Below are 55,705 nucleotides of genomic sequence, written 5' to 3' on the forward strand. Positions count from 1 at the left end.
GCCGACGCAGGTGTCCGGGTACGCCACGCCGTCGCGGACTATGACCGTGCGGGCCAGGTGCTCGACGTTGACCTGGTGCACGATGCCGGTGCCCGGGGGGACGACCTTGAACTCGTTGAACGCGGTCTGGCCCCAGCGCAGGAACTGGTAGCGCTCGCGGTTGCGCTCGTACTCCAGCTCGACGTTGCGGGCGAAGGAGTCCGGCGCGCCGAACAGGTCGGCGATGACCGAGTGGTCGATGACCAGCTCGGCGGGGGCCAGGGGGTTGACCTTGGTCGGGTCGCCGCCCAGGTCCACCACGGCCTCGCGCATGGTGGCCAGGTCGACCACGCACGGCACGCCGGTGAAGTCCTGCATCAGCACCCGGCCCGGCGTGAACTGGATCTCCACGCTCGGCTCGGCGCTGGGGTCCCACTCGCCGAGGGCCCGGATGTGGTCGGCGGTGATGTTCGCGCCGTCCTCCGTGCGGAGGAGGTTCTCCAGCAGGATCTTCAGGCTGTAGGGCAGCCGCTCGTGACCGGCGACAGCGTCCAGCCGGTAGATGTCGTAGGCCGCGTCACCGACCTCAAGTCGGCTCTTCGCACCGAAGGTGTCGAGGCTCGCCACGTCGTACTCCTCAGTCATGGGATCTTCGTGCAGTCTCCCGCACCGACTGCTCCGTGCGGGTCTTAGGGTCCTCTTCGCTGCTGCAAACCGTACGTCCGTCTTGCTATTTTGGCAACTCCGCTCCAGACTGTGGGACATGACGCTGCATCACGTACAGCTTGCCTGCCCGCCCGGCAGCGAGGACACGCTTCGGGGGTACTACGTCGGGGTCCTCGGCTGCACCGAACTCCCCAAACCGCCCGTGCTGGCCGCCCGCGGCGGGGCGTGGTTCCGCTCGCCCGGCGGCGCTGACCTGCACCTCGGCGTCGAGGAGGACTTCCGCCCGGCCCGCAAGGCGCACCCGGCCCTGAACTGGGCGGACCTCGACGGCCTGGCCGAGACGATCACCGCGGCCGGCTACGAGGTCACGTGGGGTGACGACGAGGTGCCGGGGATGCGCCGGTTCCACACGTTCGACGTCCTCGGCAACCGCCTGGAGTTCGTCGCCACCTGAACGCCGCCGGCAGACCGCGCCGCCCGATCCGCGCCGCCCGAGCCCGATCCGGGCCGCCCGATCCGCGCCGCCGGTGCTGCGAAGCCTCGGCCGCGCCGCGCGCTTCCGGCGGCTCAGGCGACGATGTCCAGCGCCGACTGGGTCCGGGCCGGCCCCCCGGCGTCCACGTCCTCCCGCGCCTGCCGGAGCCGCCGCACCACGTCCGTCAACTGCGACTCCGTCAGCGTGTACGGCAGCCGGACGAACCGCTCCATCAGCCCGTCCACCCCGAACCGCGGCCCGGCGGCCACCCGCACCCCGCGCTGCTCGGCCGCCGCGGCCAGGGCGGTACTCACCGGCGCGTCGAGTTCCACCCACATCGACATCCCGCCTGTGGGCACCGTGAACCTCCACTCCGGACACTCGGCCCGCAGCGCCGCGACCAGCGCGTCGCGCCGGGACAGCAGGGTGGCCCGCTGGGCCGGGATGATCTCGGCGGCCCGGGCGATCAGCCGGCCGGCGACGAGCTGTTCGAGCACGGGGGAGCCCATGTCCGCGCCGACCCGCAGCGCCGCGAGCCGCTGGATCACCGGGCCGGCCGCCCGGATCCAGCCGATCCGCAGCCCGCCCCAGTAGGCCTTGCTCATGCCGCCGATCGTGACCACCCGCGCGTGCCGGTCGAACGCGGCCACCGGCGGCGGCATCGGATCCCCGGTCAGGGACAGTTCGGCGAACGTCTCGTCCACGACCAGGTCCGTGCCGGCCGGGTGGGTCGCGGCGACCAGGCGTTCCCGGGTGGTCGCGGGCATCAGGTGGCCGGTCGGGTTGTGGAAGTCCGGCAGCAGGTAGGCCACCCGGGGCCGGATCTGCCGGAGCGTCGCGATCAGCTCGTCGGCGTCCCAGCCGGTGCCGGGCAGGCCGTAGCCGGCGACCCGGGCCCGGTGCGCGGCGAGCGCGACGAGCGCGTTGGCGTACGTCGGCACCTCGACCAGTGCCGTCTCGCCCGGAGAGAGGAGCAGGCGCAGGGCCAGGTCGAACGCCTGCTGCGCCCCCGTCGTGATCATGACCTGCTCGGGGGTGGTCGGCAGGCCCCGCTCCGTGTACCGCTCCGCGACCGCCGCGCGCAGCGGGGCAAGTCCGGTCGGGGTGTATCCGGAGCCGGCCGAGTATCCCGGCAGCTCGTCGGCCGCCTCGCGCACCGCGTCGGCGAGCTGGGGCGGGGCCGGCAGCGCGGCGCAGCCCAGGTCCAGGACGTCGTCCTCGCCGGCCGGGGACCACAGGCCGCTGGTGGCGACCCGGTGGCCGTCGGGGACGCTCGTCCAGCTGCCGGCCCCCTGCCGGCTGGTGAGGAAGCCGGACTCGCGCAGCCTGCGGTACGCCGCCGTGACCGTGGTGCGGCTCGCGCCCAGCACCAGGGCCGCCTCGCGCTCGGCGGGCAGCCGCACGCCGGGCGGCACCCGGCCGTCGAGGACCAGGCGGTGCACCGCCCCGGCGAGGGCCAGGTAGTCGGCCTCGCGGCTGCGCCAGTCGCCGAGGAGGCGGGCGAACTGGGTGGCGCTGAGCATGCGTTTCAAGGCCAGTACCCCTAAATTGGCTCTTTAATTGCCTGGAAGTGGCCTTAACAATGGCATGCATGAAGGACCTCGGCAAGCGCTTCGCCCAACTGCAACTCGGCCTGATCGTGTACGGCGTCAGCATGGCCCTGATGATCCGGGCCCACCTCGGCACGATGCCGTGGGACGTGTTCCACCAGGGCGTGGCGAAGCAGACCGGACTGCCGTTCGGCCTGATCGTCGCCGGGACCGGCGCGCTCGTCCTGCTGCTGTGGATCCCGCTGCGGCAGCGCCCCGGGGTCGGCACGATCAGCAACGTGCTGGTGATCGGTTTCGTCGCCCAGCTCACCCTGAACGTGCTGCCCGAGTCGGTGCCGCTGGCGGCCAGGATCGGCATGCTGCTCGCCGGGGTGGTGCTCAACGGCCTGGCCGGTGGCCTGTACATCGGCGCCCGGCTCGGCCCCGGCCCCCGCGACGGCCTGATGACCGGGCTGGCGGCGAAGACCGGGCGGTCGATCCGGCTGATCAGGACCCTGATCGAGATCGCCGTGGTGACCAGCGGCTGGCTGCTCGGCGGCACGCTCGGCATCGGCACCCTGTTGTACGCGGTCGCGATCGGGCCGCTCGTGCAGTTCTTCCTGGCCCGGCTGACCGCACCGGTGGCCCGCGAGGTTCGTTAGCCACCGGCAGGGAGTCAAGCCACCGGTCCGGGTGGGGCGTGCCCACTCACGCCCCGCCCGGGCCGGTTCCCCGGATGGCGAGACGCGATGAGACTCCACTATGGAGGCCATGTGCCATCATGCTTGTCGATGGCCGCATCCGCGCCCGTACCGGAGGAGACGCACATGATCCGACTGACCAGAACCCTGGGCTCCCTCGCCCTCGCCGCTGGCGTCGCCGGCGCCGTGCTCGTGGGCGCCTCGCCGGCCCAGGCCACCACGCTGACGGCCTCGCAGACGTGCGAGCCGATCCGCTACAGCATGTTCTGCGAGGCGAGCGTGTCGGGCGGCACCGCGCCGTACACGATCAAGTGGTACTTCAACAACTACTACTTCCCGCAGTACGACAACCGGACCTACGTGTCCTGGGGCTGCTCCGGCAGCAACACGTCGAAGATCGTCGTGACCGACGCGGCCGGCGGGACCGTGACGAAGTCGAGCACGCGCACCTGCACGGGCGGCGCGCCCTGATCTGACATCGGGCGTCCCCGACCGGGGACGCCCGACAGATCACAAACCTCTCAGACGCTGACGGCGGACACCTGGACCGGCGCGCGCCGGTCGGGTCAGCCGAGCAGCTTGGCCAGCGTCGACTGCAACGCCGCCGGGTCGAGCTGCCCATTCGGGCTGGCCTCGTCGACGAGGGCCGGAATCGCCTGTTGGAGGGTGTCGGTCACCTGTTCCGGGGTCGCGCCGGTCTGGGCGGCGATGTCGTTGACCGTGTCCGGGCCCAGCGCCTCGGTCAGCTTCGCCGCGTCGACCGGCTGGTTCGGGCCGGTGCCGATCCAGGACTGCAGCTGGTCGCCGAGCCCGGCCGCGCCGAGCTGGCCGAGCAGGCCGGAGTTGCCGCCGGAGCCGCCGCCCAGTACCCCGCCGAGGATCTTGCCCAGGTCGACGCCGCCCCCGGAGCCGCCGCCACCCAGCATCCCGCCGAGGATGCTCCCGATGTCGATCCCGCCCGGCGCGGCCCCGGCGGGCGCCGCCCCGTTCGTCGCCGCCGCGCCGCCGAGCTTGCCGCCGATCAGCTTCGTGACCAGCGCGAGAATGATCTGCTGGGTCATCGGGTTCTTCAGGAGTTGCTGCAGGTCCATGGAATGCTCCCGGTTCGTGTGATTTACCGCCTACCGACCCTAAGGCGTGCGGCGGAGCCGGGGACGCGAAACGCCCCGGGAGCACGCTCCCGGGGCGTCGTGTCGCTGGTGCCTAGCCCGGCAGCCGGGGGCCGGCCTCGCGCTGGGCGGCCATCCACGTCTCCACCTCGGTGGCGGTCCGGGGCAGGCCGGCCGACAGGTTCACCGAGCCGTTCTCGGTGACCTGGATGTCGTCCTCGATCCGGATGCCGATCCCGCGCAGCTCGGCGGGGACCAGCTCGTCCTCCGCCTGGAAGTACAAGCCCGGCTCGACCGTGAGCACGTAGCCCGTGTCGAGCTTGCCGTCGGTGTACATCTCCTTGCTGGCGTGCGCGCAGTCGTGCACGTCGAGGCCCAGCATGTGGCCGAAGCCGTGCAGGGTCCAGCGCCGGAAGAACTGGCCGTCCTTGTCCAGGGCCTCCTCGACGGAGCCCGGCAGCACCCCGAGGTCACCGAGACCCTCGGCGAGCACCCGGTTGCAGACGTCCCGGATCTCCTTGTACTCCACGCCCGGCTTGATCGCCTCGATGCCGGCCTGCTGCGACGCGTACACGATGTCGTACACGCTGCGCTGCAGGTCCGTGAAGCGGCCGGTCACCGGCAGGGTCCGGGTGACGTCGGCGGTGTAGAGGTTGTTGTTCTCCACGCCCATGTCCATCAGCAGCAGATCGCCGGGCCGCGTCTGGCCGTTGTTGCGGGTCCAGTGCAGGATCGTGGCGTGCGCGCCGTTGCCGACGATCGAGCCGTAGCCGACGTCGTTGCCGTCGTGCCGGGCCCGGGTCGCGAACACGCCGTCGAGGAGCCGCTCCGAGACCGGCCGGTCGGCCGGCAGGATCCGGGCGACGTCCTCGAAGCCGCGCACCGTGGCGTCGATCGCGTCCTGGAGCTGGGCGATCTCCCACGCGTCCTTGACCAGACGCAGCTCGGAGAGCACCTTGGCCAGCTCGGTGTCGCGGGCGGCGTCTGTCACCAGGACCGCGCCGTCGACCAGGGCGTCGTAGCCGCGCAGCACCCGGGACTTCCCCGGGGCCAGGTCGGCCAGCGCCTTGGGCAGGTCCGCCAGGTCGGCGGTCGCCAGGCCCAGCTCGGTGGTCTTCTCCGCCAGGGTGTGCCGGCGGCCGACCCACAGCTCGCCGTGCTCGGCGTTGCGGAAGAAGGCGTCGGTGTCCTTGGGCGAGCGGGGCCGCACGTACAGCACCGCGTCGTGGCCGGTCGCCGTCGGGTGCAGGATCAGCACCGACTCGGGGTCGTGCTCGCCCGTGAGCCACATGAAGTCGCTGCCCGGGCGGAACGGGTAGGAGGTGTCGTTGGCCCGGACCTGCTCGCGGCCGGACGGGACGACCAGGTTCTCGCCGGGGAAGGCGGCGGACAGCTGGTCACGCCGGCGCGCGTGGTGCGCCGACTGGGGGAGGGCGAGCACGTTCAGGGGCGATTCCGCCCAGCCGGTCCGCATGAACTCCAGGAACTTCTCCGGGAACATCGGGTCGTGGCTGCGCTCACCCTCGGGGCGCTCTTCGGTCATCTCTTGGGCTCCTCGCGGTAGTACGGCTAGAGCCAACTTACTCCTTACGGCCCGGTAATGTTCCACCGCTTCATAACAGTTGTTCGGTAACTTTCGCCACCGTCAGCGGAGCCGGGCGTCGACGATCATCAGCAGGTCCTCGCGGACGTCCTCCAGGGACCGGTCCGGTGAGTAGACGAGCCAGTCGAGGGCCACGGCCAGCACCACCCCGAACAGGGCGGACGCCCCGAACCGGACGTCGACCCGCTTGTCGAACTCGCCGGCGTCCACCCCGCGCTGGATCACCTCGGCGATCGCGGTCACGGCCTCGTCGCGCAGGGCGTGCAGGGTGGGCTGCCACTCGCGGTTGGTGCGCCACATCTCGGCCATCAGGAGCTGCGCGAAGGGTTGGTACCGCTGGATGTAGCGCAGCTGGGCCGTCGCGACCGCGTGCACCCCGTCCGGCCCGGACAGCCCCTCGGCCGCCGCGCGCAGCTCCGTGGTCAGCGCGCCGATCCCGTGCCGGAGCAGCTCGGTGAACAGCTCCGGCTTGGAGGTGAAGTTGTAGTACACGGTGCCCTTGGCCACCCCGGCTGCCGCCGCGATCTCGTCCACGGTCGTCGAGGAGTAGCCCCGCTCGGCGATCAGCGTGATCGCCGCGTCGAACAGGCGTTGCCGGGTGTCCTCGCGTCGGCCCATGGTCGCTCTCACATCTGCAGGTCGGGGTGCAGTTTGCTCGGGGTGAGCCGCCGGGAGCGCCGCAGCACGAGGGTGGTCAGCCCCAGCGCCCCGGCCGTGAAGGCGATCAGCACAGCCACAGCCTGCCACACCGGGCCGGCCGCCCCGCCGTTGATCAGGTGCCGCAGGCCACGGACGACATAGGTCATCGGCAGGTACGGGTGCAGCGCGCGGAGGAACCCGGGCGACGTCTCGATCGGGTACGTGCCCCCCGACGACGTCAGCTGCAGCATCAGCAGCATCAGGGCCAGCACCCGGCCGGCCGCGCCCAGCTTCGCCCCGATCAGCTGGAGGATCGCGGTGAACGCGCCCACGGTCAGCACCAGCAGCCCGCCGGCAGCCCAGGGCCGTTCCAGGTTCAGCCCGAGCGCGAAGTGCAGCACGGCGAGCAGCACCGCCGCCTGCACCATCCCGACCGCGAACCCGGGCAGCCAGCCGGCCAGGGCCACCCGCCAGGCGGGCGCGCCGGAGGCCAGGTGCCGGGAGTTCACCGGCCGCAGCAGCATGTACGCGAGCATCGCGCCCACCCACAGCGCCAGCGCGATGAAGTAGGGCGAGAAGCCGACGCCGTACGTCGAGGCGGCGTTCTTCGCGCTCCGCTGCAGGGCCACCGGGTCGCCCATGATGTCGGAGCGCTGGGCGCGCGCGTCGGCGTCGTACCCGGGAATGCGCCCCTCGGCGTCGGTGAGCCCTGTGGCGAGTTTGCCGGCCCCGTCGTGCAGGGTGACCAGGCCGCCTGCCAGCTCGCCGGCCCCGCCGGACAGCGCGCCGACGCCGGAGTCGAGCTGCCGGGCGCCGGTGGACAGCCGGTACAGCCCGCCGGACAGCTCCTTCATCGCACCCGTCGCGCTGGTCACGCCGGTGTGGATCCGGTTGGCTCCGGTGGCGATCTGCTCGGACGCGGCGGCCAGGGCGTTGACCGAGGTCCGGGCGCCGGCCACGTCGTCGGCCAGGTGCGGGGCGGCCTGCTGCAACGCGCGGGCCTTCGTGGCGACGTCGCGCAGCTTCGTCTTCAGGGCCGTGAACGCCCCGGGATCGTTGTTCAGGGCCGCCTGCACGGCCTTCGCCGCGTCCACGGTCCTGTTCGCGGCGTCGAGCGCGGCCTTGTAGGTCGCGTCGGTCTTCAGCTCCGGCCGCTCCTCGCCGAGCTGGACGACGGAGCGCTGGACCTGCTGGGCCTGGGTGGTCGCGTCCGTGACCAGGTTCGGCAGCGAGTCCAGCTTGTTCGCGATCAGCTCGGCCCCGTCGGCGACGATCCCGGCCGCCGTGCCGATGTCCCCGCCGTGTTCGCGGAGGAACGGCTCGATCTGGTCGGCCGTGCCGGACAGCTTCGTGGCCAGGGCCCGGTTGCCGGCGGCGAGCTTCGTGGTGCCGTCGGCCAGCTGGCCGGTACCGGCGTTCAGCGTCACCAGCCCGGCCGTGATCTTCTGCGCACCGGAGTTCGCGCTGGCCAGGCCGTCGGCGAGCTGGGTGGAGCCGGTGTGCGCGGTGCCGAGGCCGTTGTCGAGCCTGTTCGCACCGTCGCTGAGCTTCCCGGAGCCGTCATTCAGCTGCCCGGCCCCGTTCGCCGCGTCGCCGATGCCCTTCTTCAGCTCGGTGAAACTCAACAACATCTTGTCCAGGTACTTCTTCGTCGTCTTCCCGCTCGCGCCGGCCCGGATCTCCGTGAACGCCGACCGGGCGAGCATCCCCGACAGGTAGTTCGTCGCGTCGTTCGTCACGACCCGCAGCTCACCCCGGTGCGGGGCGTTGACGGTGTCGGCCGGCGAGTTCAGCGCGGCGGAGAAGTCCTTCGGGATCGTGAACACCAGGTGGTACGTGCCGTCGTCGAGCCCCCTGGCCGCGTCGCGCGCGTCGGTGACCTTCCAACCGAACACCTGCCGGTCGATCAGCGTCTCCTGGAGGTCCGCGCCGGCGTGCACGTCCCCGGCCCGCTGGTCCTCGTTGACGATGGCCACCGGGATCCGCTTCAGCTGGCCGTACGGGTCCCAGAACGCCCACAGGTACAGCGCCCCGTACAGCAGCGGCACCAGCATCAGCACGACCATGGCCGCCCGGGTGAGCCGGGCTCGCATGAACCGGCGCAGCTCGAACCTCGCCAGCGTGAACATCACTTCTCCTTGGTGAGCGTGAGAACGGTGTCCGCCACGGGCGAGGGCTCCCGGCTGGCGGCGACGACGGCGATCCCCGAGTCGGCGACCTCGCGGAGCATCGCCCAGAACGAGGCCTGCTCGTCGGCGGTCAGCGCGGCGTCGACGTCGTCCACGACGATCAGCCGGGGCCGGCCGAGGAGCGCGAGTTCGAGGCACAGCACATGCCGCTGGAACGGTGACAGGTCCCGGGCCAGGGTCCGGTCGGTGTTGCGCTCGCCCTTGCGGCCCAGGAGCACCCGGCGCTCGCGGAAGTGCTCGCCGACGGTCAGCGCGGGCTCGGGCTCGTGCACGCCGGGGACATAGCCGAGGGCCAGGTGCTTCCAGTGCTGCTTCGGCAGGGTGAGCGTGCCGTGGTTCGTGGTGAACCGGCCGGCCAACGCCAGCAGCAGCGAACTGCGCCCGCTGGCGGCGGGCCCGGCCAGGCAGATCATCTCGCCCGGGTGCACGGCCAGCGTCACGTCCCGGAACACCCAGCCCCGCCCGGTGCGCAGGCCGAGGTTGTGCGCGGCGACGACGGGCAGCGGGGCCCGCTCGATGATCGCCTCGGCCTCCTCGACGACGTCGGCCTCCGTCGCTACCACGGGCTCGTCGGTCACGACACCACTCCTTGAACTGACCGGTCAGTACAAAAATAAAGGTAGTGAAAGGCCGCTGTTTCTGTCCAGTCGAGTGACCAGGGTCATGCGCTACCGTCGAATCACCTACGTCCCCGGGAGGGCCGAATGGGCTGGGTCGCACTGTTCTGCGGAATCGGTCTGGCGTGTCTGATCTGCGCGACCCTGAACAAGGAGATCCAGATCTGGGAGATCGTGCTGCCGTCCCCGGCGAGCATTCCCCGAGCCAGGGTGCTGCTCGCGATCCTGGGCGTATTGTCCCTGGCCATCGCCGGCGTCTTCTTCGTGTACCGCGAGGGCGGCCCCGCCTCGACCGCGGCGGCCGTGCCGACGCCGACCGGGGCCCAGCCCACGGCGAAAGCCGGGCCTGGGGCGCCGCCCACGGGGCCGTCCTCGCCGGGAACGGCGGCCGGGTACACGCAGACCTTCAGCCGGACCCGGGTCACCGTCCCGGCCGTGAACTGCTACGCCGAGATCGACCTGGACACCCCGGCCGTCGCCGAGGGGCTCAACAGTCTGCCGGGCGCCGATCTGCGGTTCGGCGCGGGCTCGATCTGCGGCCCGGACCAGCTCCAGGGCCAGGAGGCGAAGTTCTTCGGCCACGGTCCGGCCGCCGAGCCGACTGGGGAACAGTGTGCCGGCGCGGCGAAGGCCCAGGCGTCGGGGCCGGTGCTGAACCGGGCGATGACGGCCGGGGAGACGGCGTTCTGCGTGATCACCGATCAGGAGAACGTGGCGTGGGTGCAGGTGACGGAGGTCAGCAGGGAAACGGGCCACGGCCTGGCCCTGGCCGTCACCCTGTGGACCCCGAACCCCTGAGAACGGCCGCGGCCCCGGACCGCGTGGTGCGGACCGGGGCCGGGAAACGCTCGACTACAGCTCGAAGCCCGTGGGGAACGGGTCGCGCGGGTCCAGGAGGTACTGGGCCATCCCCGTGATCCACGCCCGCCCCGTCACGGTCGGCACCACCGCCGGATACTCCCCGACCGTGGTCTCCTCCACCAGCCGCCCGATGAACCGGGTCCCGATGAACGACTCGTTGACGAAGTCGTCCCCGAGCGCCAGCTCCCCGCGCGCCCACAGCGACGCCATCCGCGCCGACGTGCCCGTGCCGCACGGCGACCGGTCGAACCACCCCGGGTGGATGGCCATCGCGTGCCGGGAGTGCTTCGCGTCGGAGCCGGGCGCCGCCAGGTACACGTGGTGCACGCCCTGCATCGTCGGCAGCAGCGGGTGGGTCGGGTTGGGGATCGCGTCCATGATGGCCAGGCCGGCTTTCAGGAGCGACTCCTTGGCGGACCGGTCGAACGGCAGGCCCAGCTCGTCGAGCTGGACGATGGCGTAGAAGTTGCCGCCGTAGGCCAGGTCGTAGCGGACCGTGCCGTAGCCGGGAACGTCGACCGTGGCGTCCAGGGCCACCGAGAAGGCGGGCACGTTGGTGAACGTGACCGACTCGGCCCGGCCGTCGCGGACCGCCACCGAGGCGACCACGAGGCCGGCCGGGGTGTCCAGCCGGACCGTGGTCACCGGCTCGGTGACCGGCACCATGCCGGTCTCCACCAGGACCGTCGCCACGCCGATCGTGCCGTGCCCGCACATCGGCAGGCAGCCGGACACCTCGATGAACAGCACGCCGAAGTCGGCGTCCGGCCGGGTCGGGGGCTGCAGGATCGCGCCCGACATGGCGGCGTGGCCGCGCGGCTCGTTCATCAGGAACTGCCGGATGTGGTCCATGTTGGCGATGAAGTGTTCGCGGCGCTCGGCCATCGTCGCGCCCGGGATCACGCCCATGCCGCCCGTGATGACCCGGGTGGGCATGCCCTCGGTGTGCGAGTCGACGGCGGTCAGGTAGCGGGAGAAGTTCATCGCCCGGCCAGGTACGAGATCGCCTTGTCCATGTCCGCCTTCACCTGTGCCGTCTGGGTCTCGCTCAGCGGCCCGCGCGGCGGCCGGCACGCGCCGCCGACCCGGCCGACGAGCTCCTGACCGAGCTTGATGGCCTGCACGAACTCGGTGCGCGAGTCCCAGCGGAACGCGGCGACGAGCGGCTCGTAGATCGCCCGGGCCCCGGCGACGTCGCCAGCGGTGGCGAGCGTGTACAGCTCCACCGACTCCTTCGGGAACACGTTCGGGAAGCCGGCCAGCCAGCCGACGGCGCCCATCAGCAGACTCTCCAGGACCACGTCGTCGGCGCCGGACACGACGTCGAGGTCGGGGGCCGCCTCGCGGATCTCCAGCACGCGGCGGACGTCGCCGGAGAACTCCTTGACCGCGACGATGTTGTCCAGGGTCGCGATCTCGGCGAGCACGTCCGGGGTCAGGTCGACCTTGGTGTCGATCGGGTTGTTGTAGACCATCACCGGCAGGCCGACCTCGGCGATCTCGGCGAAATGCGCGACGACCTCGGAGCGGTTCGCCCGGTACATGGTCGGCGGCAGAGCCAGCACGCCGTGCGCGCCGGCCTCGGCGGCCTGCTCGGCCCACAGCCGGGCCTGGTGCGAGCCCGGCGCGGACACCCCGGCCACGACGACGCCGTCGGAGCCGACCGCCGCGACGGCGGTGCGCACGACCCGGGCGCGCTCCTCGTCGGTCAGCGACGAGTACTCACCGAGCGAGCCGTTCGGCGTCACACCCCGGCAGCCGTTGGCGACGAGCCACGCGCAGTGCTCGGCGTACGCGTCGTAGTCGACCCGCAGGCCGGCCGGGGCGGCGGCGTCGGTGGCGTAGGGCAGGGTGGTGGCGACGATGACGCCGCGCAGATCCGTACTCATTGGGGGTCCTTTGCTGAGGCGAGATCGCCGAGGGTGATGGGTGTTGCGATCGGACGGTGGTCGGCGGCCGGCAGGCCCGCGAGGTCGGCGACGTTGCGGCCGCAGACCCGGCCCTGGCACCAGCCGAGGCCGGCCCGGGTGCACAGTTTGAGGGTGCGCAATCCGGTGACCTGGTCGTCGAGGGCGTCGCGCAGCGTGCCGCACGTGACCTCCTCGCACCGGCAGACCAGGGTGTCGTCGGCGAGCCAGCTCCGCCAACCGGGCTTCACCGGATACACGGCGTCGAGCGCGGCGGCGAACCTGGTGTAGGTGGCCCGGGTCCTCGCGGTCCCCGGGTCGGGGGCGGCCCCGGCGGCGGCCAGGCCTGCGAGCCGGCCCTCGGCGGCGGACAGCACCGCGCCGCCGATGCCGGTGAGCTCGCCGGCGGCGTACACGCCGGGCACGGTGGTGCGCTGCTCGGCGTTCACCTGGACGAAGGTGTCCACGGCGCAGCCCAGGGCCGTGGCCAGCTCCAGTTGGGGGGTGAAGCCGTAGCCGACCGCGACGGCGTCGACCTCGACCGTGCGGGTCGACGCGATGGTCCAGTCGGGGCGCAGCTTCGCGATCGTGGCCGCCTCGACCCGGTCGGTGCCGTGCACGGCGACGACGGCCTGCCCGTAGCGGACGACCGTGCCGCGCCGGGCGAGCAGGGCGTTGTAGCGGACCGCCTCGGCGAGCTTGACCGGGACCCGCAGGAGATCGGCCGGCCGCCGCAGCCACGCGCCGGCGATCCGGTTGGCCTCCAACACCCCTTCGACGTGTACGCCGGCGGCCAGCAGCCCGGCCGCCACCGGCAACAGGAACGGCCCGGTACCGCCGACCAGCATCCGCGCGCCCGGCCGGACCCGCTGCCCCTTGACCAGCGCCTGGGCGGCCCCGGCGGTGTAGACGCCCGGGAGGTCCCAGCCGGGGAACGGCACGGCCCGGTCGTACGCCCCGGTGGCCAGCACGACGGCGGCGGCCGTGACGGCTCCCGCCGAGCGCCCGTCGGTGAGCAGGTGCAGCACGTGACCCGGATGGCCGTCGGAGCCGGCCGACCCCGGTTCCGCCGCCCAGACCGTGGTGTTCGTCCGGTGCTCGATCCGGCTGTGCGCGACCACCCGGGCGATCAGGTCGGCGGCGGCCGGCTGGTCGGAGTGGGCCCGTTCGGGGCGCGCGGCCCGGAAGCTCCTCGGCAACTGCCGGTGGTACTGCCCACCGGCCTGCGGGTTGGCGTCCAGCAGCAGCACCCGGGCCCCGGCGTCGGCGGCGGCGAGCGCGGCGTGCATCCCGGCCGGCCCGGCCCCGACGACGACCACGGCCCAGCCCCTGGCCGTCGACGGCCTCGGGCCCCGGACCCCCGAGCACGGGGACGGGAGGTCGGGCTCCGGGGCCGGCACGCCGGGCCGGGTGCTGACCGCGTCGCCGTCGGCCACCGGGCGCAGGCACGCCCGGACGTCCGGCTCGTCGTTGACCGTGACCAGGCAGTCGAAGCACGCGCCGATCCCGCAGAACACCCCGCGCGGCTTTCCGCCGAAGCGGGTGGTCCGCCACGCCGCGCGCCCGTCGGCGATCAGCGCCGCGGCGACCGACTCGCCCTCCCGAGCGGCCAGCGGCACGCCGTCGACGGTGACGGTCACGGGTACGGCGTCGACGCCGACCGGATCGTCGTGAATCCGGCCCGCCCCGTGGCCGGCGGTGGGCGCGGTCACGCGAACCTCCCGGGGGAGAAGGGGATGGGGTCGACGGTCGGGGTGCCGCCGGTGAGCAGGGCCGCGAGCAGCGCGCCCGTGGCGGGGGCCAGGCCGATGCCGGCGCCCTCGTGCCCCGTCGCGTACCACAGCCCGGGGTGGTGCGGGTCCTCGCCGATCACGGGCAGGTGGTCGGGGGCGTACGGGCGGAAGCCGCCGTAGGCGCGCATCACGCGTACCCCCGAAAGGGCGGGGAAGAGGGAGACCGCGCCCTGGGCGAGGATCCGCAGGGCCGCCACCCGGATCGTGGCGTCGAAGCCGATCCGTTCGCGGGTGGAGCCGATCAGGATCGGGCCGGCGGGGGTGCCCTCGACGACGGCCGAGGCCTGCAGGCCGGCGTCGTCACTGGCGACGGCGGCGAGGTAGCTCGCGTCGTACACCTTGTGGTGGACCATGGTGGGCACCGGGGACGTCACGAGGACCACGCCGCGCCGGGGCTGGATCGGCAGGTCGGCCCCCGCCAACGCGGCGACGGAGCCCGACCAGGGGCCGGCGGCCACGACCACCTGGGCGGTGGAGACCGTGCCGCGGGAGGTGTGCACCGCACGCCCCGGTTCGATCCCGGTGACCGCGGCCCCGGTCATCAGGACCGCGCCGAGGCGGCGGGCGGCGGTGAGCAGGGCAGCCGTGGCGAGCACGGGCTGGACCTGGCAGTCCTCCGGGTAGTGCGCGGCGGCGGCCACGTCCCGGGTGAGGTGCGGCTCGCGTTCGGCCAACTCCTCGGGGGTGATGTCGCGGGCGTCGACGCCGACCTCGCGGTGGGTCTTGGTCAGGTGCGCGAGCGCGGTGGCGGCCTCGGGGGTCCGGGCGACCAGGATGCCGCCCTTGTCCTCCAGTTCGACCTCGGGGCCGAAGCCGAGGGTGTGCCACCGGGTGAGGGAGTCGCGGGCCAGGTCGAGCTCCGGACCGGGCGGCTTGTCCGAGACGAGCAGGTTGCCCTCGCCGCCGGAGGTGGTGCCCCCGGCGAGCGCGCCCCGGTCGACGACCGTGACGGACACTCCGAGGCGGGCCAGCTCATACGCCGTCGCGGCGCCGATGATGCCGGCCCCGATGATGACGACGTCGCTGTTCACCGCTCTCCTGTTCGCTATACCGAACGCTCTGTTCGACACAGTAGGCCTGTCACATGTGCTACGTCAAATATTACCGGCTGGCGGAACCCTGCCATCATCCTCGCGGTCCGAGCGGGGTCCCGCTCTTGAACTGAGGCTCTTGATCTAACGTCTTGGCCCTCAGCGGGCCCCACCCACTACGCCGAGTGCTGGAGGATGAGCGTCGAGAGCACGGGGCCGTCCACGGCCTCGTAGCTGTGCGGGATGCTCGCGGAGAAGCACACGTAGTCCCCGGCCCGCAGTTCGAACGGGTCGCTCGGCGGCCCCACCCGCAACACGCCGGACACCACGTGGATGTGTTCGAGCCCCGGATGCCCCTCGGAGTGCTGGACGGCGCCGGGGCGCACCCGCTGCTCGTACACCTCGATGATCGTGCGGCCCGCGTCGAGCCGGTGCAGGAGTCGAAGGTCGACCGCCGCCCCGCTGATCTTCGTGCCCTCACCGGCCCTGACCAGGGCGATCGCGCTGCGCTCCGCCTCGCTCACCAGGGCGGAAACCGGGACGTCCAGGGCGCGCGACAAGGAGAACAACGTCTCGATCGTCGGGTTCCCGCCGGGCCCCTCCAACTGGGACAGGGTGGCCTTTCCGATGCCGGAACGCCTGCTCAGCTCCGAGAGCGAGATGTTGCGGGCGGCGCGCAGGGTGCGCAGGTTCGCGGCGAGGACGGCTTGCATCGTGGACACGCCCAGCAGCGTAGCCGGGCGCTTTCCGCCGAGCGGTCGGGCGTTCGCGACAGCATGGCAGGATAGGGAGCATGTGTGGACTGCTCACCTTCGTCAGCGCTCTCGGAGCGGCACCCCTGCAGCAGGCGGCGTTCACCGCGGCCCTGGACACCCTTCAGCACCGCGGACCGGACGAGACCGAGGTGACGCGGGCCGGGCACGACGTGCTGCTCGGCTTCCAGCGCCTGTCGATCATCGACGTGGAGAAGAGCCACCAGCCGATCTGGTACGACCACGACCGGTACGTGATGACGTTCAACGGCGAGATCTACAACTACATCGAGTTGCGCGAGGAGCTGACCCGCCAGTTCGGCGCGGAGTTCCGCACGGACGGCGACTCGGAGACCATCGTCGCGGCGTACCACTACTGGGGCCCGCAGGCCGTCAAGAAGCTCCGCGGCATGTTCGCGTTCCTGATCTGGGACACCCAGTCGAAGACGGCGTTCGGCGCGCGCGACCCGTTCGGCATCAAGCCGCTGTTCTACACCCTCACCGAGGACGGCCTCTACGTCGCGAGCGAGAAGAAGGCGCTGATGCCCTTCTCCGCCGCCGCGCGGACCGGGGACGCCGGCATTGACGGGGCGAACCTGTCGCACTACCTGACCCTGCAGTACGTGCCGGAGCCCGGCACGATGACCAAGGGCATCTCGCGGCTCGGGTCGGGTGAGTGCTTCACCTACCAGCCGGGCGGCTCGATGGAGGTCATGCGGTACTGGAAGGCGGAGTTCCGGCCGACCCCCGTGTCGGACCCCGAGCGCAAGTACGCGGAGATCCGCGAGGCGCTGCGGGAGAGCGTGCGGATCCACATGCGCTCGGACGTGCCGGTCGGCGCGTTCCTGTCCAGCGGCATCGACTCCACGGCCGTCGTCGCGCTGGCCAGGGAGTTCAACCCGAACATCCTCACCTTCACCGCGGCCCTGGACGTCGAGGGCTACTCGGAGCTGGACGTCGCCCAGGACTCGGCGCGGCACCTGGGCGTGAAGACGTACCCGGTGGTCGTCACCGCCCAGATGATGATGGACGCGCTGCCGAAGATCGTCTGGCACCTCGACGACCCGGTCGCCGACCCGGCCCTCGTCCCGCTCTACTACGTCGCGAAGCTCGCCAGCGAGCACGTCACCGTGTCCCTGTCCGGCGAGGGCTCCGACGAGTTCTTCGGCGGCTACACCATCTACCGCGAGCCGCTGTCCCTGCGCTCCATCACCGGCCTGCCCGACGGGGTGCAGAAGGGCCTGCGCGCCGTCTCGAAGGTGATCCCCGAGGGCGTGAAGGGCAAGAGCTTCCTGGAGCGGGGTACGACGCCCCTGACCGAGCGGTACTACGGCAACGCGAAGATCTTCACCGAGGACGAGAAGCGCGACCTGATGCGCCGCTACGACCCCTCGGTCCGCTACACCGACGTCACCGACGGGATCTACACCGAGGCCGCGCACCTCGACGACGTGACGAAGATGCAGTACATCGACCTGTACACCTGGCTGCGGGGCGACATCCTCGTCAAGGCCGACCGGATGTCGATGGCCAACTCGCTCGAGGTCCGGGTGCCGTTCCTGGACTACGAGGTGTTCAACGTCGCCGCCGACCTGCCGGTGGATCTCAAGCTGCCGCCGCGCTCCACGGACACCAAGTACGCGCTGCGCCAGGCCCTGCGCGGGGTCGTCCCGCCGGAGATCGTCAACCGGGTCAAGCTCGGCTTCCCGACCCCGATCCGGGTCTGGCTGAAGAACGAGATGTACCAGTGGGCCCGCGAGATCTTCGCCAGCTCCGGGGCCGGCAGCCTGATCGACCTTGGCTACGCGCAGCGGCTGCTCGACGCGCACAAGGCCGGCGAGGGCGACCAGAGCCGCAAGGTGTGGACGATCCTGTGCTTCTGCCTGTGGTACGCGATCTACGTCGACCGCACCCTCGACCCGGGCGTCCAGCACAACGCCTCCCAGCTCAAGCTCAAGCCCCGGGTCGACCGCGTGGTCGCGTAGCCCGTGATCCGGGTGATGGTGGTCGACGACCATCCGATGTGGCGGGACGGGGTCGCCCGCGACCTCGCCGCCGCCGGCTACGACGTCGTCGCCACCTGCGGCGAGGGCCGGCAGGCGGTCCGGATCGCCCCGGCCGTCCGGCCGCAGGTCGCCGTGCTCGACCTGCAACTGCCGGACCTGTCCGGGGTGGACGTGGTTCGCGGCCTGGTCGCCGCCGATCCGGAGATCAGGATCCTGATGCTCTCGGCGGTGGACGAGCGCCAGGCCGTCCTCGACGCGGTGAAGGCCGGCGCGCTCGGCTACCTGCTCAAGTCGGCGCACACCGAGGAGTTCCTGGCGGCGGTGCGGGCCACCGCGGCGGGGGAGGCCGTGTTCTCGCCGGGGCTGGCGGCGCTGATCCTGGGGGAGTACAGGCAGATCCCGGCCGGCGGGCCCCAGTTGACCGACCGGGAGACCGAGGTCCTGCGGTTCGTCGCGAAGGGGCTCAGCTACCGGCAGATCGCCGAACGCCTGGTCCTGTCGCACCGCACGGTGCAGAACCACGTGCAGAACACCCTCACCAAGCTCCAACTGCACAACCGGGTCGAGCTGGTCCGGTACGCGATCGAGAACGACCTCTACGACTGAGTGCTCCTGCGCTATGTTGGCTGTGTCCGGGCGTCAGGAGTGCCGCACATGAGACGTCAGCTCGTGGTCTGCGCCGCTGTCGGGATCGGCTCGGCCCTCCTGTGGCTGTTCGGCGGCTGGGGGATCGGGTCGCTGATCCCGTGCGAGATGGCCGGTTTCGGCTGCCTCGGGACGGTCTTCGTGGCCCTGGTCGTCGCCGTGCCGGTCACCATGGCGGTCAGCTGGCTCGCGCTGCGGCTCCTGGGGGCGCGCGGCCCGGCCCTGGTCGCCGTGCTCGGTCCGGTGGTGACCACGCTGTTCGTCGTCGGGTTGGACCGGCTGCACGTGTGGTCGCTGACCAGCCACGTGCCCGGCCTGTCCGCGGTGCTGGGCACGGTCCCGGCCCTGCCGGCCGCCGCGGCGTACGCGCTGGTCGGGTGGCTCACCGCCGCGCTGTCCGGTCCGCGCGACGCGGCACCCGGAACTCCACCTCCGTCCCCTGACCCGGAGCCGTGACCAGGGACATCGTCCCGCCGAGGTCCTCGGCCCTGCCCCGCATCGACTGGGCCACCCCCAACCGTCCGGACGCCGCGGCCCCTTCGACCTGGTCGGCGGTCGCGCCCCGGCCGTCGTCGCGGACGGACACCAGGACGTCGGCGCGTTCCTCCTCGACGGTCACCCACGCCCGGGCCCCGGGGCCGGCGTGCCGGGCGACGTTGTCCAGGGCCGCAGCCACCGCCGCGACGAGTTCGGCGGCCCGGTCGGCCGGCAGCAGGACGGGTACGGCCGGCCCCGAGACGCTGACCTGGGTGGAGGCGAAGCCCGTGAGCAGCGCGGACAGGTCCGCCTCCCCGACCGGGGCGACCGGGCTGTGCGCGCCGAGGACCAGCCCGCGCAGGGCGGCCTCCTGCTCGCCGGCCAGCCGGGCCAGTTCCGCGCCGTCCGGGCCGAGGTCGGGGCCCCTTCGGTGCACGAGCGTGAGCACCTGCAGTACCCCGTCGTGCACGATCCGGGCCAGCCGTTCGCGCTCGTTGACCGCGGCCTCGCGTTCCGTCAGCAGGGTCATCCGCCACTCGGCGTCGCGCAGCAGCTGGGACACCAGGCCGACGACGCCGCCGCCCATCAGGAGCATCACGACGTCGTACAGCGTGTTCTGGCTCGGCGGCACGCCCGGCAGGACGCACGTGATCACGATGATCACGAGGCTGGCCGCCATGCCGCGCCACGGGCCGCCGAGGATCGCGCACGCCAGCACGGCCGCCGACACCCAGGGGCCGGTGACGGTGGCCTCGGGGTCGCCGCCGCCGAGGACGTAGTACGTCATCACGAGAAGCACGGCGCTCACGGTCAGGTCGGCCAGGCACACCACCCAGCGCCGGCCCCGGTCCAGGGCGTTCGCCGCGGTCATCGCGACCGTCCACAGCACCATCGTCACGAACACCGCGAGGGCGAGCCGCCGGTCGGTGTACACCGGCCAGTAGTGCACGGTCTGCATGGCGGCGTAGCCGAGCAGGATCACGCGGTACGCGATCAGCGCCCGCCACAGCGGCGTCGCGAACCCCAGCCTCTTCACCGGCCCATAGTGCCATTCGCGCCGGTCGACGTCAGCCCACCCACCGGACCCCGGCCCGGAGGGTCAGCTCCGACCCGACAACTCCACGAACCCGCGACTGACCGCCTCCAACGCCGAGGCCGCCCCCAGCTCCGGCCACCGGCTCAACGCCAGCTCGGCGATCGCGGACACGTCAGCCCCGTCGGCGTGCCCCTCCCGGATCGTCCAGTCCAGGGTCGCCAGGTCCTTGCGCTGCCGCTCCACGAACTCCCGGTTCACCACGTCCCCGTGTCCGGGCACCACCGGCCCGTCCCCGCACAGCTCCAGCAGGGCGGCGAGCGCGTCGGGCCACGACAGCGGGTACGCGTCGTCGAACGCCGGCGGCGCCCCCTCCTCCACGATGTCGCCGGCCACCACCGCGTCGTCGACGACCACCACGAGGTCGCCGGGGCTGTGTCCGAGGCCCAGGTGGCGCAGGTGCACGGCCCGGTCGCCGATGTCCAGGGTGTGCGAGGTGCGCACCTGGTGGGTCGGGGGCGTGACGACGACGTCCAGCAGGCCGTCGAGGCCGGGGGTGGAGCCCCAGCGTTCGTACACCCGATGGGTCAGGGTTTCGGAGTTCTCCGCCAGCCGGTTGGCGGTGGCCTCGTGCGCCCAGATGTCGCAGTTGGCGAACGAGGCGTTGCCGAAGCAGTGGTCGAAGTGCGCGTGGGTGTTGACGACGGTCAGCGGCAGGTCCGTGACGGTTCGCACCGCGACCTCCAGCTCCGCGGCCTGCCGGGGCGTGGACAGGGTGTCCACCAGCACGGCGCCGGTCCCGCCGAGGATCAGGGTGACGTTGACGTCGAGCACCGGGTACCGCCAGACCAGCACCCCCGGGGCGATCTCACGAAATGCCATGCGCCTTCTCCACGAATCGGTGCCGGTCGACGACGAGCCGTTCGATCCGGCCCTCGGCGACGAGCGTGTCGGCGTCGTGCAGGGTCACCGTGAAGATCAACCGGCGGCCCTGGACGTCGGCGAGGATGGCCTCGCAGACGACGGTGTGCCCGATCACGGACGGCGCGAGGTGCGAGAACTCGACATGCACGCCCACCGTGGTACTACCACTGTTGATCTTCCGGGCGGTCGCGGCCACCGTGGCGGCCTCGGCCAGGCCGAGTGCCCGGGGCGTGCCGAGGACCGGAACGTCCCCGGAACCCATCGCCTGGGCGGTGTCGGCGTCCGTCACGGTCATCTCGAGACGGGCTGACAGGCCCGGCAGCAGCTCCATGTGCTCAGCCTAACGGTGGAAGGCCCCCGGGCACCCGATAGGCTTGCCCGGCTATGGCAGCCGAGGAAACCGACACCGCAGGTGCGTCCCGCCGTCGCCGGATCATCGGCATGGGCGTGTGGGCGGCCGCGTTCGTCGTCGGCTGGCTCGTGATCGGCCTGCCCACCGACCCGATCTACGCGTTCGGCTGGCTGTGGGCGGCCACCGTGGCCTGGAACAGCGCCCGGCCGTGGCGCTACCACCTCGGCTTCGTCCGCGACTGGCTGCCGATCGTCTCCCTCCTGGTGATCTACAACCTGTCGCGCGGCTTCGCCGGCAAGGGCGTGCCGCACGTGTACGAGCTGGTCCACGCCGACACCTGGATGTTCGGCTGGGCCACCGGCGGCCTGACCCCCACGGTCTGGCTGCAACGGGAGCTCTACGACCCGGCCGTCATCCACTGGTGGGACATCCTGGGCAGCTGGGTCTACTTCTCGCACTTCGCTGCCGCGCTGGTGGTGGCGGTGGTGCTCTGGCTGCGCAGCCGGGAGCTGTGGGCCCGGTTCATCCGGCGCTGGTTCTTCCTGTCCTTCATCGGCCTGATCACGTACTTCGCGTACCCGGCGGCCCCGCCGTGGTGGGCCGGCAAGTACGGCGTCGTGGACGAGGTGGCCCGGATCTCCACCCGGGGCTGGCAGGCGATGGGCCTGCACGGCGCCGGCAACATGCTCAACGCCGCCCAGGTCAACGTGGCCAACCCGGTCGCGGCGATGCCGAGCCTGCACACGGCGTTCGCGCTGCTGGTGGTCGCGTTCTTCTTCACCAGGGTCCGGAGGCGCTGGATCCCGGTGCTGCTGCTCTACCCGTTGGCCATGACGTTCACCCTGGTCTACTCGGGCGAGCACTGGATCATCGACGTCCTCGTCGGCTGGTTGTACGTCGGCGTCACGTTCGCCGCCTGCGCCCTCGCCGAGCGCTGGTGGGCCGGGCGGAAGGCCAGACGCGCCACCGAGGCTAAGGAACCGGTCCCGGTCCCGTGAGGTTCGACGACGCCTTCCGGGCCGAGTTCGACACCCTGTTGCGCTGGCGGCGCGACGTGCGGCACTTCTCGACCGAGCCCCTGCCCCCGGCCCTCGTGGAGGACCTGCTGGACGCGGCGTGCCTCGCGCCGAGCGTCGGCAACGCCCAGCCGTGGCGGTTCGTGTCCGTGGACTCCCCGGACCGCCGGGCCGCGATCGGGGCCAACTTCGAGGTCGCCAACCAGGCCGCGCTTTCCGGATATTCCGGTGAGAAAGCACAGATCTACGCGACCCTCAAGCTGGCCGGGCTCCGCGAGGCGCCGCAGCAGTTCGCCGTGTTCTGCGACGAGACCACCGCCCAGGGCGCCGGCCTGGGCCGGGCCACCATGCCGGAGACCCTGCGCTACTCGGCCGTCCTCGCCGTGCACACCCTGTGGCTGGCCGCCCGGGCCCGGGGCGTCGGCGTCGGCTGGGTGTCGATCCTCGACCCGGTGGCCGCCGCCGCGAGCCTGGAGGTGCCGCCCTCGTGGCGGCTCGTGGCCTACCTGTGCCTCGGCTACCCGCTCGTCGAGTCGGAGACCCCGGAACTCGAACGTCTCGGCTGGCAGGCCCGCACCAGCGCCTGCCGCGCGGTCCTGCACCGCTGAAAAACCCTTTCCACTGTTACGGAGACACCCGACCCGGGTCCGGCCAGTGGGTCAGTGCCGCGCCGCGGCGGCCCGGGCGTGCAGCTCCGCCGCGAGCCAGTTGGCCTCGGCCACGGTCCGGTAGTCGGCCGCCACCCGCGCGCCCCCCGCCGTGTGCACCCGGACCGACGCGAGCCCCAGCCACCGCTGCCACGGCCCCTGTTCGAGGCTGACGGCCTGGATCCGGGAGAACGGCACCACGGTCACCCGGGGACTGAACAACCCCGACCGGGTCACGAACAGGTCGGGAGTGAGCCCGAAGCCCAAGGTCCGGGCCCGGACCGGCGCGCGCCACCTGGCCACGTCCGGGGCGGGTGCCAGCGGCATCGTGGCGGCCCCGGCGGCCCCCGGCAGCGCCCGGTCCAGGATCGGCCAGGCCGTGGCCGGATCGGCGACCGGCAGCAGGGTGTCGTCGGCGACCGCCTCGCCCTCACCGGTGCGCACCCCGGCCACGTGGAGCTCGCAGGCCACCCAGCCCTCCGACCGCCACAGCAGCGGCCGCACGAGGGCGACCGACTGCACCCTTTCCATCGGTACCGTCTGGTGCCGGGTCTCCGTCGCGCCATGGCTGATCCGCAGCCCCTCGGGCACCCGCGCGACGGTGAAGCCGTAGAACCGCAGGAACCGGCGGACCGGGGTGCCCAGCGTGCCCAGCGCGGCGGTCACGGTGCCGGCGATCCCGACGAACGACAGCTCCGGTCGGTACGCGAACAGCGCGACCGGGACGGCGAGCGCGAACGGCGACAGGATCGTCGACCAGGTCAGCGCCTGGGAGATCGCGAGGTCGCGCAACGGCACCCTGTGCAGCACCTCCTCGCCGGACCCAGCGGCAACCGGTTCCGGGAGGGGGTCCGTGGCGGTCGCGCTCTGTTTCAGCGCCAGCAGCTCGACCCGCAGCCGCTCGGCGTCGGCCACCGGCAGGTACGCCAGCCGCGCCTCCGACTTGTCCCCGCCCACCACCTCGATCCGCAGCTCCGCGAGCCCGGTCAACTGGGCGAGCAGCGGTCGGATCACCTCGATGGACTGCATCCGCTCCAGCGGCACCGCCCGGTTACGCCGGACGACGAGCCCCTCCTGGATCCGCAGCTCCCGGTCCACCACCGCGAAGCTGCTCACCCGCCACACCACGAACGAGTACAGCAGCGCGCCCAGGCCACCGAGCGCGACGATGACCGCGCCGCGTTGGACCCCGAACCGCGCGAAACCCTGCCAGGACAGCGCGGCGATCACCACCCAGAAGGCCCGGACGCCCTTGAGGAGCGGGGTGAGCGGGTGCAGCCGCTGGGGCTTCACAATCCCTCGGTCCCGTGCCGGCCGAGCGCGGCGAGCCGGTCGCGCAGCCGTACGGCCTCGGCGGGTTCGAGGCCGGGCACGGTCGCGTCCGCCCCGACCGCCGCGGTGTGCATCTGCACCGTGGCCAGCCCGAACAGCCGCTCCAACGGCCCCACGGCCACGTCGACGAACTGCATCCGGGCATACGGCACGATGGACAGTCGCCGGACCATGAGCCCGTGCCGGACGAGCAGGTCGGCGTCGCGCTCGGCGTATCCCCACGACCGGACCTGGCGGATCAGGAACGGCGCGCGGACCAGCGCGAAGAGCACGACGGCCCCGGCGCAGCCGAGCGCGAGCGGCCACTCGGCGACCAGCCAGCCGAACACCGCCGCCGCGGCGAGCGCCAGGGCCCCGGTGGCCAGGGAGATCAACCGGACCAGCACGTACCTCGGGGAGAGTCTCTGCCAGGTGAGGTCGGGCAACGGGTCCAGCGGGCTCGTGCTCGGGTCGGTCATGACTCCACGGTATCCGCCGGCCCGCCCGGTTCCGGGGCGGCGACACCCAACGGCTCGACGCCCAGCAGGAAGCCGCGCAGGTCGAGGAACGCGGACAGGGAGGTGCGGTGCTCGTCGCAGGCGACCCAGATCTTGCGCCGGTCGGGCGCGTGCAACTTGGGATTCCGCCACACGACGGACCAGCTGGCGGGGTTCTTGCAATGTCGGGCGGAGCAGATCACGTCGCTCATGACGCCCAAGTCTGAAGCATAAGGAGCGCCGGGCAGCCACGGGGGAAGCTGCCCGGCGTCGATGCCAATGTTACACGCGGCCCGGGGGGCGATGTCCAGCACAGGTTGCGGTGCGGGGCCAGAATTTACCGGGGCCGAACGGAGCCGGTCGCGGTGCGCACGGCGGGCTGGTACCGGCGTGTAATGCTGGGGGTCGACAAGCTCACCATCACCGTGGAGGTTCCGTGTCGACCCAGCAGACCACGCCCGCCCAGGACGCGACGCTCCTCGAGAAGGCGTTGTTCGAGGTCAAGCGCGTGATCGTCGGTCAGGACCGGATGATCGAGCGGATGTTCGTCGCGCTGCTGGCCAGGGGGCACTGCCTGCTGGAGGGCGTGCCCGGCGTGGCGAAGACCCTGGCGGTGGAGACCCTGGCCAAGGTCGTCGGAGGTTCGTTCTCCCGGGTCCAGTTCACCCCGGACCTGGTGCCCGCCGACCTGGTCGGGACCCGGATCTTCCGCCAGTCCAGCGAGAGCTTCGACGTCGAGCTCGGCCCGGTGTTCGCCAACTTCCTGCTCGCCGACGAGATCAACCGCGCTCCCGCCAAGGTGCAGTCGGCGCTGCTGGAGGTCATGGCGGAGCAGCAGGTGACGATCGGGGGCAAGGCGTACAAGGTGCCCACGCCGTTCCTCGTGATGGCCACCCAGAACCCGATCGAGCAGGAGGGTGTCTACCCGCTCCCGGAGGCCCAGCGCGACCGGTTCCTGCTGAAGATCCAGGTGGGCTACCCGACGGACGCCGAGGAGCGCGAGATCGTCTACCGGGTGGGCGTGGCCACCCCCGAGCCGAACGTCGTGTTCGCCCCGGAGGACCTGACCAACCTGCAGAAGAAGGCCGACGAGGTCTTCGTGCACAACGCGCTGGTGGACTACGCCGTCCGGCTCGTGCTCGCCACCCGGTCGCCGGGCGAGGCGGGGCTGCCGGAGATCGCGCCCCTGATCCAGTACGGGGCGAGTCCGCGCGCCTCGCTCGGCATCGTCCGGGCCACCCGGGCACTGGCGCTGCTCCGGGGCCGCGACTACGCGCTGCCGCAGGACGTCCAGGACATCGCCGCCGACATCCTCCGCCACCGCCTGGTGCTGTCCTACGACGCGCTCGCCGACAACATCCCGGCCGAGCAGATCGTCGAGCGGGTGCTGCAGGTCGTGCCGGTGCCCACGGTCGCGCCCCGTCAGCAGGCCGTGGCCCACCCGGCCCCGAACGGCGCCCCCGCCCCGGTGTACGCGCCGGCCGCCCAGCCCGCCCCGGCCAGCCCGGGCGCCTGGTGAGCCGGGCGCAGTCCACGGAGAGGGCCGACGTCGTCCTCTCCAAGCTCCAGCTCCTGATCACCCGCAAGCTCGACGGCCTGCTCCAGGGCGACTATCTGGGGCTGCTGCCCGGGCCGGGCTCGGAGCCGGGGGAGTCGCGGGAGTACCGACCGGGGGACGACGTCCGGCGGATGGACTGGCCGGTCACAGCCCGCACCACGGTGCCGCACGTCCGTCAGACGGTGGCCGACCGGGAGCTGGAGACCTGGCTGGCCGTGGATCTGTCGGCCTCGCTGGACTACGGCACCGCCGACTGTCTCAAGAAGGACCTCGTGATAGCCGCGTCGGCGGCGCTCGCGCATCTGACGGTGCGCGGCGGCAACCGGATCGGCGCGGTGGTCGGCACCGGCGACGGCGTGACCCGGCTGCCGGCCCGGCCGGGCCGCAAGGAGGCCGACGGGCTGCTCCGCCAGCTCGCCAGGACCGAGATCCGTCCCGGGCGCGCCGACCTGGGCACGCTGATCGACAAGCTCAACTCGTCGCCCCGACGGCGGGGGATGGCCGTGGTGATCTCCGACTTCATGACACCGACCGGCTGGGAGCGCCCACTGCGCAAGCTGGCCGTCCGGCACGAGGTGCTGGCCATCGAGGTGGTCGACCCGACGGAGCTGGAGCTGCCGGACGCCGGCGTGCTGACCCTGGTCGACCCGGAGACCGGAGCCTCGCACGAGGTGCAGACCGGTGACGCGAGATTGCGGGCCCGCTACGCCGCCGCCGCGGCCGAGCAGCGCGCTACGATCGCGCGGGAAATCCGGCGTGCCGGCGCGGCCCAGTTGCGGCTGCGCACCGACTCCGACTGGCTACTCGACATCGTGCGTTTCGTCGCCGCCCAACGGCACGCGCGCACCAGGGGGACCACCCGATGATCCGTTTTCTCGAGCCCTGGTGGCTGCTGGCGGTCCTGCCGGTGCTGGCGCTGGCGGGCGCGTACGTGTGGCGCCAGCTCCACCGGCAGGCGTACGCGCTGCGGTTCACCAATGTGGACCTGCTCAAGACCCTGGCCCCCCGGGGCCTGGGCTGGCGGCGGCACGCGGCGGCCGTGGCGCTGCTGATGAGCCTGCTGGTGCTGTCCACGGCGATGGCCCGGCCGTCGACGGACGCGAAGACGCCGATGGAGCGGGCCACGGTGATGATCGCGCTGGACGTGTCGCTGTCGATGCAGGCCAAGGACGTGTCCCCGACCCGGATCCAGGCGGCCAAGGACGCGGCGAAGGACTTCGTCAAGCAGCTGCCGAAGACGTTCAACATCGGCCTGGTCTCGTTCGCCAAGAGCGCCAACGTGCTGGTGTCGCCGGTGAAGGACAAGGACGCCGTGGTGGCGGCGATCGACGGGCTGCAACTGGCCGAGTCCACGGCCACCGGCGAGGCGGTGTTCACCTCGTTGCAGGCCATCCAGTCCGTGCCGGCCGACGGGGCGCAGGGTGCTCCGCCGGCCCGGATCGTGCTGATGTCCGACGGCTTCCGGACGTTCGGCCGGTCGATCGAGGAGGCCGGTCAGGCGGCGGCGACGGCGAACGTGCCGGTGTCCACGATCGCGTTCGGGACGGACGAGGGCACGGTGGACATCAACGGACAGACCACCCGGGTGCCGGTGGACCGGGTGTCGCTGGAGAAGCTGGCCACCTCGACCAAGGGCCACTACTACCAGGCGGTCACGAGCGAACAGCTCAAGCAGGTCTACCAGGACATGGGCCACTCGATCGGGTACCGCACGACGTCCCGCGAGGTGAGCCAGTGGTTCATCGCCCTGGGGTTGTTGTTCGCTTTCGCGGCGGCCGGTATGAGTTTGCTCTGGACGTCCCGACTGCCATAGCACGTCGGGTATCACCTGCGAAGGAAAGTTCCTAACTTCGCAAAACAAATGTCCGTTTGATAGTAAGTTCCCGCGCATGGGGATGAAGCGGCTCGCTCGGTGGTGTGTCCTGGCTGTCGTGGCGTCAGGGCTGGTCGTGGTGCCGGGGCTCCCGGCTCAGGCGGTGGTCGTCTCGCCGCTGACGCTGTCATATGACAAGAAGATCTACGGCCGCTTCATCACGAACGGCAACGGGGTGATGCAGTGCCCGCCGGCCGGCACGCCCCAGATCGGGACGACGTCGTGCTCGGGCGGGGCGGCGCGCACCGACGCGAACGCGGTCAACGACTGGTTCTCGATGGAGTACGCCAACTCGGACTCCGATCCGCTGACCTTCAACTCCAGCCAGGCGGTGATCCCGATCCCGCCGGGCTCGACGATCGACTACGCGAAGCTGGGTTGGGCCGGCGATGTCGGGGTCGTTGGAGCCAACGGCGGCGGCGTGATCGCACCGGCCTGCACGGCCAACACGCCTCCGAGTCCCCTGCCCCGGGCCGTCCTTCCGCCGGGTTCCCCCTCGACCCAACAGCTCCAGGTCACGGTCGGGACGGGCGGACCGACCACCTCGGTCCCGCCGGCCGTGTTCGTCACCGAGCCGACCCCGGGGCCGGGCGAGCCGCAGTACTACAGCGCCCAGGCCAACATCACCGGGTTGTTCGCCGGGGTCAGCGGCAACACGACGGTGACGGTCGCCAACGTCTGGACGCCGACCGGCTTCAACTGCTTCGGCGGCTGGTCGCTGACGGTGGTGTACAAGTTCCCGGTCCCGGACCCGACGTACGCGCCGGAGCTGCGGGAGATCTTCATCTACGACGGTCATGTCCGCCAGGGTCGCAACGACGCCCCGACCGACACGACGATCACCGGTTTCAAGAACGCCGGCGGCATGGTCCGGGCGGGGGCCACCGCCTACGAGGGCGACTTCGGGATCGTCGGCGACCAGTTCCTGATCAACGACCAGGTGATGGCCGAGCCCGCCACCGGCAAACTGGACAACTTCTTCATCAGTGACGCGGAGAACGCGTCGAACCCCAACAACCCGAACAACTACTCGGTGGACGCGAAGTCCTTCCAACTGCCGGCCGGCGTGGTGAACGCCGGCGATACCTCCGTGAAGCTGACCGTGAAGACCAGCGGCGACTCCTACATGACCACCCAGGTCGTGTTCTCGGTGCCGATCGCCGAACTGCGGGTCCTCAAGGAGGTCTGCCAGTCGAGGGTGGTGGCCGCCTGCACCGGGCCGAGCGGCGCGGGCCCGTGGGCCCCGTCGGTCAACCTGCTGCCCGGCGACACCGCCTACTGGCGGATCACGGTGAAGAACATGAGCGCCGGTAACGCCAACAACGTGGTCCTCAACGACCCGGCCGAGGCGTCGTGCGTGACCGCCGCCGGCACGTTCATGGTGCCGGCCATGTCCAACAAGGTGTTCTACTGCTCCACCGCGAACGTGCAGGACACCAAGCCCAACACCGTGACCAGCAGATTCCCGGCCCCGGACGACCCACCGGGCGTGCTGCGGGAGTCGCCGCCGTCGACGGCCACCGCGTACGTCGCGCGGATGACCCTGAACAAGGAGGTGTGCCAGTCCCAGACGGTCGCCGACTGCCAGAGTCCGACCGGCCCGTGGGTGAAGGCCACCAACATCCCGTACAACTCCAGCGCGCGATGGCGGATCACGGTCACCAACACCGGTGGGGTGGCGCTGACCAATGTGGCGATCGCTGACGCCACCGAGGCCTCCTGCGCGACGACGCTGGACCTGGCGATCGGCGAGACGAAGTACGTCTACTGCGCCACGGCCAACGTGACCGGCGACAAGACGAACACGGCCAGCGCCGAGTTCCCGGCGCCGCCGGGCTCCCCGCCGACCACGCCGTCCACGAAGGTGCCGGAGAGCAGCGCGAGCGTCGGGACGTACCAGGTCGTACTCGTCAAGGAGGTCTGCACCTCCACGACGGTGGCTGACTGCCAGAGCCCGACCGGCCCGTGGGTGAAGACGACGAACGGTCCGGTCGGCTCGACGGCGTACTGGCGGCTCACCCTCACCCACCGCGGCTCCGTGCCCGTCACCGGCATCACGGTCACCGACCCGGGGCAGACGACCTGCGCGCCGCCCGGCACGGTGAACCTGGCCGTGGCGGAGACGAAGTACTACTACTGCAACACCACGAACGTGACGGCGGACAAGACGAACACGGCCACGGCCAGCTACATCCCGCCGGCCGCGCCGCAGGGCACCCCGCCGACCACGGTGACCGACTCGGCCACCTACCGGGTGTACGGCCTGACGATTCTCAAGGAGGTCTGCACCTCGACCGACCCGACGGACTGCGGCCAGGGCGGTAGCGGCCCCTGGGCGGCGGCGGCCACCGGCCCGGTCGGCTCGACGGCGTACTGGCGGATCACCGTGGCCAACACCGGCTCCCTGAACCTGACCGGGATCACGCTCGCGGACCCGAAGGAGTCGGGCTGCGTCACGATCGCCGGCTCGTTCGACCTGGCGGCCCACGTGACGAAGATCTTCTCCTGCTCGACGGGCCCCGTGACGGACAACATCACCAACACGGTGACGGCGAGCTTCGTCCCGCCCGGGGGCACGACGACCGTGACGACGCCGCCGTCGAGCGCGACGTACACCGTCTACGCGCTGACCCTGGAGAAGGAGGTCTGCACGTCCGCGACGGCCGCCGACTGCCAGTCGCCCGGCGTGGGCCCGTGGGCGAAGGTGACGACCGTCCCGGTCGGTACGACCGCCTACTGGCGGATCACGGTCACCAACACCGGCAAGGTCACGCTGACCGGCATCACGGTCGCCGACGCCACCGAGGCGACCTGCCAGACGGCCGCGACCACCGCGGGGGCGTTCAGCCTCGCCCCGGCGGCCACCAAGGTGCTGTACTGCTCCACGGCCGCCCTGACCGGCGACAAGACCAACACGGCGACGGCCACGTTCACCCCGCCGGGCACGGAGACGCCGCAGACGGCCACGTCCTCGGCGACGGCGCACACCCAGGGCCTGACGATCGTGAAGAAGGTGTGCACCGGCACCGGGGCGGACTGCGCCGGGGCGACCGGGCCGTGGGCCCCGACCGCCACCGGACCGGTGGGCTCGACGGCCTACTGGCAGATCACGGTCACCAACACCGGCTCGGTGAACCTGACCGGGGTGCAGATCGCCGACCCGCTCGCCCCCGGGTGCGTGAAGACCCTGGACGTGCCGACCGGTACCCCGCAGGTGTTCTACTGCTCCAGCGCGGACGTCCAGCACAACCTGACGAACGTCGCGAAGGCCACCTGGACGGTCGACGGCCGGACCAGCAGCACCCCGGACGCGTCGGCGACCTACAAGGTGTACGCGCTGACCGTCCTCAAGGAGGTCTGCCAGTCGCTGACGCCCGCGAACTGCGGCAGCGGCGGCACCGGCCCGTGGGGTCCGAGCACCACCGTGCCGAAGGGCGGCACGGCGTACTGGCGGATCACGGTCACCAACACCGGTGACGAGACCCTCACGGCCATCACGCTGACCGACAGCGTCGAGCCGGCGTGCGCCACGGCGATCGGCGGCCCGTTCACCCTGGCCAAGGCGGCGGTGAAGCAGGTGTACTGCTCCACGTCGAACGTCACCGCCGACACCGCCAACACGGTCACCGGCACGTTCACCCCGCCGGACAAGCCGCCGGTGACGGTGCCGCCGACCACGGCGGAGGTCAAGGTGTTCGCGATGACCCTGCTCAAGGAGGTGTGCACCTCCGCGGACCCGGCGAACTGCGGCTCGGGCGGCATCGGCCCCTGGGCGGCGGCGGGCACCGGCCCGGTCGGATCGACCGCGTACTGGCGGCTGACGGCCACCAACACCGGGACGGTGGCCCTCACCGGGATCACGGTCGCCGACGTGGCCGAGCCGGGCTGCGCGACGGCGGCGGGGACGTTCGCCCTGGCCGTGGCGGAGACGAAGCGGTTCTACTGCTCGACCTCCGCGGTGACGGCGAAGAAGACGAACACCGCGACCGCCACGTTCACCCCGCCGGGCGTGCCCGGTGCGTCGCCGGTGACGACACCGCCGACCACAGCGACGTACGACGTGTTCGGGTTGACCGTCCTGAAGGAGGTCTGCCTCTCGGCCAAGGCGTCGAACTGCGGTACCGGCGGCACCGGTCCCTGGGGGCCGACGACCACCGTGCCCGTCGGCGACACCGCGTACTGGCGGATCACGGCCACCAACACCGGTTCCGTGACGCTGACGGCGATCACGCTCACCGACGCCGGTGAGGCGAGCTGCGGCACGGCGATCGGCGGCCCGTTCGACCTGGCCGGCGGGGCGTCGAAGGTCTTCCCATGCTCCACGGCCAAGGTCGGGGCGAAGAAGACCAACACCGTGACGGGTACGTTCACCCCGCCCGACAAGCCGCCGGTGACGATCCCGCCCACGACGGCGACGGTCGAGACCCACGGGGTGACCCTGCTCAAGGAGGTCTGCCCGACGGACGACACGTGTTCGGCATCGGCGACCGGGGAGAACGGCTCCACGGCGCACTGGCGGATCACGGTCACCAACATCGGCAGCGTGCCGCTGACCGGGGTCACGGTGGCCGACCCCGCCGAGCCGTCCTGCGTGGCCACGATGGACCTGGCACCGGGCGAGGTGAAGTACGTCAAGTGTTCGACGGCCAACGTCACCGCGAAGAAGGTGAACACCGCGACGGCCACGTACACGCCGCCGAGCTGCCAGAAGACGGAGGCCACGTGCGCCGCGGTGACGACGCCGCCGTCCACGGCGACCTACGACGTGCCGCCGGTGGTCCCGCCGGTCGTGCCGACCCCGAAACCGATGCCGGTGACCGGTTCCTCGGTGGCACCGCTGTTCCCGCTGGGCGGGTTGCTGGTGGCCGCGGGTGGACTGCTGCTGTGGCTGGTGCGCAGGAGGCGCTCGGCCTAGCCCGCGAGGGGTCGGCGCGCCATCCCGGCGCGCCGGCCCGCCAGGCGGTTCAGCGGGTGTGGTTGATGAGGATCACCACGACGGCGACCCAGACGGATGCCAGCGCGAAGCCGAGACGGGGGAGAAAACGGAGCATGGCGGTGACCTTCCAGCGGGAAGAGGGAACAAGGAACGCTGGAGGCACGGTCGAGAACTGACCGACGTGCGTCGCCGGTCGTCACAGGGTGTGAGGAAAACCCAGCTCAGGCTCGACCGCGACTAGGAGGATCGCTATCTCGCACAGCGATCACCTCCTAGGGTCAGGGCACACACTCAGGGCCGGCAACATCGTACACGCAACCCCGGTGTTTCCGGTACTTGGCGGTAGCGCCTAGTCTCCTTCACGACTGTGCAGAAGGCTTGGGAGGACGCGTGGCGCGTACGGTACTGGTCACTGGCGGTAATCGTGGCATCGGGCTGGCGATCGCGCAGGCGTTCGCCAAGCAGGGCGACCGGGTCGCCATCACCCACCGGGGCAGCGGCGCGCCGGACGGCATCTTCGGGGTCCGGTGCGACATCACGGACGCCGCACAGGTCGACGCGGCGTTCACCGCGATCGAGGCTGAGCTCGGCCCGGTCGAGGTGCTGGTCGCCAACGCCGGCATCACCGCGGACACCCTGCTGATGCGGATGAGCGAGGACCAGTTCGGCAGCGTCGTGGACACCAACCTCGGCGGCGCGTGGCGGTGCGCCAAGCGCGCGTCGAGCAAGATGCTCCGCGCCCGCTGGGGCCGCATGATCTTCATCTCCAGCGTCGTCGGCCTGTACGGCGGCGCGGGCCAGACCAACTACGCCGCGTCCAAGGCCGGCCTCGTCGGCCTCGCCCGGTCGATCACCCGCGAGCTGGGCGCGCGCAACATCACGGCCAACGTCGTCGCACCCGGCTTCATCGAGACGGACATGACGGCCGAGCTGGCGGAGAACCTGCGGGAGCAGTACGTCAAGGCGATCCCGGCCGGCCGGATGGCCACCGCCGAGGAGGTCGCCAGCGTGGTCACCTGGCTCGCCAGCGACAACTCGGCATACGTCACCGGGGCGGTCATCCCGGTCGACGGCGGCCTCGGCATGGGTCACTAGAGGGAGTACACGAAAAATGTCTGGACTGCTCGCCGGCAAGCGCATCCTCGTCACCGGCATCATCACCGACGCGTCCATCGCGTTCGCGACGGCCAAGCTCGCCCAGGAACAGGGCGCCGAGGTCGTCGTCACCGGCTACGGCCGGCTGTCCCTCGTGGAGCGGATCGTCAAGCGGCTGCCGAAGCCGGTCGGCGCGGTCATCGAGCTGGACGCGACCAACCCCGAACACCTGGCCGGCCTGGCCGACAAGGTCCGCGAGCAGGTCGACGGGCTCGACGGCGTGGTGCACGCCATCGCGTTCGGCCCGCAGGGCGCGCTCGGCGGCGGCTTCATGACCGCCTCCTGGGAGGACGTCGGCACCGCGATCCACGCGTCCACCTACTCCTACAAGGCGCTCGCGACGGCCTGCCTGCCGCTGATGCGGCCGGGCGGCTCGATCGTCGGGCTCACCTTCGACGCGACCCTCGCCTGGCCGGTGTACGACTGGATGGGCGTCGCCAAGGCCGGGCTGGAGTCGACGTCGCGCTACCTGGCCCAGTACCTGGGCGAGAAGGGCATCCGGAGCAACCTGGTCTCCGCCGGCCCGCTGCGCACCATGGCCGCCAAGTCGATCCCCGGCTTCGAGAAGTTCGAGCAGTCGTGGGTCGACCGCGCGCCGCTCGGCTGGGACCTGACCGACTGCGAGCCGACCGGCAAGGCCGTCTGCGCGCTGCTGTCCGACTGGTTCCCCGCGACGACCGGCGAGATCGTGCACGTCGATGGCGGCTTCCACGCGATCGGCGCCTGAGGGCACAAATTTACGGTACTCCCCGGCCCCTGATGTCCCAGTTTTGCGGGATATGAGGGGCCGGAATTCCGTGATCAACGAAATTGAGAGATCAACCCGCGCTTCCCAGTGGTGCGAAGCGCGCCGAGATCGGACAGGATGTCGGAGTGACCTACGACGCCTTCCTCCTCGTCTCCTTTGGCGGCCCCGAAGGGCCCGACGACGTGGCGCCGTTCCTGGCGAACGTGACGCGCGGCAGAGGAGTCCCCCCGGAGAGGCTCGCCGAGGTGGCGGAGCACTACCGGCACTTCGGCGGGGTGTCCCCGATCAACGAGCAGTGCCGGCTGTTGATGGCCGGGCTCCGCGACCGGATCGACCTTCCGATCTACTGGGGCAACCGCAACTGGCGGCCGTATCTTGTCGACGCGCTCCGGGACATGCGCGACGCCGGCATCCACCGGGTGCTGGCGTTCGTCACCAGCCCGTACGGGTCGTACTCGTCGTGCCGGCAGTACCTCGACGACATCGCCGCCGCCCGCGCGGCCCTCGGCGAGCGGGCCCCCGAGGTCGACAAGCTCCGGCACTTCCACGACCATCCGCTGTTCATCGCCGCGCACGTCGACGCGGTGAAGGCGGCGCTGGCCACCCTGCCGGACCCGGCCAACGCCCGGCTCGCGTTCACCGCGCACAGCATCCCGGTGTCCATGGCGGACACGGCCGGCCCGGTGCGCAACGGCGGCCGGTACGTGGCCCAGCTGCGCGAGACCGCCCGGCTGGTCGCCGCCGCCGCCGCCCCGGACCTGCCCTACGAACTGGTCTGGCAGTCCCGGTCCGGCCCGCCGGTCATCCCGTGGCTGGAGCCCGACGTCAACGACCACCTGGCGGCGCTGTCGGCCGAGGGGGTCACCGGGGTCGTGGTCAGCCCGATCGGGTTCATCTCCGACCACATCGAGGTGCTCTGGGACCTCGACCACGAGGCGGCGGAGACGGCCGAGAAGCTCGGACTCGCCTACGCCCGGGCGGCCACGCCCACCGACGACCCGCGCTTCATCGACATGCTCGTCGAGCTGATCGAGGAGCGGCGCAGCCCGGGCGGCGACCGAGCGGCCCTCGGCGAGATCCCCACCTGGGACCGGTGTGCCCCCGGGTGCTGTCCGGCACCGCCGAAGCGTCGATAATCGATGTCATGACCTCCGTCCACCGCCGCGCGGCTGACCGGACCCGGCACGCGGCCCGGTTCGTGGCCTGGGCGCGCGCGTGGCGGGCCGGGTTCGTCTCCTACGACGAGGTGGGCCCGGCGGTCACCGGGGGCGAGGAACACATGGTCATCGACCTCCCCGGCCAGACCGGGCTCTTTCAACCGACGGAAGTGCCGCTCGGCACGGCCCTGGTGGCCCTGTCCCGGCTGCGTGCCGACGACCTGCGGCTCGTGCTGCCCGCACCCGGCGACCCGCGCGGCCTGCCCGGGCCGGGGGCGTTCAGCAGCGCGGCGCTCGGCGCCGGGGAGGGCGTGATCGCCGGGGAGTTGGGGCTGGTGCCCGCGACCAGGGAGCACGTCTCCGGGTCGGGGGACACCTGGCAGACGGTGCGGTGGCAGGTGCTGCCGGTGCCCAGCGGGGCGCGGGCGGAGTACATCGCGCCGGGGGAGGCCGAGCTGGACCTTGCCCGGGAGCTGACCGGGGCCGCCGACGCGCTGACCAGGCTCGACGTGGCCCGCTGGCAGCCGGAGCTGGCCGGGGCGCTCGCGGCGCTCCGCAAACCCGGGGCCGGGGCCGATCTGCCGCCGGGCTTCGACCCCCGGTCCCGCCGGCTGTACGCGCGGGCGGCGATGCTCGACGGGGTGCTCGTGCTGGCCGACCACAACGCGCCGGGCGGGGCCGTCACGGCGCACGAGGCGCACCAGCGCTCGGAGGTGCTGCGGCCGCTGCGGACGGCGTGCCGGCGGGCGCTGATGGCGGCGTGCAACGCTCCTCTGGGGGCCTGAGGCCCACCCCGCTGGGCGGTGCCGGCGCGGTCGTAACCGTCCTATTCTTCCGCGATGACGATGCCCAGGGCGTCGGCGAGGGCGTAGGACAGCGCCACCAGGTCCGCGCTCTCCAGCCGGGCACCGGCGAAGCTCGTCACCCCGCCCAGGTCGGACAGCTCGCACCGGCTGAACACGGTGCCGTCCATCAGCGCGTTGTGGAACTGCGCCCCGGCCAGGTCGCACCCGACGAACCGGGCCCCGCGCAGGTCGGCGTTGGTGAAGTCGGCCCGGGTCAGGTTGCACCCGGTGAACACGACGTCCTTGAACTTCGAGAACCGGAACGTGCACAGGTCCAGCCGGCACTCGGCGAGGGCCACGTCCTGCAACGCCCCGTCGATCCACTGCAGGCCGGTGGCGCGGCTGGCGGCCACGGACACCCGGCGCAGGGTCGAGCCGGTGGTGCGCAGGTTGGCCAGGTTGGAGTTCCCGATCGCGCAGTCGGTGAACCTGGCCCGGTCCAGGCTCGTGCCCGACAGGTCCACGGAGGTCAACCGGCACTGCTCGAACTCCACGAGCTCGGCGACCCGGCGGGACAGGTCCTGGTCGGTGAAGGCGAGTTGCCAGTACGACGCCTCGCTGTCGAACACGCCACTCTCCGGCCCGGCGGGGGAGATCCTGTCGGGGACGGCCGGCTGCAGAGGGCTCTTGGGGGCGCGGGTCTTCGGCGGCATGGATGAACACTAGCTGTCCGGGGTGTGATGAGGCTCTACCCTGTTTCGCATGGACGTCTTGGCGGGTGACTGGCGGCGGCGGCGCGAGGTGCCGACCGTGGAGGCTGAGCTGGACCTCGTCGTGGAGGACGCCACCGGCGACTTCTGCGGAGCGGTGGTCGGCTACGAGGCCGACGGCGTGGTCCTGGAGGACCGCAGGGGTCGGCGGCGGGTGTTCCCGCTGCTCCCGGCGGCGTTCCTGCTCGACGGCGCCGTGGTGACCCTGATCCGGCCCGCGCCCGGCCCGGTGGCCCCCCAGAAGCGGCGCACCGCCTCGGGTTCGGTGGCCGTGCCCGGCGCGCCCGCCCGGGTGGCCCGCGCCGGACGGATCTGGGTGGAGGGCATCCACGACGCGGCCCTGGTCGAGCGGATCTGGGGCGACGACCTGCGGGTCGAGGGCGTCGTGGTCGAGCCGTTGGACGGCGTCGACGACCTGCCGGAGGCGGTCCGGGCCTTCGATCCCGGTCCGGGCGCGCGGTTGGGCGTCCTCGTCGACCATCTGGTCGCGGGGAGCAAGGAGTCCCGGATCGTCGCTTCCGTGACGAACCCGCACGTCCTGGTCACCGGCCATCCCTATGTGGACATCTGGCAGGCCGTGAAGCCCGCCCGGCTGGGGATCGCCGCGTGGCCGGTGGTGCCGCGCGGTCAGCCCTGGAAGGAGGGGGTGTGCGCCGCGCTCGGGGTCGCCGAGCCGTACGAGCTGTGGCGGCGGATCCTCGCCAGCGTCCGCGACTTCCGGGACGTGGAGGCCCCGTTGCTGGGCGCGGTGGAGCACCTGATCGACTTCGTCACGGAGCCGGCGGAACGGTAGGGCTCACGACGCGTGCGTCAGGGCGTCCTGCTCGACGGGGCTGGCCGGCGGCGTGGTGGCCGGCTTCGGGGGTGCGGTCAGGCGCCGGCCGAGCCGGATCATCGGCTGTTCGACCACCCGGTACATCAGGTCGGCCATGCCCAGGGCGATCGCGGCGACCAGGAGCGCGTTGCGGGTGGTGCCCGGCGCGGCGAGCACGCCACCGGCCATCAGACCGGCCAACGGCTGGAGCAGGTACAGCGCGTAGGATCGGTCCCCGATCGCGGCGAGCGGGCGCTGGGCGAGCAGCCACGGCACCGGGCCGGCGCCCAGTAGCGCGGGCAGGCCGAGGGCGATCAGCACGCCGTAGGCGGCGATCACGGGCGGCTCGGTGCCGACCCACGGGACGGCGAACCGGATGGAGACCTGGCCGGCGACGAGGGCGACGGCGACCAGGGTGCCGGCCACGGGATGGGTCAGGGGCCGCAGCAGGGCGAAGCCGCGCCGGTGGTGCAGGACGACGGCCAGCAGCGCGCCGGTCAGCATCACGAGGTAGTGCACCGGCCAGCCGCCGTCGACCAGCGGGAACAGGCACAGCACCAGGGCGGTCGTGCCGACGGTCACGGCCAGCCGGGCGCGGAACCCGAGCGCGACGGCGAAGGCGAGCAGCGGCCAGAACAGGTAGAACTTCTGCTCGATGCCCAGCGACCAGGAGACGATGAAGGCCGACGGGTCGGCGAACTCGTTGAAGAACGTCAGGTAGTACGGCATCGCGGCGTGCAGGCCGCTGGCGTCGTACTCGCCGCGCAGGCTGAACACAGCGACGACGGCGGCGAACGTGATCACGTAGACCGGGATGATCCGGAAGAACCGCCGCAGGTAGAAGTTGCGCAGCGAGATCTTTCCGGCGCGGTCCTGTTCCCGCAGCAGCAGGGTGGTGATCAGGAAACCGGACAGCACGAAGAAGACGTGCACCCCGCTCCAACCGGACAGAAAGCCCCAGCGGGTGCCCCCGAAATGGAAGAACACCACCATGAGGGCGGCAACGGCGCGCAGCCCGTCCAATGCGGGGAACCGGCGCATGGCCAGGTATTCGCGATGGGTCAGAGTGTGCACGACGGCCTTTCCGAATACTGTTCGCCAAATCGTCGGACAGTATCAGGACCGGCCGCTCGGGGCCATCCGGGCGGACCGCTACCAGTTGGCCTCGGCCCGGCGCGCCGGCAGCGGCACGTCCTCCCGCCGGATCACGTACACGATCCCACCGCTCGCCCCGAGCCACGCCTTCTCCAGTTGCCCGCGCCGGTACACCCGGCGGACCGAGCCGCTGTCCGGGGCCGCCGGGTCGTGGCAGACCACGTCGCCGCCCGGGGTGAAGCCGGCAATGACCAGCAGGTGCCCGCTCGCCGTGTACCCCGCGCCGTCCAGCTCCCCGGCCACCACCCGGATCGAGGCGACCAGGGGGATGCCGGCGGCGATGAACTCCTCGGCCTCGCGCAGGTCCCGCAGCCGGGTCACGAACGCGTCGAGCCCGTACCGGGCCGCGTACGCGGTGTTGAACGACCAGTTGCCGGCCCCGCCGTAGGAGTAGTCGTAGCAGTGCCGGACGGCGTGGTGCACGTGCCGGTCGACGTAGTCCGGTTCGACCCAGTCGAACTCGTCGGGGTGCGGGCCGTCCGTCCAGTACCGCAGGACCATGCTCGTCGACGTCGGCGAGCACCACGAGTCGCCGCCGCCGTCCCAGTGCGGGTACTGCCCGGCGTGCAGCCGCTGCGAGTACGACGGCACGTCCAGCACCCGGCCGACGGTCGGCCCGGGGGCACTCGGCCCGGGGACCTCCGACGGCAGCGCCGACACCATCGCGCCCAGGTACCGCAGCGTGGGGAACAGCTCCGTGCCCGCCGGGCGCATCAGCGTCACCCGCAGCCGCCAGCCGACGCCCTCGTTGCCGTCGGCGGCCAGCCAGGCGTCGGTGGACACCCGGCCGGTGGCCTCGCGCTGGCCGGGCACCGACGTCGGGTGCACGGTGGAGTCGTCGCCGGACCACCGGGCGAGGGTCAGCCAGCTCGACGTGCCGGCCGTCCCGCGCACCTGGGCCGCGATCTCGATCCAGGTGCCCTCGGGGGTGTCCGCGTACCACGACGCGATCAGGTCGGTGAACCCGAACGGCGCGACCACCTCCGGCGTCGTCCACTGCCCGTACTCGAAGTCCTGTGCCGCCGCGTGCGCCACGAACGGGTCCGTGTAGGACACTGTGCCGACCGGCGCGGTGAGGATGACGGCCCCGCGCGAGTAGCCGGCGCCGGCACCATGGCCCCCGGCGAGATCCACCGCCCGGTACGCGACGTGGCGGGGCGGCCCCGAGGGTTCAGCGGGCACCAGGGACTCCGAATACGTGGCATACCTCATCCGCGGCTTCTCCCCAAAGGCCGGCCCAACCGGGCAATTTTCTAGCGGCACACTAGCAACTTCACCTGGACGTACCCCGAAACACCTCAGCGACTCGCAGTCCCCCCGCAAACCTGTCACGATCGAGGCGTGGAGTCGGCGGTGGTATGGATCGTCATCGGGATCGCTCTGGCGGTCGCCGAGGTGTTCACCATGACGTTCGTCCTTCTCATGTTCGGCGTCGGGGCGCTCCTGGCCGCCGGCACTGCCGCCCTGGGCGCACCCGTCTGGGCGCAGCTCGTCGTCTTCGGGATCGGCTCCGGCCTGTCGCTCGCGCTGCTGCGCCCGGTGCTGACGAAGCACCGGCTGAACCAGCACGGCGCGATCGCGGTCGGGGTGGAGGCGATCGAGGGTTCCGACGCGATGGTCCTGAGGACCGTCACGGCGGACGAAGGAATGATCAAAATCGGGGGCGAGATCTGGACGGCCCGGGCCTATGACGCCACCCAGGTGTTCGAGACCGGAGAGCACGTCCAGGTCATGAAAATCGATGGCGCCACGGCGCTGGTGTGGAGGAACTGATGGGCAACCTGATCCTGGTGGTGGTCGCCGCCCTGGTATTCCTGCTGGTGGTGATGCTCGTGCGCGCGGTGCGGATCGTCCCGCAGCAGCGGCACGACATCGTCGAGCGGCTCGGCAAGTACAACCGGACGCTCACCCCGGGTCTGAACCTGCTGATCCCGGTGATCGAGTCCGTGCGCGCCAAGGTCGACATGCGCGAGCAGGTCGTCAGCTTCCCGCCGCAGCCGGTGATCACGTCCGACAACCTGGTCGTCTCGATCGACACGGTGCTCTACTTCAAGGTCATCGACCCGGGCCGCGCCACCTACGAGATCGCCAGCTTCCTGCAGGCCATCGAGCAGCTCACGGTCACCACCCTGCGTAACGTGATCGGCTCGCTGGACCTGGAGAAGGCCCTGACCAGCCGGGACCAGATCAACCAGCACCTGAGCGTCGTCCTGGACGAGGCGACCGGCCGCTGGGGCATCAAGGTCACCCGGGTCGAGATCAAGGCCATCGAGCCGCCGCCGAGCATCCGCGACTCCATGGAGAAGCAGATGCGCGCCGAGCGGGACCGCCGGGCCGCGATCCTGACCGCCGAGGGCGTCAAGCAGTCCCAGATCCTCACCGCCGAGGGTGACCGCCAGGGCCAGGTCCTGCGGGCCCGGGGCGACCGGGAGGCCCGGATGCTGCGCGCCGAGGGTGAGGCGAAGGCCATCCAGACCGTGTTCAACGCGATCCACGCGGCGAACCCGGACCCGAAGCTGCTGGCGTACCAGTACCTGCAGACCCTGCCGCAGATCGCCAACGGCCAGGCCAACAAGGTGTGGATCATCCCGGCGGAGCTGACCCAGGCCCTCGGCGGGATCGGCCAGGCGCTCGGGGGCGCGTTCGGAGACCTGAGCAACCCGAGCCCGACGCCGATCACCTCGCCCCCGGAGGCCGTCGACCCGGAGATCCAGCAGATCGAGGAGGCCGCCGCCGCAGAGGTCGCCGCGATCGAGGAGTCGGGCAAAGCAATCTAAAACCATTATTTTGTACGATGCGTGACCGGCCTGCCGTCCGACGGCGCGCCGGTCACGCGCTTTGGGAGTGGGCCCGCTGAGGGCGACGATGCGCGCGTTGTCAGGAACCCGGCATACAACACCGGTATGCCGGAACCCTTCCGCCTTCGCCTCCCCGCCCTCAGCGGGCCAAGACGTTAGATCAAGAACTCCAGAGCGCATGGGCGCGGGCGCGCCGACCACGGACCGTCAGCGACAATGAAACCGTGCCTATCGTGATCACCGACCCCGACGACCCGCGCCTCGCCGACTACCGCGCGCTGACCGACGTCTCCCTGCGCACGGTCTTCGAGCCGCCGAACGGCCTGTTCGTCGCGGAGGGTGAGCTGGTGCTCCGCCGGGCACTGCGGGCCGGCTACCGCCCCCGGTCGTTCCTCGTCGACGCCAAGCGGGTCGACCAACTCCCGAACGCCGACGCGCCGGTGTACGCCGCCGACCAGGCCGTCCTCGAGCAGATCACCGGATTCCACGTGCACCGCGGCGTCCTGGCCTCCTTCCACCGCAAGGAGCCCTTGGTCGCCGCCGACCTGCTGGCCACGGCGCGGCGGGTCGCGATCCTGGAGGACGTCAACAACCACACGAACCTGGGCGCGATCTTCCGGGGCGCGGCCGGACTGGGCATCGAGGCGGTGCTGTTGTCCCCGTCGTGCGCCGATCCGCTGTACCGGCGGGCGGTCCGGGTGAGCATGGGCGAGGTGTTCGCCGTCCCGTACGCGACCCTGGAGCCGTGGCCGGCCGCGCTCGCCGACGTCCGCGCGCACGGGTTCGCGGTGCTGGCGATGACCCCGGGTCCGGAGGCGGTGCCGTTGCACCGGGCGGTGAAGACCGACCGGACGGCCATCCTGCTCGGCGCGGAGGGTCCGGGGCTGTCCCGGCACGCGATCGAGGCCAGCGACACCCCGGTCCGGATCCCGATGCGCCGGGGCGTCGACTCGTTGAACGTGGCCGCGGCAGCCGCCGTCGCGTTCTACGAGCTCGGCCGTGAAGACGACTGACATGTTTCCCACCGTCCGGGACGTGCTGGTCCTCGACCCGGTGCGGTACGGTGCCCCACGCGTCGTCGCCGGGCACGCCGGCCTGGAGCGCCCGGTCCGCTGGGTGCACTCCGCCGAGGTGCCCGACATCGCCGGCCTGCTCCGGGGCGGGGAGCTGGTGCTCACAACCGGGATCGGGATGCCCGCCAGCGACTCCGGGCTGCGCACGTTCATCGCGGAGCTGGCCGAGGTCGGGTGCGCGGGGCTGGTGGTCGAGCTGGGCCGGCGGTACACGGGCGGGGTGCCGAAGTCGATGGCCATCGCCGCCGAGCGCGCAGGGCTGCCGCTGATCGAGTTGCACCGGGCCACGCCGTTCGTCCCGATCACCGAGGCCGTGCACGCGCTGATCCTCGACGCGCAGCTCGCCGAGCTGACCGCCACGGAGGCGATCCACCAGCGGTTCACGGAGCTGACCGTGGAGGGCGCGGACCCGGCGGAGGTGGTCCGGGAGGTCGCCCAGCTCGCGCACGGCCCGGTGGTGCTGGAGAACCTGGCCCGCCAGGTGCTCAGCTACGACGCGGCCGGCGACCGGCCGGAGATGCTGCTCGACGGCTGGGAGGCGTTCAGCCGGGGCCTGCGGGTCGAGGGCCGGACCGGGTTCGACCCGGCGACCGGATGGCTGGCCACCGTGGTCGGGGCCCGGGGGCACGACTGGGGTCGGCTGCTGCTGCGCTGCGGGGGCGACGGCCCGCCGCCGTCCCGCCTGATCATCCTGCTCGAACGGGCCGCCTCGACCCTGGCCCTGGACCGGCTGGTCCGCCGGGACGAGGAGGGCCTGGAACGCCAGGTGCACCGCACCCTGCTCACCGGCCTGCTGGAGCACTCCCGCTCCGCGGCGGAGATCGCGCTGCGGGCCAAGGCGCTCGGCGTGCCCCTGGAGCGGCGCCGGCTGGTCGGCATCGTGCTGCGCAGCCGGGAGGACGAACGCGGCCCGGTCGCGGCGCACCTGCAACTGCGGGAGCTCACGGACAGTGTCGGCGAGGCGCTCCGCGAGACCCGGCTGGCGGGGCTGTGCGGGGCGCTCGACGAGCACGCGGTGGGCGTGCTGCTGGCCCTGCCGGGGGCCGATCGGGAGCCGTCGGCGCTCGCGTCGTTCGCCGAGTGCGTGCACCGGATGAGTACAAGACCGGTGTTGATCGGGGTCGGCTCAGGGGTGGACGAGATCCGGGAGGCGCGCCGGAGTCTGCTGGAGGCCGGCCAGGTCGCCCAGGTGGCCAGGCATGCGACCCGACCGGCCCCGTACTACCAGCTCACCGACGTGGGGCTGCGCGGGTTGCTGCACCTGTTGCGGGGCGACGCGCGGCTGCAGACGTACGTCGAGCGCGAGTTGGGGCCCCTGTTGGCGTCCCGGGGCGGGGTGCCGGGGGAGGAGCTGCTCGGCGCGCTGCGGGCCTACCTGGCCCACGGGAGGAACAAGTCGGCGGCGGCTGCCGCCCTGCACCTGTCCCGGCCGGCGTTCTACGAACGGCTGAACCGGATCGGCCGGCTCCTCACCGTCGACCTCGAGTCGGCGGAGGACTGCCTGTCACTCCACGTGGCGATCTTGGCGCTCGACGCCCTCCGCGACTGAGCCCGCCGCGTCCCTCCCCCGGCCGGCCCCGCCGGCCCGCGGGGCGGATCGGCTCGGCGACGCGTCCGTCGGACCGGGCCGGGGGTCAGGCGACCCGCACGACCGTCCGGCCGACGGTGGCCCGGTCGGCCATCGCGGCCACGGCCGCGGCGACGTCGGCCAGCTCGTACTCCGCGGTGATGTCCAGCCGGACCCGGCCGTCGACGACCAGCGCCAGCGCGCGCCGGGCCGAGTCGGCGAGCCGCCCGGGATCGGTGTGGCTGAGGGTGAAGCTGCTGTAGCCGAGCACCGCCTGGTTGGCCATGGTCAGCTCGGTCGCCGGGACGCTGAACTCCTCGCCGCCGGCCGTGCCGAACGCGACCAGCCGGCCGCCGCCGGCCAGTAGGTCCAGGCTCGCCCGGCTGGTCCGGCCGCCGACCGAGTCGAGGACCACGTCGAAACGCTCCCCGGCCAGCAGGTCCCGGAACCCGGAGGACGGCACGACCTCGTCGTAGCCGAACCGGAGCGCGTAGTCGACCTTGGACGGGGAGCCGACCACGCCGACGATGCGGCCCGCGCCGGCGAGTCGGGCGAACTGGGCCGCGGCGGTGCCCACCCCGCCGGCGGCGGCGTGGATCAGGACGCTCTCGCCGGCCGCGAGCCGGGACACGGTGTGGATCAGGTCGTAGGCGGTGGTGGCGCCCCAGCCGAAGCCGGCCGCCTCGGCGGAGGACAGCCCGCCGGACGGCAGGGCGAGCACGGTGGGGACCAGGACCGTCTCGGCGTACCCGCCGCCGGTGGCCAGCGCGGCCACCCGCTCCCCGATCCGGCCCGGGTCGACCCCTTCGCCGACGGCGTGGATCCGGCCCGACACGTCGAACCCCGCGACGAAGGGCCGGGGCACAGGGAAGCGCCCGTCGCGGATCAGCGCGTCGCCCCACTGGACCCCGACGTGGCCGACCCGGATCGCCACCTGGCCGGGGCCGGGGGTCGGCTCGTCCAGCTCGGTGAGGCGGTACTGGTTGTCGGTGTCGAGCACGATGGCCTTCATGTTTGCAGCCTCCTGGCATGAATCAGTACCCTGATAATCGACGACGCTAGGGTTATCAGGTACCTGATACAAGTCAGTACCCTGTTATAAGGATCACACGGATGACCGAGGTGCACCTCTGCTCGCAGATCAGGCGGGCCGACCAGGCGCTGGCCGCCCGGCACGAGGCGGTGCTGCGGGGGTTCGGGCTGACGATGGCGCAGTACATGGTGCTGCTGCACCTGAGCGAGGCGACCAGCATGTCCGGGGCGCAACTCGCCCGGGCCAGCGGCGTCACCCCGCAGACGATGGCCCCGATGCTGGCCACCCTGCGCGAGAAGGGCCTGATCGCCCGCGAGCCGTCCGCCGTGCACGGCAAGGTGATGATCGCGTCCCTCACCGGCGAGGGCCGCGCCGTGCTCGAGCGCGCCCACCAGCAGGTCGTCGTCCTGGAGGAGGCCTTCTATGCCGCCTTCTCGCCCGCAGAGCGCGTGACGCTGGCCGGGCTGCTGGAGCGGGCGGCGGCGGTGCTCGCCGAGCAGGCGGCGGCCCACAGATCGGCCTGACCCGGATCCCCCGTGATGGCGGCCCGAGGGGTAAGGCCCTGGTCCCCGAACCGGACGGCACGCGGCCGCCGGTCGGCCGGGCGGTGGGTGGTCGGTCGCGTGGGATTCAGGATCCCGTCGCGCGCACCGTGGACGGGTGCGGAGCCGACGGGTCCAGGCTGAGCGCGGCGAGCCAGGCCGCCCCGGCCGCCCCGTCGGTGGCCGTGACGAGTGCGGCGCCCGGCCAGCGCGCGGCGAGCTCCTCCCGTACCCGCTGAGCCAGGGGTGTCGCGACGGTCAGCAGCGACCCGGCCAGGGCGATGGGGCCCGTCTCGGCCGGCCCGCGGACGGCGGCGGTTGATCGGAGCAGGTATCCGGCGGCCTCGGTAATAAGGTTTTTCGCCACCGGGTCGCCCGCTGCGGCAGCATCAAGAACTAATGGTGCAAATCTAGATAAAGTGACCGGTGGCTCGGCGTGCGCGGCCGCGATCATCGCGCTCACGAGTTCCCGGCGGGTTCCGAACACGGACTGCCCGATGAGTTTGTCCCTGATTAGTGAGGTAAGGGAGGTTCCGATGCCCTCCTCGAGGTCGGCGAGTGCCGCCCGAACGGCGTGCAGTCCTAACCAGAATCCGGAGCCCCGGTCACCGAGCAGCCAGCCGTGCCCGTCGGAGATCAGGCCCAGCCGGCGGTCGACGATCTGGCCGGCGATCGCCCCGGTGCCGGCGATCAGCACGGTCCCGTCCGGGTCCGCCGTGCCGGCGGCGAAGGCCACGACCGCGTCCCCGACCAGCCGGACCGGGCAGGTGATTCCGTGGTCCGGCCACACCTCGTCCAGGGCTTTTCGCATCTGGGTGCCCCCGGCGAGCCCGATCACGGCCGCCAGGATCCGGCCGGGGTCGACGCCGGCCAGGGCCGCGTCGATCGCGGTGCCGATGGCCGACGCCGCGGCGGCCGCGCCGTGCGCCACCGGGTTGCCGCCGCCGCCGCGGCCGGTGCCGAACCGGACACCGTTGAGGTCGGTGACCACTACTCGGGACGAGGTACCCCCGACATCCAACCCAATGACCAACGGATCGGACACGATCAACCCCTCCCTGTGGCGTGGAGCACTTCCATGTCATATTGTGCGCGGTAGAAGCAAGCAGCAAGCAGTAATGGGCATCGAGCTGGGACTGTTAAGTAACAGTTTGAAAACCTGAACCACATGCTTGACTTGATGGTCGCTTCGGTAATAATTTTCGCCACAGGGCACGAGGTCGAAGGAAGGGGTGAGGATCATGGCCGAGCAGGTCCCGAGCTACGCGACGGAACTGGCCGTCGGCGAGAACGTCCTCATCCGGATCCGCTCTCTGCTGCCCGAGCTGACCGGCGCCCTGCAGAGGGTCGCTGAGCAGGTCCTGGCCGACCCGCTGCGCGCCGCGCGGGCCACGATCGTCGAGCTGGCCGAGCGCAGCGGCACCTCCCCGGCCACCGTCACCCGGTTCTGCCGGGCCCTGGGCTTCGAGGGGTACGCGGAGCTGCGGCTCGCCGTCGCCGCCGAGGCGGGCGCGGCCACCCGGGCCGCCGGCTGGAGCGTGGACATCGGCCGGGAGATCCTGCCGACCGACCCGCTGGACCGGGTGCTCAACCAGATCATCGTCGCCGACGCCCGCGCGATCGAGAGCACGGCGGCGCTGCTGGACCTCGACGCGGTGGACGCGGCGGCCACGGCCATCGCCAACGCCAACCGGGTCGACATCTACGGCATCGGCGGCAGCGCCCTCGTCGGCGCGGAGCTGCAGATCTGTCTGCATCGGATCGGCGTCGCCTCCTGGGCCTGGACAGAGGTGCACCTGGGCCTCGCCAGCTCCGCGCTGCTCGGCCCCGGCGACGTGGCCCTCGGGGTGTCGCACTCCGGCGGGGCCCGCGAGACGATCGAGATGCTCGCCGAGGCCGGCAGCCACGGCGCGACCACGATCGCGCTCACCAGCTTCCCCCGCTCTCCGCTCGGCGAGCTCGCCGACATCGTGCTCACGACGGCGGCCACCGAGATCGCGTTCCGCCCGGACGCGCTGTCCGCGCGGCACTCGCAGCTGGTCGTCCTCGACCTGGTGTACGTGGCGGTGGCGCAGCGCACCCACGACCGCAGCCACGCCGCGTTCCAGCGCACGGCACACGCCGTCGCCGCGCACCGCGACGAGCAGACCGCCAGCCGGCGGCGCGGCCGGGCCGTCCCCACGGTCGGGGGCGAGTGATGACCGAGTTTCTCGCTGTCGTGCACGAGGCCTTGGACAAGGTCGCGGGCACGCAGGCGGACAGGATCCAGCGGGCGGCGACGGCCATCGTCGACTCGCTGGCGGCAGGCGGGGTGGTGCAGACCTTCGGGGCTGGCCACTCCGAGGGCCTCGCGATGGAGATCGCGGGCCGGGCCGGTGGGCTCGTTCCCACCAACCGGATCGCGCTCCGGGACATCGTCATCTACGGGGGAGAACCCCCCGAGGTGCTGTTCGACGCCTTGCTCGAACGTCAGCCGGGGATCGCGCACCGGTTGTACGAGCTGGCGGCTCCGCGTCCCGAGGACGTGTTCGTGCTCGCCTCGCAGTCCGGCATCAACGGCAGCGTGGTCGAGTTGGCGTTACTGATCAAGGAACGCGGTCACCCGTTGATCGCGATCACGTCCGTGGAGCATTCCTCCGCCGTCCCGCCGCGTCACCCTTCGGGGCTGAAGCTGGCGGAGCTCGCGGACGTGGTGCTCGACAATGGCGCGCCGTACGGCGACGCGGTGCTGCCGCTGGAAGGCGGCGGTGCGGTCGGCGCGGTCTCGGCCATCACGGGTGCGCTGCTGGCGCAACTCGTGACGATCGAGGTCGTCCGACAGATCCAGGCTGCGGGCAACACACCCCCCGTGTACCTGTCCGCGAACGTCCCCGGTGGGGACGAACACAACACATCCCTCGAGTCGCGGTACGCCGGACGTATCCGGCGCACCGCCTGACCCGAACCGAGGAGAGAACACAATGTCCAAGACCCCTGACCTGCCTGGTGAGGTTTCCCGTCGCACGGTGATCACCCGGGCCGCGGCCATCGGTGCCGCCATTCCGGCCGCCGGCCTGCTCGGCGCCTGCGCCGGCGGCGGAAGCTCCGACTCCGGTACCGACTCCAAGACCTCGAACGACCCGAAGAACCCGTTCGGTGTGAAGGACGGCGACCCGTTGGAGGTCGTCATCTTCAACGGCGGCTACGGCGAGAAGTACGCCAAGGACATCCACGAGCCGATGTACAAGGCCGCCTTCCCGAAGTCGGAGATCAAGCACTCCGCCCCGACCGAGATCAGCACCACCATCCAGCCGCGGTTCGCCGGTGGCAACCCGCCGGACTTCCTGAACAACTCGGGCGCCAAGGCGATCGACATCGGCTCGCTCGTCGGTGACGGCCAGCTGCTGACGCTGGACAAGCTGTGGGCGGCCCCGTCCTACGACGACCCGAAGAAGACGGTCAAGGACACCCTGATTCCGGGCACCATCGAGTCGGGCGAGTTCGACGGCAAGTCCGTCCAGCTCAACTACGTGTTCACGGTCTACGGCATCTGGTACAACGCGAACCTGTTCTCCAAGAACAGCTGGGTCGCGCCGAAGACGTGGGACGAGACCACGGCGCTGTTCGACAAGATCAAGGCCGCCGGTATCACGCCGTACGCCTACGCCGGCGCCAACGCGTCGTACTACCAGTTCGAGGTCATCCTCTCCAACGCCGCCAAGATCGGCGGGGCGGACGTCCTGAAGAACATCGACAACCTCGAGGACGGCGCCTGGCAGGTGCCCGCGATCAAGGACGCCCTGGACTTCTGGGCCGGCATCGGCGCGAAGTACATGGACAAGTCCCACGAGGGCCTCAAGCACACCGAGGTCCAGCTCCAGCAGAACCAGGGCAAGGTCGCGTTCTACCCGTCCGGCTCCTGGCTCGAGAACGAGCAGGCCAAGGAGACCCCGGCCGACTTCAAGTACGCGATGACCCTCGTGCCGAGCAAGGGCAGCGGCGACAAGATCCCGTTCACCGGTATCCACGCCACCGCCGGCGAGCCCTACGTCATCCCGGCCAAGGCGAAGAACCCGAACGGCGCGCTGGAGTACATGCGCATCATGCTCTCGAAGAAGGGCGCCAACGAGTTCGTCAAGCTCAACGGCTCGCTGACCTCGGTCATCGGCTCCTCGGACGGCGCGACGCTCACCCCGGGCACCGCCTCGGCCAAGACCGCTCTCGACGCGGCTGGCAAGGACGTCTTCACGTTCCACGTCAACGACTGGTACGCGGACATGAACACCGAGATGAAGGCCGCCACCAACGCCCTCATGTTCGGGCACCAGAACACGGCGCAGTTCATCGAGCGGGTCCAGAAGGCTGCGGACAAGCTGAAGAAGGACTCCAGCATCAAGAAGAACAAGGTCAAGTAGTAAAAGACCCGAGCGGAGAGCACAGGTCATGCGGCACGGTAGAAATCCCTTTATCGTCGGCTTCTTGACGGCGCCAGTAATTCTGTACGTGTTCTTTGTAATTCTGCCTTACGTCGAGGCATTCTATTACTCGTTCACGAGCTGGCACGGTTTCCAGAAGGCCGAGTGGGTCGGCATCGACAACTACAAGAAGATGTTCGACGACGACACCTTCTGGAAGGCCGTCACGCACAACGGGATCATTCTGCTGCTCCTGCCGCTGGCCACTCTCATCATCGCGCTGTTCTTCGCCTTCCTCCTGAACGTCGGGGGGAAGGCGAAGGCAGGGGTCTCGCAGGGGGTCCGGGGGTCGAAGTTCTACCGCCTGGTGTTCTTCTTCCCCCAGCTCCTGGCGGTCCCGATCGTCGCGGTGCTCTTCCAGTCCGTGTACCGGCCGGACAAGTCCGGCGTCCTCAACGGCATCCTCGGCTTCTTCGGCGTCAAGCCGGTCGGCTGGCTGATCGAGCCGAACATCGCGCTGCTCATGCTCATCGCCGTGATGGTCTGGCAGGCGATCGGCTTCTACGTGGTGCTGTTCTCGGCCGGCATGTCCTCGATCCCCGCCGAGATCTACGAGGCGGCCGAACTCGACGGCGCCACCCCGGCGACCACGTTCCGCCGGATCACACTGCCGCTGCTGTGGGGCAACATCCAGACCGCGTGGGTGTACCTGGGCGTCGCGGCGTTCGACGCCTTCGCGATCGTCGACGTGCTCTCCAACAACCAGGGCGGCCCCGACTTCAGCACCACGGTGCTGTCGGAGGAGATCTACAAGGCCACCCTGGCCGGCAAGTACGGCTACGCGACCACGCTCGGTGTCGCCCTGTTCTTCCTCACCGCGACGTTCGCCGTGATCGCGTTCACCACCACCAAGCGCGAAACGATCGAGTACTGATGGGAACCCACATGACCAAGAAGCCGCGCGGCAAGTCCAGCGCCTTCATGAGCCTCGGTCACGTCGCGCTCGCGGGTTTCGCCGTGATGGTCGTGCTGCCGATGCTGTGGGCGTTCGTCTCCTCGTTCAAGAACAACACGGAGATCTTCGACAACGCCTTCACCTGGCCGGCGAAGTTCCGCTGGTCGAACTGGGTCGACGCGTGGGAGACCGCGCACATCGGCACCTACTTCTTCAACACCGTGATCGTGGTGTTCTTCGGTGTCGCCGGCACGATGCTGCTGGGCTCGATGGCGGCCTACGTCCTGTCCCGGTACGACTTCGTCGGCAACAAGGTCATCTATTACACCATCATCGGCGGCCTCGGCTTCCCGGTCTTCCTCGGCTTCGGCCCGCTGTTCAAGCTCGTGCAGATGACCAAGGACATTCCGTTCATCGGCCCGCTGCTCGGCCTGAACTCCTACGTCAGCCTGGTGCTGGTGTACATCGCCTACTCGCTGCCGTTCACGGTGTTCTTCCTGTCCGCCTTCTTCCGGACCCTGCCCACCTCGGTGGCCGAGGCCGCGATGATCGACGGCTGCTCGCACACCCGGCTGTTCTTCCGGGTGATGCTGCCGATGGCCAAGCCCGGCCTGGTCGGCATCACGATCTTCAACATCATCGGGCAGTGGAACCAGTACATGTTCCCGACGCTGCTGATCAGTGACCCGGACAAGTGGCAGCTCACCCAGGGCATCGCCCGGATCTCCACCACGGCCGGCTACGAGGCCAAGTGGGGACCGCTGTTCGCCGGCATCTGCATGGCGATCATCCCGATGATCCTGATGTACGCGTTCTTCCAGCGCCAGATCCAGTCGGGTCTGACCCAGGGCGCCGTCAAGTAACACCGGAGGCCGCGCGGCCCCGCACTGCCGACCGGCGTGCGGGGCCGCTGCACGTCCTCAGACGGCCGCGAAGTACGCCGCGGCGACCGCCGTGTGGTTGGGGAACGCCAGCTCGGTGGGGGCGAAGATGACCTCGTACCCGCTGGTCTCCTCTGTCAGTTCCGTCGGCGCGGCCTCGATCTCCGGCAGCAGCCCGAACACCAGGATGTGCCACTGGCTGCTCTGCACCGCGTGCAGCCGCACCTGCTCGGCGCCGAACACGATCGTGGTCTCCTCGCGCAGCTCGCGGACCACCGACTCCTGCCACGACTCGCCGAACTCCATGAACCCGCCCGGCAGGCACAGGTGCCCGCGCTGCGGCTCGATGTCGCGGCGCACCGTGAGCAGCCCGCCGCCCTGGACGGGGACGACGGCGAGGGCCACGGGGAGCGGGTTGCGGTAGGTGAACTCGCCGCAGCCCTGGCAGTGCCGGGGCCAGACATCGTTCGTGAACTTGGTGCCGCAGTGGGTGCAGAAGATCGCCATACGCAGATCCTGTCAGAGGGCTGTGGCACAGTCAGTGCCGTGGAGCGGATCGCGGTGGTGGAGACCCCTGAGGGGGGCTTCCGGCTGCGCGCCCTCGATCGACCCGGCGCGCCGACGGAGCAGGTCACGGGCCCGGCGGCCCTCGACCGGCCAGGCGTGCGCTGGGTGTGGGCCGACACGACGGCGATCTACCCCAAGCTGCTCGCCGCCGGGGTGCGCGTCACCGCCTGCCACGACGCCGCGCTCACCGAGGCCCTGCTGTCCGGGCACGACGGCCGCTGGGGGGAGCCCCGGGCCCTGCGCGCCGCGTGGGCCCGGCTGACCGGCGCGCCGGTGCCGGCCGACCCGCCGGTCCGGGAGCGCGACACCCAGCCGACCCTGTTCGAGCCGTTCGACGACGGGGTGCCCACCGGGGTCGACGCCCTCGACGTGCTGGCTGCCGTGCACGCCGCGCAGGTCGACCGGATGCCGGACGCGGCGTTCCGGCTGCTCGTGGCCGTCGAGTCCGCCGGTGCCCTGGCCGCGGCGGAGATGGGCCACGTCGGGCTGCCCTGGCGGGCCGACGTGCACGACGCGCTGCTCGTCGAGCTGCTCGGCGAGCGGGCCGGGCCGGGCATGCCGCCCCGCCGGCTCACCGAGCTGGCCGCGCAGGTGGTCGCCGCCCTCGGCGGGCCGGTGTTCCACGTCGACTCGCCGGCCGAGGTGATCCGGGCCTTCGCCCGGGTCGGGATCCGGCTGCCGTCGACCCGCAGCTGGGTGCTGAAGGACGTGGACCATCCGGCGGTCGCGCCGTTGCTGGCCCACAAGGAGCTCTACCGGTTGTACGTGGCGCACGGGTGGAACTGGCTCGACACCTGGGTCTCGGCCGGCCGCTTCCGCGCGGAGTACGTGGCGGGCGGGGTCGTCACCGGCCGGTGGGCCACCCGGGGCGGGGCGGCCCTGCAGATCCCCAAGGTGGTGCGCCGCGCCGTGGTGGCCGACCCGGGGCATGTGCTGGTGTGCGCCGACGCCGGGCAGTTGGAGCCGCGGATCCTGGCGGCGATGGCCGGCGACCACCGGCTGGCCGAGGCGGCCCGGGACGCGGATCTGTACGCGCGGCTGGCCGCCGAGGCGTTCGGCGGCGACCGGCAGCGCGCGAAGATCGGCATGCTCGCCGCGATGTACGGGCAGACGTCCGGCGAGGCCGCGGCCCCGCTGGCGACGCTGCGTCGGCGGTTCCCCGTGGCGCTCGAGTGCGTGGAGCAGGCGGCCCGGGCGGGGGAGGAGGGCCGCCTGGTCCGGTCCCGCCTGGGCCGGACGTGCCCGTCGCCGTCGGTGGGCTGGTGGGGTGCCGTCGGCGAGGTGGGTGGCGGGGGTGAGGGCGGCTCCGCGGAGTGGGGTGCGGGCGGCGGAGGTTTCCAGGATGGTCAGGCCCAGGCGGACCAACAGACAGACGCGGGTGGCCGCGACGGCGGGTCGCGGGCCCGGGCGCGGGGACGGTTCACCCGGAACTTCGTGGTGCAGGCGACAGCGGCCGAGTGGGCGTTGGCGCTGGTCGCGGGGCTGCGGCGGGAGTTGATGGCGATTGACGGGGCGGAGCTGGTGTTCTTCCAGCACGACGAGGTGATCGTGCACTGTCCGGCGGGGGTGGCCGAGCGGGTCACGGCCGCGGTCGCGGAGGCCGCCCGGCGGGCCGGGGAGCTGCTGTTCAGGGACACGCCGGTGCTGTTCCCGGTCGGCGCGGTGGTCGTGGACTCCTACGCTGACGCGAAGTAGGGACGGACCGACGCGCGCCGGCCCAGGGACGCTGCGTAACCGGAAAATGCTCTGCAGGGGGTGACGGCGACGGGCGCACCTGCGGCGACCCGGCTGCGGGCCACGGGACAGCTGCGCCGGACGGTGCCACCGACGAGGTGGCCTTGGACCCGGTCGTGCGTATCGGGGCGGCCGGGGCCGGTGGCCTGGCCGCGCGCGGTGGGTCCGCCGCTCCGCGTGACGGGACACGGCGGGGCGGGGCGGGCCCGCCGCGCGCGGTGATCACGGGGCGGTGTGGCTGACCCCGGTGAGGAGGAGCCAGACGCGGCAGTTGTTGGCCGACGTGCCCGCCAGGGGTGCGCCGGCCGTCGTGCAGGTGGTGCGGAGCGTGACCGTCTTGCCGGCCGGGACGTCCACCGGGGTGCCGAGGTGGTGGTCGAGGTCGCGGAAGTTGGCCAGCGACAGCGTCATGATGACCTGCCCGTCGACGAGCACCTCGACCTTGCCGGTG

Annotated in this window: 54 protein-coding genes (2 of these 54 running past the window's edge); 29 read left to right on the forward strand and 25 right to left on the reverse strand. The window is 71.6% G+C overall.

Translation table 11 applies throughout. The features are described from left to right. Nucleotides 1–624, reverse strand: partial view of an aconitate hydratase AcnA gene (gene acnA / locus IW245_RS37345; RefSeq protein ID WP_197007777.1) — the 5' portion only. Its footprint begins 2,169 nt before the window's first position; the window shows 624 of its 2,793 coding nt (coding positions 1–624); the start codon lies at nt 622–624; its stop codon lies beyond the left edge, outside the window. Between the two features lie 118 nt (nt 625–742). Here acnA and IW245_RS37350 point away from each other — a divergent pair, with 118 nt between their 5' ends. Next, nucleotides 743–1,099 carry a VOC family protein gene (locus tag IW245_RS37350; protein WP_197007778.1) on the forward strand — a complete coding sequence of 119 codons (357 nt, stop codon included), beginning with the start codon at nt 743–745 and terminating at the stop codon, nt 1,097–1,099. Between the two features lie 113 nt (nt 1,100–1,212). On the opposite strand, the gene yczR is transcribed toward IW245_RS37350, so the two are convergent. Continuing rightward, the gene (yczR, locus tag IW245_RS37355) at nt 1,213–2,643 is read right to left on the reverse strand and encodes a MocR-like transcription factor YczR (RefSeq protein WP_197008889.1); all 1,431 of its coding nucleotides are present in this window, start codon (nt 2,641–2,643) and stop codon (nt 1,213–1,215) included. 68 nt (nt 2,644–2,711) lie between these two features. On the opposite strand from yczR, the gene yczE reads away from it, so the two are divergent. Beyond that, the gene (gene yczE, locus IW245_RS37360) at nt 2,712–3,311 is read left to right on the forward strand and encodes a membrane protein YczE (RefSeq protein WP_197007779.1); all 600 of its coding nucleotides are present in this window, start codon (nt 2,712–2,714) and stop codon (nt 3,309–3,311) included. Nucleotides 3,312–3,476: 165 nt separating this feature from the next. Then, nucleotides 3,477–3,821 (forward strand): hypothetical protein, encoded by a 345-nt coding sequence (locus IW245_RS37365; protein ID WP_197007780.1) that lies wholly within the window; start codon nt 3,477–3,479, stop codon nt 3,819–3,821. Nucleotides 3,822–3,916: 95 nt separating this feature from the next. Here the strand turns inward: IW245_RS37365 and IW245_RS37370 are convergent, their stop codons facing one another. From IW245_RS37370 to IW245_RS37390, 5 genes are all read right to left on the reverse strand, one after another. Next, nucleotides 3,917–4,441 (reverse strand): YidB family protein, encoded by a 525-nt coding sequence (locus IW245_RS37370; RefSeq protein ID WP_197007781.1) that lies wholly within the window; start codon nt 4,439–4,441, stop codon nt 3,917–3,919. A gap of 112 nt (nt 4,442–4,553) precedes the next feature. Next, nucleotides 4,554–6,002: an aminopeptidase P family protein gene (locus tag IW245_RS37375; RefSeq protein ID WP_197007782.1), complete on the reverse strand. Its 1,449-nt coding sequence runs from the start codon at nt 6,000–6,002 to the stop codon at nt 4,554–4,556. Nucleotides 6,003–6,104: 102 nt separating this feature from the next. After that, nucleotides 6,105–6,680, reverse strand: coding sequence for a TetR/AcrR family transcriptional regulator (locus IW245_RS37380; RefSeq protein ID WP_197007783.1), 576 nt, complete (start codon nt 6,678–6,680; stop codon nt 6,105–6,107). 8 nt (nt 6,681–6,688) lie between these two features. After that, nucleotides 6,689–8,830 carry a YhgE/Pip domain-containing protein gene (locus IW245_RS37385; protein ID WP_197007784.1) on the reverse strand — a complete coding sequence of 714 codons (2,142 nt, stop codon included), beginning with the start codon at nt 8,828–8,830 and terminating at the stop codon, nt 6,689–6,691. Next, entirely contained in the window at nt 8,830–9,468 is a 639-nt protein-coding gene (locus IW245_RS37390) for an ABC transporter ATP-binding protein (RefSeq protein WP_197007785.1), read from the reverse strand. Before IW245_RS37390 ends, IW245_RS37385 begins: the two co-directional genes overlap by 1 nt. A gap of 126 nt (nt 9,469–9,594) precedes the next feature. Here IW245_RS37390 and IW245_RS37395 point away from each other — a divergent pair, with 126 nt between their 5' ends. Next, the gene (locus IW245_RS37395; RefSeq protein ID WP_197007786.1) at nt 9,595–10,305 is read left to right on the forward strand and encodes a hypothetical protein; all 711 of its coding nucleotides are present in this window, start codon (nt 9,595–9,597) and stop codon (nt 10,303–10,305) included. Nucleotides 10,306–10,359: 54 nt separating this feature from the next. Here IW245_RS37395 and IW245_RS37400 read toward each other — a convergent pair whose 3' ends face one another. The 5 genes from IW245_RS37400 to IW245_RS37425 all read right to left on the reverse strand — a co-directional run bounded on the left by IW245_RS37400 (nt 10,360) and on the right by IW245_RS37425 (nt 15,812). Continuing rightward, on the reverse strand, nt 10,360–11,352 hold the full coding sequence (locus tag IW245_RS37400) for a proline racemase family protein (protein ID WP_197007787.1): 993 nt from the start codon (nt 11,350–11,352) through the stop codon (nt 10,360–10,362). Continuing rightward, the gene (locus IW245_RS37405) at nt 11,349–12,257 is read right to left on the reverse strand and encodes a dihydrodipicolinate synthase family protein (protein ID WP_197007788.1); all 909 of its coding nucleotides are present in this window, start codon (nt 12,255–12,257) and stop codon (nt 11,349–11,351) included. The genes IW245_RS37400 and IW245_RS37405 overlap by 4 nt, the downstream gene beginning before the upstream one ends. After that, the gene (locus IW245_RS41910) at nt 12,254–13,987 is read right to left on the reverse strand and encodes an FAD-dependent oxidoreductase (protein WP_267920044.1); all 1,734 of its coding nucleotides are present in this window, start codon (nt 13,985–13,987) and stop codon (nt 12,254–12,256) included. Before IW245_RS41910 ends, IW245_RS37405 begins: the two co-directional genes overlap by 4 nt. Then, nucleotides 13,984–15,099, reverse strand: coding sequence for an NAD(P)/FAD-dependent oxidoreductase (locus IW245_RS37420; RefSeq protein ID WP_197007789.1), 1,116 nt, complete (start codon nt 15,097–15,099; stop codon nt 13,984–13,986). The genes IW245_RS41910 and IW245_RS37420 overlap by 4 nt, the downstream gene beginning before the upstream one ends. Before the next feature lie 176 nt (nt 15,100–15,275). Then, entirely contained in the window at nt 15,276–15,812 is a 537-nt protein-coding gene (locus IW245_RS37425) for a helix-turn-helix domain-containing protein (protein ID WP_197008891.1), read from the reverse strand. A gap of 80 nt (nt 15,813–15,892) precedes the next feature. On the opposite strand from IW245_RS37425, the gene asnB reads away from it, so the two are divergent. Genes asnB through IW245_RS37440 form a run of 3 tightly spaced genes read left to right on the forward strand, consistent with a single transcriptional unit; the run spans nt 15,893 to nt 18,958 of the window. After that, nucleotides 15,893–17,836 (forward strand): asparagine synthase (glutamine-hydrolyzing), encoded by a 1,944-nt coding sequence (gene asnB, locus IW245_RS37430; protein ID WP_197007790.1) that lies wholly within the window; start codon nt 15,893–15,895, stop codon nt 17,834–17,836. Nucleotides 17,837–17,851: 15 nt separating this feature from the next. Next, a complete protein-coding gene (locus tag IW245_RS37435) occupies nt 17,852–18,463 on the forward strand; it encodes a response regulator (RefSeq protein ID WP_197008892.1) in 612 nt (203 codons plus the stop codon). A 48-nt stretch (nt 18,464–18,511) separates the two neighbouring features. Next, the gene (locus tag IW245_RS37440) at nt 18,512–18,958 is read left to right on the forward strand and encodes a hypothetical protein (RefSeq protein ID WP_197007791.1); all 447 of its coding nucleotides are present in this window, start codon (nt 18,512–18,514) and stop codon (nt 18,956–18,958) included. Here IW245_RS37440 and macS read toward each other — a convergent pair. From macS to IW245_RS37455, 3 genes are all read right to left on the reverse strand, one after another. Continuing rightward, nucleotides 18,885–20,015, reverse strand: coding sequence for a MacS family sensor histidine kinase (gene macS, locus IW245_RS37445; RefSeq protein ID WP_197007792.1), 1,131 nt, complete (start codon nt 20,013–20,015; stop codon nt 18,885–18,887). The genes IW245_RS37440 and macS overlap by 74 nt on opposite strands. 63 nt (nt 20,016–20,078) lie before the next feature. Next, nucleotides 20,079–20,894 carry an MBL fold metallo-hydrolase gene (locus tag IW245_RS37450; protein ID WP_197007793.1) on the reverse strand — a complete coding sequence of 272 codons (816 nt, stop codon included), beginning with the start codon at nt 20,892–20,894 and terminating at the stop codon, nt 20,079–20,081. Then, nucleotides 20,881–21,267 (reverse strand): thioesterase family protein, encoded by a 387-nt coding sequence (locus tag IW245_RS37455; protein ID WP_197007794.1) that lies wholly within the window; start codon nt 21,265–21,267, stop codon nt 20,881–20,883. Before IW245_RS37455 ends, IW245_RS37450 begins: the two co-directional genes overlap by 14 nt. A gap of 53 nt (nt 21,268–21,320) precedes the next feature. On the opposite strand from IW245_RS37455, the gene IW245_RS37460 reads away from it, so the two are divergent. Together IW245_RS37460 and bluB are read left to right on the forward strand one after the other, a co-directional pair. Continuing rightward, entirely contained in the window at nt 21,321–22,286 is a 966-nt protein-coding gene (locus IW245_RS37460) for a phosphatase PAP2 family protein (RefSeq protein ID WP_197007795.1), read from the forward strand. Continuing rightward, nucleotides 22,283–22,912, forward strand: a complete 630-nt coding sequence (gene bluB, locus IW245_RS37465) for a 5,6-dimethylbenzimidazole synthase (protein WP_197007796.1) — start codon at nt 22,283–22,285, stop codon at nt 22,910–22,912. Before IW245_RS37460 ends, bluB begins: the two co-directional genes overlap by 4 nt. Before the next feature lie 51 nt (nt 22,913–22,963). Here the strand turns inward: bluB and IW245_RS37470 are convergent, their stop codons facing one another. From IW245_RS37470 to IW245_RS37480, 3 genes are read right to left on the reverse strand one after another with little or no spacing between them, the layout of a single operon-like run. Beyond that, nucleotides 22,964–24,244, reverse strand: a complete 1,281-nt coding sequence (locus IW245_RS37470) for a PH domain-containing protein (protein ID WP_233472986.1) — start codon at nt 24,242–24,244, stop codon at nt 22,964–22,966. Then, the gene (locus tag IW245_RS37475; protein ID WP_197007797.1) at nt 24,241–24,741 is read right to left on the reverse strand and encodes a PH domain-containing protein; all 501 of its coding nucleotides are present in this window, start codon (nt 24,739–24,741) and stop codon (nt 24,241–24,243) included. The genes IW245_RS37470 and IW245_RS37475 overlap by 4 nt, the downstream gene beginning before the upstream one ends. Further along, a complete protein-coding gene (locus tag IW245_RS37480) occupies nt 24,738–24,971 on the reverse strand; it encodes a hypothetical protein (protein WP_197007798.1) in 234 nt (77 codons plus the stop codon). Before IW245_RS37480 ends, IW245_RS37475 begins: the two co-directional genes overlap by 4 nt. 224 nt (nt 24,972–25,195) lie before the next feature. On the opposite strand from IW245_RS37480, the gene IW245_RS37485 reads away from it, so the two are divergent. The 8 genes from IW245_RS37485 (at nt 25,196) to IW245_RS37520 (ending at nt 36,971) form a co-directional block, all read left to right on the forward strand. Beyond that, the gene (locus IW245_RS37485) at nt 25,196–26,278 is read left to right on the forward strand and encodes an AAA family ATPase (RefSeq protein WP_197007799.1); all 1,083 of its coding nucleotides are present in this window, start codon (nt 25,196–25,198) and stop codon (nt 26,276–26,278) included. After that, nucleotides 26,272–27,183 (forward strand): DUF58 domain-containing protein, encoded by a 912-nt coding sequence (locus tag IW245_RS37490; protein ID WP_197008894.1) that lies wholly within the window; start codon nt 26,272–26,274, stop codon nt 27,181–27,183. Before IW245_RS37485 ends, IW245_RS37490 begins: the two co-directional genes overlap by 7 nt. Beyond that, complete coding sequence (locus tag IW245_RS37495) at nt 27,180–28,130, forward strand: VWA domain-containing protein (RefSeq protein WP_197007800.1); 951 nt, start codon at nt 27,180–27,182, stop codon at nt 28,128–28,130. The genes IW245_RS37490 and IW245_RS37495 overlap by 4 nt, the downstream gene beginning before the upstream one ends. A 76-nt stretch (nt 28,131–28,206) precedes the next feature. Continuing rightward, complete coding sequence (locus tag IW245_RS37500) at nt 28,207–33,105, forward strand: DUF7617 domain-containing protein (RefSeq protein WP_197008895.1); 4,899 nt, start codon at nt 28,207–28,209, stop codon at nt 33,103–33,105. A gap of 411 nt (nt 33,106–33,516) precedes the next feature. Then, nucleotides 33,517–34,221 carry a 3-oxoacyl-ACP reductase FabG gene (gene fabG, locus IW245_RS37505; RefSeq protein WP_197007801.1) on the forward strand — a complete coding sequence of 235 codons (705 nt, stop codon included), beginning with the start codon at nt 33,517–33,519 and terminating at the stop codon, nt 34,219–34,221. Nucleotides 34,222–34,237: 16 nt separating this feature from the next. Beyond that, nucleotides 34,238–35,008 carry an enoyl-ACP reductase FabI gene (gene fabI / locus IW245_RS37510; protein WP_197007802.1) on the forward strand — a complete coding sequence of 257 codons (771 nt, stop codon included), beginning with the start codon at nt 34,238–34,240 and terminating at the stop codon, nt 35,006–35,008. Nucleotides 35,009–35,154: 146 nt separating this feature from the next. After that, on the forward strand, nt 35,155–36,165 hold the full coding sequence (locus IW245_RS37515) for a ferrochelatase (protein WP_197007803.1): 1,011 nt from the start codon (nt 35,155–35,157) through the stop codon (nt 36,163–36,165). Between the two features lie 8 nt (nt 36,166–36,173). Then, nucleotides 36,174–36,971 (forward strand): Rv1486c family protein, encoded by a 798-nt coding sequence (locus tag IW245_RS37520; RefSeq protein ID WP_197007804.1) that lies wholly within the window; start codon nt 36,174–36,176, stop codon nt 36,969–36,971. Nucleotides 36,972–37,012: 41 nt separating this feature from the next. On the opposite strand, the gene IW245_RS37525 is transcribed toward IW245_RS37520, so the two are convergent. Next, on the reverse strand, nt 37,013–37,684 hold the full coding sequence (locus IW245_RS37525; RefSeq protein ID WP_197007805.1) for a pentapeptide repeat-containing protein: 672 nt from the start codon (nt 37,682–37,684) through the stop codon (nt 37,013–37,015). Nucleotides 37,685–37,733: 49 nt separating this feature from the next. Here IW245_RS37525 and IW245_RS37530 point away from each other — a divergent pair, with 49 nt between their 5' ends. Beyond that, on the forward strand, nt 37,734–38,534 hold the full coding sequence (locus tag IW245_RS37530) for a DUF3097 domain-containing protein (RefSeq protein ID WP_197007806.1): 801 nt from the start codon (nt 37,734–37,736) through the stop codon (nt 38,532–38,534). Nucleotides 38,535–38,537: 3 nt separating this feature from the next. Here the strand turns inward: IW245_RS37530 and IW245_RS37535 are convergent, their stop codons facing one another. Then, on the reverse strand, nt 38,538–39,629 hold the full coding sequence (locus IW245_RS37535; protein ID WP_197007807.1) for an acyltransferase family protein: 1,092 nt from the start codon (nt 39,627–39,629) through the stop codon (nt 38,538–38,540). Between the two features lie 78 nt (nt 39,630–39,707). Further along, entirely contained in the window at nt 39,708–40,922 is a 1,215-nt protein-coding gene (locus IW245_RS37540; RefSeq protein ID WP_197007808.1) for a C39 family peptidase, read from the reverse strand. A gap of 192 nt (nt 40,923–41,114) precedes the next feature. On the opposite strand from IW245_RS37540, the gene IW245_RS37545 reads away from it, so the two are divergent. The 4 genes from IW245_RS37545 to IW245_RS37560 all read left to right on the forward strand — a co-directional run bounded on the left by IW245_RS37545 (nt 41,115) and on the right by IW245_RS37560 (nt 45,130). Next, nucleotides 41,115–41,483 carry an NfeD family protein gene (locus IW245_RS37545; RefSeq protein ID WP_197008896.1) on the forward strand — a complete coding sequence of 123 codons (369 nt, stop codon included), beginning with the start codon at nt 41,115–41,117 and terminating at the stop codon, nt 41,481–41,483. After that, complete coding sequence (locus IW245_RS37550; RefSeq protein ID WP_197007809.1) at nt 41,483–42,487, forward strand: SPFH domain-containing protein; 1,005 nt, start codon at nt 41,483–41,485, stop codon at nt 42,485–42,487. The genes IW245_RS37545 and IW245_RS37550 overlap by 1 nt, the downstream gene beginning before the upstream one ends. A 245-nt stretch (nt 42,488–42,732) precedes the next feature. After that, nucleotides 42,733–43,521, forward strand: a complete 789-nt coding sequence (locus IW245_RS37555; RefSeq protein WP_197007810.1) for a TrmH family RNA methyltransferase — start codon at nt 42,733–42,735, stop codon at nt 43,519–43,521. Nucleotide 43,522: 1 nt separating this feature from the next. Next, nucleotides 43,523–45,130, forward strand: coding sequence for a PucR family transcriptional regulator (locus IW245_RS37560; RefSeq protein ID WP_197008897.1), 1,608 nt, complete (start codon nt 43,523–43,525; stop codon nt 45,128–45,130). A gap of 85 nt (nt 45,131–45,215) precedes the next feature. Here the strand turns inward: IW245_RS37560 and IW245_RS37565 are convergent, their stop codons facing one another. Further along, entirely contained in the window at nt 45,216–46,160 is a 945-nt protein-coding gene (locus IW245_RS37565; RefSeq protein WP_197007811.1) for a quinone oxidoreductase family protein, read from the reverse strand. A 101-nt stretch (nt 46,161–46,261) separates the two neighbouring features. Between IW245_RS37565 and IW245_RS37570 the strand changes: the two genes are divergently transcribed. Next, nucleotides 46,262–46,705: a MarR family winged helix-turn-helix transcriptional regulator gene (locus tag IW245_RS37570; RefSeq protein WP_197007812.1), complete on the forward strand. Its 444-nt coding sequence runs from the start codon at nt 46,262–46,264 to the stop codon at nt 46,703–46,705. Nucleotides 46,706–46,811: 106 nt separating this feature from the next. On the opposite strand, the gene IW245_RS37575 is transcribed toward IW245_RS37570, so the two are convergent. Further along, complete coding sequence (locus IW245_RS37575; RefSeq protein WP_197007813.1) at nt 46,812–47,768, reverse strand: N-acetylglucosamine kinase; 957 nt, start codon at nt 47,766–47,768, stop codon at nt 46,812–46,814. A 196-nt stretch (nt 47,769–47,964) separates the two neighbouring features. Between IW245_RS37575 and IW245_RS37580 the strand changes: the two genes are divergently transcribed. The 5 genes from IW245_RS37580 to IW245_RS37600 all read left to right on the forward strand — a co-directional run bounded on the left by IW245_RS37580 (nt 47,965) and on the right by IW245_RS37600 (nt 52,935). Next, complete coding sequence (locus IW245_RS37580; protein ID WP_231399064.1) at nt 47,965–48,921, forward strand: MurR/RpiR family transcriptional regulator; 957 nt, start codon at nt 47,965–47,967, stop codon at nt 48,919–48,921. Continuing rightward, the gene (locus tag IW245_RS37585; RefSeq protein ID WP_197007815.1) at nt 48,921–49,661 is read left to right on the forward strand and encodes a sugar isomerase domain-containing protein; all 741 of its coding nucleotides are present in this window, start codon (nt 48,921–48,923) and stop codon (nt 49,659–49,661) included. Before IW245_RS37580 ends, IW245_RS37585 begins: the two co-directional genes overlap by 1 nt. Nucleotides 49,662–49,683: 22 nt before the next feature. Then, complete coding sequence (ngcE, locus tag IW245_RS37590) at nt 49,684–51,117, forward strand: N-acetylglucosamine/diacetylchitobiose ABC transporter substrate-binding protein (protein WP_197007816.1); 1,434 nt, start codon at nt 49,684–49,686, stop codon at nt 51,115–51,117. Between the two features lie 64 nt (nt 51,118–51,181). Then, on the forward strand, nt 51,182–52,051 hold the full coding sequence (locus tag IW245_RS37595; protein WP_307788948.1) for a carbohydrate ABC transporter permease: 870 nt from the start codon (nt 51,182–51,184) through the stop codon (nt 52,049–52,051). Nucleotides 52,052–52,062: 11 nt separating this feature from the next. Beyond that, on the forward strand, nt 52,063–52,935 hold the full coding sequence (locus IW245_RS37600; RefSeq protein ID WP_197007818.1) for a carbohydrate ABC transporter permease: 873 nt from the start codon (nt 52,063–52,065) through the stop codon (nt 52,933–52,935). Between the two features lie 57 nt (nt 52,936–52,992). Here IW245_RS37600 and IW245_RS37605 read toward each other — a convergent pair whose 3' ends face one another. After that, complete coding sequence (locus IW245_RS37605; RefSeq protein ID WP_197007819.1) at nt 52,993–53,460, reverse strand: NUDIX domain-containing protein; 468 nt, start codon at nt 53,458–53,460, stop codon at nt 52,993–52,995. On the opposite strand from IW245_RS37605, the gene IW245_RS37610 reads away from it, so the two are divergent. Then, nucleotides 53,395–55,215 carry a bifunctional 3'-5' exonuclease/DNA polymerase gene (locus tag IW245_RS37610; protein ID WP_372445322.1) on the forward strand — a complete coding sequence of 607 codons (1,821 nt, stop codon included), beginning with the start codon at nt 53,395–53,397 and terminating at the stop codon, nt 55,213–55,215. The two genes, IW245_RS37605 and IW245_RS37610, sit on opposite strands and share 66 nt — an antisense overlap. Before the next feature lie 261 nt (nt 55,216–55,476). Here IW245_RS37610 and IW245_RS37615 read toward each other — a convergent pair whose 3' ends face one another. Further along, a protein-coding gene (locus IW245_RS37615; RefSeq protein WP_197007821.1) for a COG1470 family protein crosses the window boundary here: on the reverse strand, nt 55,477–55,705 show its 3' end. It continues 1,022 nt past the right edge of the window; only the last 229 of its 1,251 coding nucleotides appear in the window; its start codon lies off the right edge, out of view; its stop codon occupies nt 55,477–55,479.

The organism is Longispora fulva (assembly GCF_015751905.1).
GTDB classification, from domain to species: domain Bacteria; phylum Actinomycetota; class Actinomycetes; order Mycobacteriales; family Micromonosporaceae; genus Longispora; species Longispora fulva.

Coding starts and splice junctions, on each gene's coding strand:
- IW245_RS37585 (WP_197007815.1), top strand. CDS start 48,921: ATGACCGAGTTTCTCGCTGTCGTGCACGAGGCCTTGGACAAGGTCGCG.
- yczR (WP_197008889.1), bottom strand. CDS start 2,643: ATGCTCAGCGCCACCCAGTTCGCCCGCCTCCTCGGCGACTGGCGCAGC.
- IW245_RS37580 (WP_231399064.1), top strand. CDS start 47,965: ATGGCCGAGCAGGTCCCGAGCTACGCGACGGAACTGGCCGTCGGCGAG.
- IW245_RS37385 (WP_197007784.1), bottom strand. CDS start 8,830: ATGTTCACGCTGGCGAGGTTCGAGCTGCGCCGGTTCATGCGAGCCCGG.
- IW245_RS37480 (WP_197007798.1), bottom strand. CDS start 24,971: ATGAGCGACGTGATCTGCTCCGCCCGACATTGCAAGAACCCCGCCAGC.
- IW245_RS37495 (WP_197007800.1), top strand. CDS start 27,180: ATGATCCGTTTTCTCGAGCCCTGGTGGCTGCTGGCGGTCCTGCCGGTG.
- IW245_RS37600 (WP_197007818.1), top strand. CDS start 52,063: ATGACCAAGAAGCCGCGCGGCAAGTCCAGCGCCTTCATGAGCCTCGGT.
- IW245_RS37520 (WP_197007804.1), top strand. CDS start 36,174: ATGACCTCCGTCCACCGCCGCGCGGCTGACCGGACCCGGCACGCGGCC.
- IW245_RS37400 (WP_197007787.1), bottom strand. CDS start 11,352: ATGAACTTCTCCCGCTACCTGACCGCCGTCGACTCGCACACCGAGGGC.
- IW245_RS37500 (WP_197008895.1), top strand. CDS start 28,207: ATGGGGATGAAGCGGCTCGCTCGGTGGTGTGTCCTGGCTGTCGTGGCG.
- IW245_RS37605 (WP_197007819.1), bottom strand. CDS start 53,460: ATGGCGATCTTCTGCACCCACTGCGGCACCAAGTTCACGAACGATGTC.
- asnB (WP_197007790.1), top strand. CDS start 15,893: ATGTGTGGACTGCTCACCTTCGTCAGCGCTCTCGGAGCGGCACCCCTG.
- IW245_RS37565 (WP_197007811.1), bottom strand. CDS start 46,160: ATGAAGGCCATCGTGCTCGACACCGACAACCAGTACCGCCTCACCGAG.
- IW245_RS37435 (WP_197008892.1), top strand. CDS start 17,852: ATGGTGGTCGACGACCATCCGATGTGGCGGGACGGGGTCGCCCGCGAC.
- IW245_RS37570 (WP_197007812.1), top strand. CDS start 46,262: ATGACCGAGGTGCACCTCTGCTCGCAGATCAGGCGGGCCGACCAGGCG.
- IW245_RS37365 (WP_197007780.1), top strand. CDS start 3,477: ATGATCCGACTGACCAGAACCCTGGGCTCCCTCGCCCTCGCCGCTGGC.
- IW245_RS37545 (WP_197008896.1), top strand. CDS start 41,115: ATGACGTTCGTCCTTCTCATGTTCGGCGTCGGGGCGCTCCTGGCCGCC.
- IW245_RS37475 (WP_197007797.1), bottom strand. CDS start 24,741: ATGACCGACCCGAGCACGAGCCCGCTGGACCCGTTGCCCGACCTCACC.
- IW245_RS37375 (WP_197007782.1), bottom strand. CDS start 6,002: ATGACCGAAGAGCGCCCCGAGGGTGAGCGCAGCCACGACCCGATGTTC.
- IW245_RS37440 (WP_197007791.1), top strand. CDS start 18,512: ATGAGACGTCAGCTCGTGGTCTGCGCCGCTGTCGGGATCGGCTCGGCC.
- IW245_RS37525 (WP_197007805.1), bottom strand. CDS start 37,684: ATGCCGCCGAAGACCCGCGCCCCCAAGAGCCCTCTGCAGCCGGCCGTC.
- IW245_RS37370 (WP_197007781.1), bottom strand. CDS start 4,441: ATGGACCTGCAGCAACTCCTGAAGAACCCGATGACCCAGCAGATCATT.
- IW245_RS37350 (WP_197007778.1), top strand. CDS start 743: ATGACGCTGCATCACGTACAGCTTGCCTGCCCGCCCGGCAGCGAGGAC.
- IW245_RS37455 (WP_197007794.1), bottom strand. CDS start 21,267: ATGGAGCTGCTGCCGGGCCTGTCAGCCCGTCTCGAGATGACCGTGACG.
- IW245_RS37425 (WP_197008891.1), bottom strand. CDS start 15,812: ATGCAAGCCGTCCTCGCCGCGAACCTGCGCACCCTGCGCGCCGCCCGC.
- fabI (WP_197007802.1), top strand. CDS start 34,238: ATGTCTGGACTGCTCGCCGGCAAGCGCATCCTCGTCACCGGCATCATC.
- ngcE (WP_197007816.1), top strand. CDS start 49,684: ATGTCCAAGACCCCTGACCTGCCTGGTGAGGTTTCCCGTCGCACGGTG.
- IW245_RS37550 (WP_197007809.1), top strand. CDS start 41,483: ATGGGCAACCTGATCCTGGTGGTGGTCGCCGCCCTGGTATTCCTGCTG.
- IW245_RS37530 (WP_197007806.1), top strand. CDS start 37,734: ATGGACGTCTTGGCGGGTGACTGGCGGCGGCGGCGCGAGGTGCCGACC.
- yczE (WP_197007779.1), top strand. CDS start 2,712: ATGAAGGACCTCGGCAAGCGCTTCGCCCAACTGCAACTCGGCCTGATC.
- IW245_RS37405 (WP_197007788.1), bottom strand. CDS start 12,257: ATGAGTACGGATCTGCGCGGCGTCATCGTCGCCACCACCCTGCCCTAC.
- IW245_RS37560 (WP_197008897.1), top strand. CDS start 43,523: ATGTTTCCCACCGTCCGGGACGTGCTGGTCCTCGACCCGGTGCGGTAC.
- IW245_RS37395 (WP_197007786.1), top strand. CDS start 9,595: ATGGGCTGGGTCGCACTGTTCTGCGGAATCGGTCTGGCGTGTCTGATC.
- IW245_RS37380 (WP_197007783.1), bottom strand. CDS start 6,680: ATGGGCCGACGCGAGGACACCCGGCAACGCCTGTTCGACGCGGCGATC.
- IW245_RS37540 (WP_197007808.1), bottom strand. CDS start 40,922: ATGAGGTATGCCACGTATTCGGAGTCCCTGGTGCCCGCTGAACCCTCG.
- IW245_RS37460 (WP_197007795.1), top strand. CDS start 21,321: ATGGCAGCCGAGGAAACCGACACCGCAGGTGCGTCCCGCCGTCGCCGG.
- IW245_RS37450 (WP_197007793.1), bottom strand. CDS start 20,894: ATGGCATTTCGTGAGATCGCCCCGGGGGTGCTGGTCTGGCGGTACCCG.